Annotated in this window: 53 protein-coding genes and 1 riboswitch (2 of these 54 running past the window's edge); of the genes, 29 read left to right on the top strand and 24 right to left on the bottom strand. The window is 47.5% G+C overall.

Annotated elements, in window-relative coordinates; all coding sequences use genetic code 11:
- The 3 genes from ileS to P6574_RS15240 form a co-directional block, all read right to left on the bottom strand.
- Positions 1-1,333, bottom strand: partial view of an isoleucine--tRNA ligase gene (ileS, locus tag P6574_RS15250; RefSeq protein WP_310621124.1) — the start only. Its footprint begins 1,601 nt before the window's first position; the window shows 1,333 of its 2,934 coding nt (coding positions 1-1,333); the start codon lies at positions 1,331-1,333; the stop codon falls past the left edge of the window.
- A 384-nt stretch (positions 1,334-1,717) separates the two neighbouring features.
- Positions 1,718-2,707, bottom strand: coding sequence for a bifunctional riboflavin kinase/FAD synthetase (locus P6574_RS15245; RefSeq protein WP_310621123.1), 990 nt, complete (start codon positions 2,705-2,707; stop codon positions 1,718-1,720).
- A gap of 122 nt (positions 2,708-2,829) precedes the next feature.
- A complete protein-coding gene (locus P6574_RS15240) occupies positions 2,830-3,276 on the bottom strand; it encodes a MaoC family dehydratase (RefSeq protein WP_310621122.1) in 447 nt (148 codons plus the stop codon).
- Between the two features lie 275 nt (positions 3,277-3,551).
- Between P6574_RS15240 and P6574_RS15235 the strand changes: the two genes are divergently transcribed.
- Together P6574_RS15235 and P6574_RS15230 are read left to right on the top strand one after the other, a co-directional pair.
- Complete coding sequence (locus tag P6574_RS15235; RefSeq protein ID WP_310621121.1) at positions 3,552-3,935, top strand: response regulator; 384 nt, start codon at positions 3,552-3,554, stop codon at positions 3,933-3,935.
- Between the two features lie 154 nt (positions 3,936-4,089).
- Positions 4,090-4,773, top strand: coding sequence for a protein phosphatase CheZ (locus tag P6574_RS15230; protein WP_310621120.1), 684 nt, complete (start codon positions 4,090-4,092; stop codon positions 4,771-4,773).
- Positions 4,774-4,797: 24 nt separating this feature from the next.
- Here the strand turns inward: P6574_RS15230 and P6574_RS15225 are convergent, their stop codons facing one another.
- Positions 4,798-5,694, bottom strand: a complete 897-nt coding sequence (locus P6574_RS15225) for a TIGR01459 family HAD-type hydrolase (RefSeq protein WP_310621119.1) — start codon at positions 5,692-5,694, stop codon at positions 4,798-4,800.
- Positions 5,695-5,854: 160 nt separating this feature from the next.
- Between P6574_RS15225 and mutL the strand changes: the two genes are divergently transcribed.
- Entirely contained in the window at positions 5,855-7,750 is a 1,896-nt protein-coding gene (mutL, locus tag P6574_RS15220; protein WP_310621118.1) for a DNA mismatch repair endonuclease MutL, read from the top strand.
- 70 nt (positions 7,751-7,820) lie between these two features.
- On the opposite strand, the gene P6574_RS15215 is transcribed toward mutL, so the two are convergent.
- From P6574_RS15215 to P6574_RS15205, 3 genes are all read right to left on the bottom strand, one after another.
- On the bottom strand, positions 7,821-9,092 hold the full coding sequence (locus P6574_RS15215; protein ID WP_310621117.1) for a porin: 1,272 nt from the start codon (positions 9,090-9,092) through the stop codon (positions 7,821-7,823).
- A 527-nt stretch (positions 9,093-9,619) separates the two neighbouring features.
- Positions 9,620-10,177: a 16S rRNA (guanine(966)-N(2))-methyltransferase RsmD gene (rsmD, locus tag P6574_RS15210; RefSeq protein WP_310621116.1), complete on the bottom strand. Its 558-nt coding sequence runs from the start codon at positions 10,175-10,177 to the stop codon at positions 9,620-9,622.
- The gene (locus tag P6574_RS15205) at positions 10,174-11,733 is read right to left on the bottom strand and encodes a pseudouridine synthase (RefSeq protein ID WP_310621115.1); all 1,560 of its coding nucleotides are present in this window, start codon (positions 11,731-11,733) and stop codon (positions 10,174-10,176) included. The genes rsmD and P6574_RS15205 overlap by 4 nt, the downstream gene beginning before the upstream one ends.
- A gap of 253 nt (positions 11,734-11,986) precedes the next feature.
- On the opposite strand from P6574_RS15205, the gene P6574_RS15200 reads away from it, so the two are divergent.
- Together P6574_RS15200 and sbmA are read left to right on the top strand one after the other, a co-directional pair.
- Complete coding sequence (locus P6574_RS15200) at positions 11,987-12,448, top strand: nucleoside deaminase (protein ID WP_310621114.1); 462 nt, start codon at positions 11,987-11,989, stop codon at positions 12,446-12,448.
- Positions 12,449-12,614: 166 nt separating this feature from the next.
- Complete coding sequence (gene sbmA / locus P6574_RS15195) at positions 12,615-13,625, top strand: peptide antibiotic transporter SbmA (RefSeq protein WP_310621113.1); 1,011 nt, start codon at positions 12,615-12,617, stop codon at positions 13,623-13,625.
- Positions 13,626-13,673: 48 nt separating this feature from the next.
- On the opposite strand, the gene P6574_RS15190 is transcribed toward sbmA, so the two are convergent.
- From P6574_RS15190 to purD, 5 genes are all read right to left on the bottom strand, one after another.
- The gene (locus tag P6574_RS15190) at positions 13,674-13,931 is read right to left on the bottom strand and encodes a hypothetical protein (protein WP_310621112.1); all 258 of its coding nucleotides are present in this window, start codon (positions 13,929-13,931) and stop codon (positions 13,674-13,676) included.
- On the bottom strand, positions 13,928-16,222 hold the full coding sequence (locus tag P6574_RS15185) for an FdhF/YdeP family oxidoreductase (RefSeq protein ID WP_310621111.1): 2,295 nt from the start codon (positions 16,220-16,222) through the stop codon (positions 13,928-13,930). The genes P6574_RS15190 and P6574_RS15185 overlap by 4 nt, the downstream gene beginning before the upstream one ends.
- Before the next feature lie 53 nt (positions 16,223-16,275).
- A complete protein-coding gene (locus P6574_RS15180) occupies positions 16,276-17,022 on the bottom strand; it encodes a formate dehydrogenase accessory sulfurtransferase FdhD (RefSeq protein WP_310621110.1) in 747 nt (248 codons plus the stop codon).
- A gap of 49 nt (positions 17,023-17,071) precedes the next feature.
- Entirely contained in the window at positions 17,072-17,926 is an 855-nt protein-coding gene (locus tag P6574_RS15175; RefSeq protein WP_310621109.1) for a patatin-like phospholipase family protein, read from the bottom strand.
- A gap of 355 nt (positions 17,927-18,281) precedes the next feature.
- Positions 18,282-19,559 (bottom strand): phosphoribosylamine--glycine ligase, encoded by a 1,278-nt coding sequence (gene purD, locus P6574_RS15170; protein ID WP_310621108.1) that lies wholly within the window; start codon positions 19,557-19,559, stop codon positions 18,282-18,284.
- A gap of 279 nt (positions 19,560-19,838) precedes the next feature.
- Here purD and ubiA point away from each other — a divergent pair, with 279 nt between their 5' ends.
- The 7 genes from ubiA to lpxK all read left to right on the top strand — a co-directional run bounded on the left by ubiA (position 19,839) and on the right by lpxK (position 26,722).
- Positions 19,839-20,807 carry a 4-hydroxybenzoate octaprenyltransferase gene (gene ubiA / locus P6574_RS15165; protein WP_310621107.1) on the top strand — a complete coding sequence of 323 codons (969 nt, stop codon included), beginning with the start codon at positions 19,839-19,841 and terminating at the stop codon, positions 20,805-20,807.
- Positions 20,808-21,152: 345 nt separating this feature from the next.
- Complete coding sequence (locus P6574_RS15160) at positions 21,153-22,496, top strand: TldD/PmbA family protein (protein ID WP_310621106.1); 1,344 nt, start codon at positions 21,153-21,155, stop codon at positions 22,494-22,496.
- Positions 22,483-23,271 carry a 3'(2'),5'-bisphosphate nucleotidase CysQ gene (locus P6574_RS15155; protein ID WP_310621105.1) on the top strand — a complete coding sequence of 263 codons (789 nt, stop codon included), beginning with the start codon at positions 22,483-22,485 and terminating at the stop codon, positions 23,269-23,271. The genes P6574_RS15160 and P6574_RS15155 overlap by 14 nt, the downstream gene beginning before the upstream one ends.
- A 52-nt stretch (positions 23,272-23,323) precedes the next feature.
- Positions 23,324-23,560, top strand: coding sequence for a DUF4170 domain-containing protein (locus P6574_RS15150; RefSeq protein ID WP_310621104.1), 237 nt, complete (start codon positions 23,324-23,326; stop codon positions 23,558-23,560).
- Positions 23,561-23,621: 61 nt separating this feature from the next.
- On the top strand, positions 23,622-24,320 hold the full coding sequence (locus P6574_RS15145) for a lysophospholipid acyltransferase family protein (protein ID WP_310621103.1): 699 nt from the start codon (positions 23,622-23,624) through the stop codon (positions 24,318-24,320).
- On the top strand, positions 24,321-25,595 hold the full coding sequence (locus P6574_RS15140; protein ID WP_310621102.1) for a 3-deoxy-D-manno-octulosonic acid transferase: 1,275 nt from the start codon (positions 24,321-24,323) through the stop codon (positions 25,593-25,595).
- 41 nt (positions 25,596-25,636) lie between these two features.
- The gene (gene lpxK, locus P6574_RS15135) at positions 25,637-26,722 is read left to right on the top strand and encodes a tetraacyldisaccharide 4'-kinase (protein WP_310621101.1); all 1,086 of its coding nucleotides are present in this window, start codon (positions 25,637-25,639) and stop codon (positions 26,720-26,722) included.
- A gap of 43 nt (positions 26,723-26,765) precedes the next feature.
- Here lpxK and P6574_RS15130 read toward each other — a convergent pair whose 3' ends face one another.
- From P6574_RS15130 to P6574_RS15105, 6 genes are all read right to left on the bottom strand, one after another.
- On the bottom strand, positions 26,766-26,987 hold the full coding sequence (locus tag P6574_RS15130; protein WP_310621100.1) for a DUF2093 domain-containing protein: 222 nt from the start codon (positions 26,985-26,987) through the stop codon (positions 26,766-26,768).
- Positions 26,988-27,079: 92 nt separating this feature from the next.
- Positions 27,080-28,468 carry an MATE family efflux transporter gene (locus P6574_RS15125; protein WP_310621099.1) on the bottom strand — a complete coding sequence of 463 codons (1,389 nt, stop codon included), beginning with the start codon at positions 28,466-28,468 and terminating at the stop codon, positions 27,080-27,082.
- A gap of 18 nt (positions 28,469-28,486) precedes the next feature.
- Positions 28,487-28,894 carry a MerR family transcriptional regulator gene (locus P6574_RS15120; RefSeq protein ID WP_310621098.1) on the bottom strand — a complete coding sequence of 136 codons (408 nt, stop codon included), beginning with the start codon at positions 28,892-28,894 and terminating at the stop codon, positions 28,487-28,489.
- A 100-nt stretch (positions 28,895-28,994) separates the two neighbouring features.
- Entirely contained in the window at positions 28,995-30,782 is a 1,788-nt protein-coding gene (locus P6574_RS15115; RefSeq protein ID WP_310621097.1) for a monovalent cation:proton antiporter-2 (CPA2) family protein, read from the bottom strand.
- A 313-nt stretch (positions 30,783-31,095) separates the two neighbouring features.
- Positions 31,096-32,520 (bottom strand): metalloprotease TldD, encoded by a 1,425-nt coding sequence (tldD, locus tag P6574_RS15110; RefSeq protein ID WP_310621096.1) that lies wholly within the window; start codon positions 32,518-32,520, stop codon positions 31,096-31,098.
- Positions 32,521-32,833: 313 nt separating this feature from the next.
- Positions 32,834-33,280, bottom strand: coding sequence for an invasion associated locus B family protein (locus tag P6574_RS15105; RefSeq protein ID WP_310622171.1), 447 nt, complete (start codon positions 33,278-33,280; stop codon positions 32,834-32,836).
- A 610-nt stretch (positions 33,281-33,890) separates the two neighbouring features.
- Here P6574_RS15105 and coxB point away from each other — a divergent pair.
- The 7 genes from coxB (at position 33,891) to P6574_RS15070 (ending at position 40,497) form a co-directional block, all read left to right on the top strand.
- Positions 33,891-34,769, top strand: coding sequence for a cytochrome c oxidase subunit II (gene coxB / locus P6574_RS15100; protein WP_310621095.1), 879 nt, complete (start codon positions 33,891-33,893; stop codon positions 34,767-34,769).
- A gap of 76 nt (positions 34,770-34,845) precedes the next feature.
- Positions 34,846-36,438 (top strand): cytochrome c oxidase subunit I, encoded by a 1,593-nt coding sequence (gene ctaD, locus P6574_RS15095; RefSeq protein ID WP_310621094.1) that lies wholly within the window; start codon positions 34,846-34,848, stop codon positions 36,436-36,438.
- A gap of 132 nt (positions 36,439-36,570) precedes the next feature.
- On the top strand, positions 36,571-37,494 hold the full coding sequence (locus tag P6574_RS15090) for a heme o synthase (protein WP_310621093.1): 924 nt from the start codon (positions 36,571-36,573) through the stop codon (positions 37,492-37,494).
- A gap of 2 nt (positions 37,495-37,496) precedes the next feature.
- On the top strand, positions 37,497-37,652 hold the full coding sequence (locus P6574_RS15085) for a hypothetical protein (RefSeq protein ID WP_310621092.1): 156 nt from the start codon (positions 37,497-37,499) through the stop codon (positions 37,650-37,652).
- A gap of 15 nt (positions 37,653-37,667) precedes the next feature.
- Entirely contained in the window at positions 37,668-38,285 is a 618-nt protein-coding gene (locus tag P6574_RS15080) for a cytochrome c oxidase assembly protein (protein ID WP_310621091.1), read from the top strand.
- A gap of 45 nt (positions 38,286-38,330) precedes the next feature.
- A complete protein-coding gene (locus tag P6574_RS15075) occupies positions 38,331-39,233 on the top strand; it encodes a cytochrome c oxidase subunit 3 (protein ID WP_310621090.1) in 903 nt (300 codons plus the stop codon).
- A gap of 217 nt (positions 39,234-39,450) precedes the next feature.
- Positions 39,451-40,497, top strand: a complete 1,047-nt coding sequence (locus P6574_RS15070; RefSeq protein WP_310621089.1) for an SURF1 family protein — start codon at positions 39,451-39,453, stop codon at positions 40,495-40,497.
- Between the two features lie 262 nt (positions 40,498-40,759).
- Here the strand turns inward: P6574_RS15070 and P6574_RS15065 are convergent, their stop codons facing one another.
- Together P6574_RS15065 and P6574_RS15060 are read right to left on the bottom strand one after the other, a co-directional pair.
- On the bottom strand, positions 40,760-41,242 hold the full coding sequence (locus P6574_RS15065) for a peroxiredoxin (RefSeq protein ID WP_310621088.1): 483 nt from the start codon (positions 41,240-41,242) through the stop codon (positions 40,760-40,762).
- A 125-nt stretch (positions 41,243-41,367) separates the two neighbouring features.
- Positions 41,368-42,120, bottom strand: a complete 753-nt coding sequence (locus P6574_RS15060; protein ID WP_310621087.1) for a protein-disulfide reductase DsbD domain-containing protein — start codon at positions 42,118-42,120, stop codon at positions 41,368-41,370.
- 285 nt (positions 42,121-42,405) lie between these two features.
- Here P6574_RS15060 and P6574_RS15055 point away from each other — a divergent pair, with 285 nt between their 5' ends.
- The 5 genes from P6574_RS15055 (at position 42,406) to P6574_RS15035 (ending at position 49,477) form a co-directional block, all read left to right on the top strand.
- Entirely contained in the window at positions 42,406-43,002 is a 597-nt protein-coding gene (locus tag P6574_RS15055) for a YqgE/AlgH family protein (protein ID WP_310621086.1), read from the top strand.
- A 160-nt stretch (positions 43,003-43,162) separates the two neighbouring features.
- Positions 43,163-44,569, top strand: coding sequence for a threonine synthase (gene thrC, locus P6574_RS15050; protein ID WP_310621085.1), 1,407 nt, complete (start codon positions 43,163-43,165; stop codon positions 44,567-44,569).
- A 1-nt stretch (position 44,570) separates the two neighbouring features.
- Entirely contained in the window at positions 44,571-45,845 is a 1,275-nt protein-coding gene (locus P6574_RS15045) for a M16 family metallopeptidase (RefSeq protein ID WP_310621084.1), read from the top strand.
- A gap of 27 nt (positions 45,846-45,872) precedes the next feature.
- Positions 45,873-46,538 (top strand): GNAT family N-acetyltransferase, encoded by a 666-nt coding sequence (locus P6574_RS15040; RefSeq protein ID WP_310621083.1) that lies wholly within the window; start codon positions 45,873-45,875, stop codon positions 46,536-46,538.
- A 131-nt stretch (positions 46,539-46,669) separates the two neighbouring features.
- Positions 46,670-49,477 carry an EAL domain-containing protein gene (locus P6574_RS15035; protein WP_405048152.1) on the top strand — a complete coding sequence of 936 codons (2,808 nt, stop codon included), beginning with the start codon at positions 46,670-46,672 and terminating at the stop codon, positions 49,475-49,477.
- A gap of 112 nt (positions 49,478-49,589) precedes the next feature.
- Here the strand turns inward: P6574_RS15035 and P6574_RS15030 are convergent, their stop codons facing one another.
- Genes P6574_RS15030 through ispH form a run of 4 tightly spaced genes read right to left on the bottom strand, consistent with a single transcriptional unit; the run spans position 49,590 to position 52,909 of the window.
- Positions 49,590-50,516 carry a diacylglycerol/lipid kinase family protein gene (locus tag P6574_RS15030; protein ID WP_310621081.1) on the bottom strand — a complete coding sequence of 309 codons (927 nt, stop codon included), beginning with the start codon at positions 50,514-50,516 and terminating at the stop codon, positions 49,590-49,592.
- 11 nt (positions 50,517-50,527) lie between these two features.
- Positions 50,528-50,983, bottom strand: a complete 456-nt coding sequence (gene rnhA, locus P6574_RS15025) for a ribonuclease HI (RefSeq protein WP_310621080.1) — start codon at positions 50,981-50,983, stop codon at positions 50,528-50,530.
- Entirely contained in the window at positions 50,980-51,945 is a 966-nt protein-coding gene (gene thrB / locus P6574_RS15020) for a homoserine kinase (protein ID WP_310621079.1), read from the bottom strand. The genes rnhA and thrB overlap by 4 nt, the downstream gene beginning before the upstream one ends.
- 1 nt (position 51,946) lies before the next feature.
- Positions 51,947-52,909: a 4-hydroxy-3-methylbut-2-enyl diphosphate reductase gene (gene ispH, locus P6574_RS15015; protein WP_310621078.1), complete on the bottom strand. Its 963-nt coding sequence runs from the start codon at positions 52,907-52,909 to the stop codon at positions 51,947-51,949.
- Between the two features lie 268 nt (positions 52,910-53,177).
- On the opposite strand from ispH, the gene P6574_RS15010 reads away from it, so the two are divergent.
- The 5 genes from P6574_RS15010 to gcvPB all read left to right on the top strand — a co-directional run.
- Complete coding sequence (locus P6574_RS15010; RefSeq protein ID WP_310621077.1) at positions 53,178-53,711, top strand: hypothetical protein; 534 nt, start codon at positions 53,178-53,180, stop codon at positions 53,709-53,711.
- Between the two features lie 116 nt (positions 53,712-53,827).
- Positions 53,828-53,922: riboswitch (glycine riboswitch) on the top strand.
- A gap of 162 nt (positions 53,923-54,084) precedes the next feature.
- Entirely contained in the window at positions 54,085-55,230 is a 1,146-nt protein-coding gene (gcvT, locus tag P6574_RS15005; RefSeq protein WP_310621076.1) for a glycine cleavage system aminomethyltransferase GcvT, read from the top strand.
- Positions 55,231-55,294: 64 nt separating this feature from the next.
- Complete coding sequence (gene gcvH, locus P6574_RS15000) at positions 55,295-55,666, top strand: glycine cleavage system protein GcvH (protein WP_310621075.1); 372 nt, start codon at positions 55,295-55,297, stop codon at positions 55,664-55,666.
- A 69-nt stretch (positions 55,667-55,735) separates the two neighbouring features.
- Positions 55,736-57,085: an aminomethyl-transferring glycine dehydrogenase subunit GcvPA gene (gene gcvPA, locus P6574_RS14995; protein WP_310622170.1), complete on the top strand. Its 1,350-nt coding sequence runs from the start codon at positions 55,736-55,738 to the stop codon at positions 57,083-57,085.
- Positions 57,082-57,671 carry the 5' portion of an aminomethyl-transferring glycine dehydrogenase subunit GcvPB gene (gcvPB, locus tag P6574_RS14990; RefSeq protein WP_310621074.1) on the top strand. Its footprint extends 1,003 nt past the window's final position, so only the first 590 of its 1,593 coding nucleotides appear in the window; its start codon is at positions 57,082-57,084; its stop codon lies beyond the right edge, outside the window. Before gcvPA ends, gcvPB begins: the two co-directional genes overlap by 4 nt.

The following is a 57,671-nucleotide window of genomic DNA, read 5'->3' as shown; positions in this document are numbered from 1 at the left end:
AAATCAGTGGAGCTTTGGAGCGCCAGGAGTGCGGGTAAGAGTGTTTGATTCTAGCCCGCGCAATAAGGGAACCAACTTCATTCAGCTTTTCTATAACAGCTTTGTTGGTTGATCCGTCTTTGCCTTTACGGTCCAGAATGTATTTTCCTTCAAACAAAGGCACATGCGGGTAGTAAGCCCCGTCTTCCTGAACGGTCAAAGGCACTTGTTCCGTACCGGCCTTTTTAAAGGCTTCACGATTGTCTAGAAACATTTGGAAGTCTTCTGCACCGTGACCGGGGGCAGTGTGCACAAAACCTGTACCTGCATCCTCCGTTACATGCTCACCGGAAAGCATTGGAACGAAGAAGTCGTAGTACCCATTTGCTTCGGCTGCGCCACGGAATGGGTGAGCGCAATATTCGATTTTGGAAGGATCGACATCAGCAACCTTTTCAAAGGCATCAACACGTGCTGATTTAAAGACACTCTCGGCCAGAGCGTGTGCCAGGATAATTTCTTCTCCAACCTTTATCCAATTGTCGTCAGCTGCCTGTGTAACTTTATAGAGCCCATATCCAATGGTATTAGAGAACGAAATTGCACGGTTTGCGGGAATCGTCCAAGGAGTTGTAGTCCAGATAACGACATTCTTGCCAACAAGAGCTTCGTCGCCTGTGAGAACAGGGAACTTGACCCAAATGGCGTGGGACTCGTGATCTTCGTATTCGACTTCTGCTTCGGCAAGAGCGGTTTTTTCAACGATGGACCACATGACTGGCTTGGAACCGCGATACAGCTGGCCAGAACTGGCAAACTTCATCAGTTCTTTGGCAATGATCGCTTCACTGTCATAGTTCATAGTGAGGTATGGATTGCTCCAATCACCCTCAATGCCTAGACGCTTGAATTCTTCTTTTTGAACATCAATCCACTTGCCTGCAAAGTCACGGCACTCTCGGCGGAATTCATTGACCGGAACAGCGTCTTTATTTTTGCCTTTTTTACGGTACTGCTCTTCAATTTTCCATTCGATGGGCAGCCCATGACAATCCCAACCCGGCACATAATGGGCATTGTAGCCCTGCATCTGCATGGAGCGGTTGATGATGTCCTTCAGGACTTTGTTCAATGCATGACCAATATGGATATTACCGTTTGCATAGGGGGGGCCATCGTGAAGGATAAACTTTGGCTTACCAGCAGCCTGTTCCCGCAGCTGTTTAAAAAGGTTTTCCTCTTTCCAGCGCTCAAGGATTTTAGGCTCATTCTTAGGAAGGCCGGCCCGCATTGGAAAGTCAGTCTTTGGCAGATTGAGCGTCTCGGAGTAATCTCTGGTCGCACTCTCAGTCATAATTATATCCGGTAAGTCAGAGGCAATGTTGCCGTAAATCTAGGAATTGCAGTGCTTGAGTATAAAAAGCACGTATGAAACAGGGTTTTAGCTTTAAGGGCTAAAGCAAGGTCCCGGTCCTTCGGGGCGCACACTAAAGGGCGCCTCAGCCGAAGGCCGGGCCAATAATTCGCGCTGCCACTTTTCCAAAAGTCACTGGCGATTTGTGCCCTGCCAAGCTGCTTTGGTGCAAATAGCTGCAAGGAATGTCCACTACACAAAACATGGAGATGCTTTTAGCAGCGCTTTCACAGGGAATAAAGAGGAGTGAATGATAAACTGCAAATTTATATGCCTGCGGGTTAAAGGGCCTGGAGCTGATGTGTTTTCTTTTGGGTGGAATGCCTAGAGAGCTCTGTCCAGATCAGAAAGAGGCTGAACAGAGGCAATAATTGCCCGCGATTCAGCGCTGTCCTGATCCATTTGAGCAATAAGCGCTTCCACACTATCGAACTTTAATTCGGAGCGAATGAAGCCAAGTATGAAAACCTGTAGTTCTTTGTCGTAGAGGTCCCCAGAAAAATTAAAGAGGTGAACTTCGAGAAGAGGGGCGCCATTGTCGAATGTTGGACGGCTTCCAAAGCTGGCGACGCCGTCCTGGAGTTTTCCATCCACCATAACTCTCACAGCATAAATGCCGTATTTCAAGATACAGTTGTCAGCCAGTTTCAGATTTGCGGTGGGGTAGCCGAGGTCACGTCCACGTTTTTCTCCGTGCTGAACAGTAGCTTCCACGAAGAAACGGTAACCAAGCAAGCCGTTTGCCAACGCTATGTCGCCATCGGCTAAAGCTGTGCGTATACGGCTGGAGGAGATAACGTCTTGCCCCTCATCTTTTTCAGCGCCAACAATTGTCACATGAAAGTCGTTGGCTTTTCCAGCAGCTTTGAGGAATTTTGGTGTTCCCTTTCGCTGTCTTCCAAAATGAAAATCATAGCCAGTGATGCTTTGTGTAATGCCAAGCTTGTCAACCAAGATGTCTTCGACAAAACTTTCAGCGGACATTCCAGCAAAGTCTTTGTTGAATGGAATTTGAATAACACCGTCGAGGCCTGCTGCCTGTAATATTTCGGCTTTTGCATGAGCGGGTGTTAAGCGAAAGACAGGTGCATCTGGTTTGAAAAATGTCCGAGGATGAGGTTCGAATGTCATTGCCAGAGCTGGAACACCTTGCTTTTTCGCCTCTTGCAAGGTGAGATCAAGAACTGCTCTATGGCCTCGGTGTACGCCATCAAAATTTCCTATGGCTACAACTCCTCCGCGCAGATGCTCTGGCACCGCGGAAAGATCTGTTAGAACAGTAAAAGGTTTGGCCTGCGCTGGGTTCTCATTCATAAACTACGTGTTCCAGTTTCCTGATCCGACTGCTGTCTCCGAGTAAAAAGACGAAGTCTATACAACATATCTGTTGCAAAGTGGCAAAGTGTAAATCAGTGGGGTGAGCCGATATCAAAGTTTTAAACAGGGACGTCCAGCTCGCTACGTGTTGGAACTTTTACAATAGCCTCGCCTTTAAGGACGATTTTATCATCGACAGAACATGTGCATTTAAGCAGGGCTCGGCATTTTTCTGGGATAAGCTCCCCGACTTCGACGCGAACCAGAACATCATCACCAATAAAAACTGGGGCCATAAATTTAAGAGTTTGGGATAGATATATAGCGCCAGGACCCGGCAGGCGTGTTCCCAAAACTGCAGAGATCAGACTAGCGGTGTAAAGGCCGTGAGCTATACGGCTTTTAAAGGGTGTTTTTGCAGCAAAATGCTCGGAGAGGTGAATAGGGTTTCTGTCGCCCGATATTTCAGCAAAGCCGACAATATCTTGGGAACTAACAGATTTTTTTAGCTCCTCCACCATGCCCACTTTTAGGTCTTCAAATGATAAAGCGCGTAGCGTAAGCATTCCCAATTCCTATTTACTAGAGACAAATAGTTGTAATTCTAGGACTGTCAATCTATCAAATAAATGGGGTAAAAGACAATTGAACCCTTAGCCTAGCTGATAAAGTTGGTAAAATTAACCTAACATTCAATCATAGATGTTAATTTTGCTATATGTGTGGGGTCAGGTGAGCTGCAACTGATTCTCTTTACGAGAGTTTCTATCACCCTTTAAGACCAGTCGTTTTGCCTTAAGAGCTCTGTAATATGGGCTCCAGTGGAAGTATGGAGTATTACATGGCCGTTGATCTTCAGATGCCTATTTTGGTTGTCGATGATTATAAGACCATGATTCGAATCATTCGTAACTTGTTGAAGCAACTTGGCTTTAACGATATCGATGATGCGGCAGATGGACAAGAAGCCTTCGAAAAAATGAAGCAGCGCCGCTATGGGCTGGTTATTTCGGATTGGAACATGGAGCCTGTGACAGGCTATGAACTTTTGAAACAAGTTCGCCAGGAACCAGCGCTTTGTAAAACACCGTTCATCATGGTGACCGCTGAATCAAAAACTGAAAATGTGATCGCAGCGAAAAAAGCTGGCGTTAACAATTACATTGTGAAGCCATTTAACGCTCAAACCCTAAAAGGGAAAATTGAGGCGGTTTTCGCGAGTTAAAACTCTCCCCCAATCGAGGATCGTATACAGTTTAATTAGGGCACAGCCGTGCCCTACAGGCTTTGAGGGGGAGGGGGCTGTCTTGAGGATTTAGTCTTCAAGAAGGGTGCTAGACCTCTGTATTCACCTAAAAAGTCGCTTGATGGAATGCAAAATGGCGATTGTTGAAAATTTGGACGTTAAAAGCGTTATCGAGTTTCTTGAGGAAAACAAGACTCGTACAACAGAAATTACACTCAATGATGTGATGCGTCTGGCTGAAGTGATGGCTGGGTCTATGACTGACGCGGTTATACAAGTGCAGCCTAATTTTACCGAAGAGCTTATGGCTATCGGTGCCGAAATTGCGCGCATGAAAAGTGAGATTGCCAAGCTGCGCGTCGCAGAAATGAAAAGCAATCGTATTCCAGAGGCAGGCCGAGAGCTTGATGCAATTGTTTCTGCTACCGAGGAGGCGACAAACTCTATTATGGAGGCAGCAGAAGCTATTATGGCTGCTGACCCTGAAGAGAGCGAAGCTTATGTGGATACTGTAAATGCGCAGGTTATGGAGATTTTTCAGGCTTGTGCGTTTCAAGATATTACCGGTCAGCGCATTTCCCGTGTTGTACGCACTTTGAACTTTATCGATGAGAGAGTATCGACTTTCATTGAACATTTACGATTGAGTCAAGAAGTAAATGCGAGTGATGAAGTGGAAGAATCCGAGGAGGAAAAGCGCGCACGCGAGCTTATTCTGCACGGTCCCCAGCATGTTGGAGAAGGTGTCTCGCAAGGAGATATTGATGCGTTAATGGGATCCTCGGATCAAGCCGACATTGATAAGCTTTTTGGCTAAGCGACAAATGCAGGAAACGGTGCCTTACCAGTGAAGGCGCCGCATTACAGATTGAACTTCCAGGCCTTCCTGCTCCAATCTGATATGGAGCGACGGCATGAAATCCTTCTCTTCCACTTGCCATTCACTTGCATGAATTCCTCCACTTAGGAAGAGAGTTCCCAAACCTTTGGCATTGGCACCTTTGATATCGGTGAATAGCCCGTCCCCAATTGCCAAAATCCTGTTGGTAGGAAGCTTGGTATTGCTTAGGTTCTCAAGTTGCCTGAGTGCACTTTGATAAATTGGAGGATTGGGCTTCCCAGTCGTGAGAACTTGCCCGCCCATTTCATTGTAAAGCCGGGCTAAAGACCCCGCACACCAAACCAATTTGTCTCCATGTTCTGAAACAATATCGGGGTTTGCGCAAATCATGGTCAAGCCTAAGGAGATATACTCCGCAAATTGCTGTCGGTAGTGTTCTGGATTTTCATTTTCACGGTCCCTCAGCCCCGTACAAACTATCAAATCAGCTTGGTTGGCATCAGTGGAATTACATTCAATCTTTTCAAAGAAATTCTGATGACGGTGTGGTCCGATGTGAAAAATATTTGGAACATCTTTTTGGGAAAGTAGATCGCGGACAGTATCGCCGGATGTGATGATGGCGTCATATGCTTCTGTTGGTATTCCAAGCGAAGCAAGATGATGCGCGATTTGTTGTGCGCTACGCGGTGAATTTGTGATTAAGACGACGGGATTACCAAAGTTTTTCCGGTAATTGCAAAGGGCGTGGGCTGCATTGGGTATCGCTTGTTTTCCGTTATGAAGAACGCCCCAGACATCGCAAAGGATCCCTTGAAAATGAGGTGCTATTGCAGATAGGCCGTTGATTGCTCGGGCTTGCATCTTGACGTTATTCATAGGTGAGGAGAATTCCAATGTGCTGCGGTGAGGTGGAACTTGAAATGCAAAGCCGCTTGATCCAAATAAGGGCGGGACAATGATTAAAGGTTTGTGGCCTCCGGTCGCTTAGCGACTATGCTGATAAAGAGAAGTTTTTTCTTCTCCCTGATGGGCTGCCAAGCATAGTGGAGGCAAAATGCCAGTTAAACAACTCAGTGATACTGTTATCAACAAAATTGCCGCCGGTGAGGTTATTGAAAGGCCCGCAAGTGTTATTAAGGAACTTGTTGAAAATGCAGTGGATGCGGGCGCTACCCGAATAGAGGTTGTGACGGCTGCCGGTGGAAAGACGCTTATGCGTGTTACTGATAATGGTTCAGGGATGACGCGTGATGATCTGGCTCTTGCAGTTCGCAGGCACTGCACTTCCAAGTTGCCGGAAGACGACCTCATGGATATTCGTACAATGGGGTTTCGTGGAGAGGCACTGCCCTCCATTGGTTCAATTGCCCGTCTGCAAATTACAACTGCGCACCAAAGTGAAGGGAATGCTTGGAAAATCCTGATTGAAGGTGGCGTTACGGGAGAACCGGAACCTGCTTCATTCAATGGTGGTAGCCGGGTTGAGGTGCGAGATTTGTTCTTTGCTGTTCCCGCCCGTTTGAAGTTTTTAAAATCTGATAGGGCCGAGGCGAATGCTATTACCGATGTTGTCAAGCGCGTTGCCCTAGCAAATCCTCACATTCGTTTCACGCTGTCTGGAAGTGACAGGCGGACTTTGGAATACTCCGCCTGTCAAGGTGAGCAGGCACATCTGGCACGTATTGTGCAAATATTGGGAGCTGACTTCAAAGAGAATGCGCTTGAGATTGATGCGGAAAGGGAGGGGGTTCAACTTTCAGGTTTTGCAGGTCTTCCGACCTTTCATCGCGCCAATTCTCAGAACCAGTTTTTCTTTGTTAATGGTCGCCCCGTTCGAGACAAGTTGCTGATTGGTGCTCTCAAGGGGGCTTATTCCGATGTTTTGGCGCGAGACCGTTATCCGGTCGCAGTTTTAAATATCGAACTCGACCCGCATCATGTGGACGTTAACGTTCATCCGGCAAAAGCTGATGTGCGATTTCGCGATGGGCAGCTTGTGCGTGGGTTGTTGATTGGGGCGCTACGTCACGCCTTTGTGGTTTCCGGCTATCGCGCCTCTACTTCGAATACGCAATCGACAGTTAATGCTATGAGGGCGGGCGGCGGGCCTGCAAATATGCGTCAATATTCAGGTGCTGCGCCAACTTACACGGACAACCGGACTGCTCCACAAAATTACAGCTGGCAAGAATCTCAGTTTAGACCCGCGGAGGATCTCTTGGGGGAAGGAGGAGGTTTTGCAGAGCGGCAGGCCGAATTCATCATGCCCAATGAAGCGGAGTCGCAGGGAGGTGCGCCAACTCCTTTTCTTCAGCCTTCAGCCGATGCGCGGGCGCATATCGTTTCAGATCAGTTGGAGGAGCGCCAGTCAAATCCTTTGGGGGCTGCAAGGGCTCAAATTCATGAAACCTATATTGTCTCCCAGACGACAGATGGTTTGGTTATCGTTGACCAGCATGCTGCACATGAGCGCTTGGTTTATGAGCGTTTGAAAGAGCAGCTGGCAAAAAATGAGGTAGCGCGCCAACTACTGCTTATTCCAGAGGTGGTTGAGTTGCCAGAAGAAGAGGCGGTTGCGGTGGTGGAGAGGGCGAGTGAGCTCGCTGAAGTCGGGTTGGTTGTCGAGGCGTTCGGACCCGGGGCGGTTATTGTTCGGGAAACGCCAGCAATGCTAAAGAAAGTCGATGCTAAGGGTCTTATTCAGGATCTGGCTGATGACTTTATTGAGTGGGATTCGTCATCTCGTATTAGAGAGAAGTTGGACTTGGTTGCAGCAACGATTGCATGTCATGGTTCCATACGATCAGGAAGAAGAATGCGCCCGGAAGAGATGGATGCTTTGCTGCGCGATATGGAAAAAACACCGCTGTCTGGGCAGTGTAATCATGGCCGTCCTACGTGGATTGAGTTGAAACTTGCAGATATAGAACGCCTATTTGGGCGAACATAAGAGAATATAATTACAGTTTTCAGCCGCGCTCAAGTTAATGAGTGCGGCTGACGGGTTCCAAGTTGTGGCCTCAGAAGTCCCTTTGAACACGGATTAGGATTGAGACTAAGTCACGATCTCTAGGCGCTTCGTTTACGCCATCCAAATATGCATCGCTGAAATGTAAGCTTCTGTATGCGATTTCAGAGCCAATTTCGAAGCCATGAACAGGTGTCCAGCCAATTTTTCCGACTACGTCCCATTGGTCATGGTCTGGAAGTCGATATTGATCTGCTTCCGAATAGGATGCCTGTAGTGCGCTGTTCCACTCAGGTGTCCACTCAGTATAAATACCTCCAGCAATGGACCAGCCAGTTGCTACGCCGTCACCTGATTTTACGTCGCCGTAGACAGTGCTGGCATCGTGCACAACTTCGCCCCAGTCACTGTTAATGTAACCTAGAGCACCCTGACCGAATGACCCTTGTAGGGCGAACTGGCTATTACCCAAGAAGCCGAGGTTGAATTCTACGCCTGCACCAATAGCGTATCCTACTTTCCCATCCGCGGCAGCTTCTAGCGGGCGGACTTCTTGTATTGCGGCCATAAACTGCGCGCTACCCCAACCTTGGTCCACGCGGAAATTGGTTACGAAGTTTGGCCATCTTTGCCCAGCATACCCTTCTACGTCTCTAAACCTTTCATCTAGGTATTCTCCGTAATAATAATCCTGCTGCCTATATGTACGGTCCTCAGCGGAGATTGACCAAGAGAAACCGTTGCCGAAGTCAAAGGTGTAACCCCCGAGCCAGGTGTTTCTATCAGAATATGCAACCGTGGTGATGGCGCCATATGCATAGCCTGTCCAGAAGTCGTAGAATGATTGAGCCAAACCAATCGTCATGCCGCCAAACTGGATGAAGGCTTTGTCAAGCGTCATGATTGTTTCGATATCATTGAATGAACCTACAGGTTCATTGTCTAAGTTCTGTGAAGAAAATGAATCGAAGCCTGGTGTGTCGACTGTGGCATACAAGTCCATGTAAGTTCGCAATAATCCGAACTCAGTTTGTGTTCTGGAATCCATCCTGAGATATCCACGAGCACGTGTTGAGGTTGAGTTTCTGTATCGCTCACTCCATGCATTTGGTCCGTCACCAAAATCATTCCACCGATACTCTGCGCGGATCCTTCCTCTGATCCGTAAGCAGGTATCTGTTCCGGGTATAAAATAGTATCCTGCCCCGTATGCGTCACAGATTTGGACGTATTCGACAGGTTCCGGTGCAACAGGTAGATCAGCTGCAAAAACCGGAGAGGCACTCAAAATAAGCGCTGCCGCGCTGGTCATTAGTTTGCGCATAGTCCGACTCCTGAATTGGGGAGATACTCGCCCCTACTTCATAGATATTAGTAAAGTTACCAAGAGTTAAGTAAGTATAACCTTGGGATACTAGGTAATATTCATGTACGCGAATTCCCTGCAGCAATTGATTGCACTATGTGACTTGATAATCAACTTATTTGATCGAAATAAAATATACTAAAATAGTTGGTTTCGTGTTGTGTATCTATAATACAACTAATTTTTATAAGTATAAGTAAAAATAACAACTATATATTATTGGTGATCTGTAAGTTTTAATGGATTATTATTGTGCCCTAATGGTCCATTAATTGCCATATGTGTAGGGCTATCATTTGGCGCGAATCTATAAGTTTGAGTTTGAAGTGAAGGGAAAGTGTTACGTTTGGAAGGGGGAGCAGGTTAGTTTCAGCGAAAGCTAAGTAAAAATATGCCTAAACTCAGCTATTGAACTGTCGGAGTTCAATAGCTGATAAAACACCACTCCTTTTATGAGTGGTGTCTAGATTTCACCAATAGTTATATCAGCGCAGGTACTTTAAAACTGAGATCAGACTTTCACCTGTAGTTCTTTGCTCAATGAGTTCGAAACTGTCAGGGATTGAAGTACTGGCCTTTGTTGATTCTTCCCACACGCATATGGCGTTGTTTTGCAGCCAACCACCAGATGCCGCCGCATGAAGAGCTTTTTCTCCTAAGCCTTGAAGGTAGGGCGGGTCAAGAAACACAAGATCAAATGGTTCAATTGTTCCTGTTTGCCCTAAATTCGTAGCATCGCGCCGCAAGATGCGGGTTGCCCCCATCAGCCCAGTAGATTCAATATTTCGCCTTATAAGACCTCTGGCTTCAACAGCTTCTTCTACAAACGTGCAGTATCGTCCACCACGGCTCATAGCTTCTAACCCAAGTGCCCCTGTGCCGGCAAAAAGATCCAGCACGCGAGCGTCGTTCATAGGGTTATCATAGGAATGGGCAAGAATATTGAATATGGTCTCGCGCATTCTGTCTGTCGTAGGGCGTGTTGCCTGTGTTTTCGGCGTGGCAAGTGCAGTGCCTTTGAATTTACCCCCTACGATCCTCAATTTTCTCTTTTTCCTTTAAAGCGGTTTTGTTTTGGTCCTTTAGCCCCTTTAAAGCCATCTTTGGTTCTATGAGAAGGTTTTCTTGCGTCTGTACGCTTGCCGCTCGTCGCTTGTTCTCTTCTTGGGGTACTTTGTTGCCGGTCGTCTCTTGTCTTCGTTGGCTTTTCCGAGCCTGAACGCCATACATGCTTGGGACGGTGCCCGGTTTCTTGGCGGTCATCGCGCTGGGGCCGTTCATCTATATCATGAGCTGGGCTGCGATATTCCTCAATTCGTCCATCACTGCCAAGGATGCGCCGAGGCTTTTGATTCTGGCCCCGTTCATTGGAATCATATCTGTTGCGCCGGTCGTTACCCTCTTTTGAGAAAGAGCGCTTTTTGTCGGAGAACTGCTTGCGTTCACCAAAAGGATTGCCGTCTCTACGGGAATCGCGTGCCGCCCAAGGTGCGCGGTCTGAGCGGTCACTACTTCGTGAGTTCTCAGAGTCTTGTGAACGTTCTGTTTTGCTGTGATGAGATGAAGGTTTGCGCTCGTCTCTGTTGCGGAATTTGGTTTCTTTCGAAAACTTGCCTTTGTTATTTCCAGAAAGAGCTGCAGCGGCATCTTTTGCGCTCATCCAGCCAGCGCCTGTGCCACCGGTTTTGCGTTTCCGGTCTTTCTTCTGGGGTTTAACTTCAGGAGCTGCCTGATGGAGAATTGGTGCATCAAAATCCAGTGCGGCGTCCTTGATAATTTTTTCGCCAAGCTGATCCCGCAGGATACGCCCCCGGATTTCGCGGGTTTCGCCATCGCCAAGGTCTGCAAGTTGGAATGGGCCGAACGAAATGCGGATCAGGCGGTTCACTGCCAGTCCCAAATGCTCAAGGACGCGCTTAACTTCTCGGTTCTTGCCTTCACGCAGTCCAATAGTCAGCCAAACATTCTCACCGCGTTCGGAATCAAGTGTTGCTTCAATGCCACCATACAGGACACCATCAATGGCAACGCCGTCTTTAAGGGTATCCAATTGCTCTTGAGTGACTTTACCAAAGGCACGTACGCGGTAACGGCGGAGCCAGCCTGTTGAGGGCAGCTCGATGATCCGCGATAGTCCGCCATCGTTGGTAAGTAGAAGAAGACCTTCGGTATTAATGTCCAGTCGTCCCACCGTCACAACGCGAGGAAGGTCAGAGGGAAGAACAGAAAAGACTGTCTTACGGCCTTCAGGGTCATTATTGGTGGTAACTGTTCCCTTGGGCTTGTGGAAGAGCCATAGTCGTGTGCGTTCTTTTTGTGGCAAAGGAGTGCCATCAACAACGACCTTGTCCTTGGCTGTAACTGTGATAGCCGGGGTTGTTAGTACATTGCCGTTCACGCTAACGCGGCCTGCTTCAATCCAGCTTTCAGCCTCTCTGCGAGAGCAAAGACCTGCACGTGCAATTGCCTTTGCAACGCGTTCACCAGAAACAACGGCAGTTTCCTCGTTTTTTCCGGGAGCGGGTTTGGAAGATGGACTGGATTTTCTATGGTTTTTAAAGCCACGGTGGTTGGGTTTGTCTGTGGGCTTCTTGTTCATGTGCTTGCCTGCTTCTCAGAGGTAATGCCGTCGTTATTCCATCCTGAGCTTACGGGTTGATATGGCCGCTCTCTGGTTTTGGGGAGGAACTTCGGTCTCGTTCTTTACTAAAGTCAATGGGTGGTCTTCTAACAGAGTCTTGGCGTTTGGCAATCACTCTTTGTCGGGAAAGGTAAAAAACTAAATTTTCTATAGGAGTGGAATTTGTGGGCTGTTAAACAGGGTGGGGATCACTCAATTTGCAAGAGAGAATATGTTTAGACCCACTATCAACTCTGGCTTTATGGATAAAGCTTTGGAGCAAGCCCGACTTGCGCAGGAACGTGGAGAGGTGCCAATAGGCTGCGTTGTTGTAAAAGATGGGGTGGTTATCGCAGCAGATGGGAACCGCACGATCGAGATGAATGATCCGACCGCCCATGCGGAAGTTCTGGCCATCCGAAGTGCGGGAACGGTTATCGGCTCTCAAAGGTTGGAGGATTGCGACCTCTATGTAACTCTGGAACCATGCCCCATGTGTGCGGCAGCTATTTCCTTTGCCCGGATCAGGAAGTTGTTTTACGGGGCCGGGGATGCCAAAGGAGGGGCTGTTGACCACGGTGTGCGCTTTTACAGCTCTTCAACTTGTCACCATAAACCTGATGTGTATCAAGGGCACGCAGAAGAGGACTGCGCAGATATTTTAAAAGACTTTTTTTTGGAAAGGCGCTCTTGACCTGCCGCGGGATAGCTGGAAACCCTAACTAGGGATATTAAATAGTAGATGGCACTTTCTTGGCATACAGTATTGGGCGCTCTCCTGTGTGAATTTGATTGGGCTTGAATAAGCAGGTGGGGCTTTGGCTGACGGGCAAAGTCTGCATATAAAATAGGACGGGCGAATGTTTAGATCATTTTTTGGAAATCCCAAGTGGCTGCACTGGTCACTGTTGGGCTCTATCCTGATACTCGGGGTGACGTGGTACAAGGTTCAGTTGGATGTCGATATCAATGAGTGGAATGGAAATTTCTACAACATGGTACAGAAGGCTTTCACAGAGCCAGGTACACTGAAACTGGAAGACTTCTTTTCTGAAGTTTGGGTATTTGCGAAAATCGCGGCGCTTTATATTGTTATTGCGGTAATGCTTGAATTTTATGTCCAGCACTTTGTATTTCGTTGGCGGCAAGCCATGAATAATTACTACATGGAACACTGGCACCTCGTTCGCCATATCGAAGGAGCCTCCCAACGAGTACAGGAAGACACCATGCGCTTTGCTCGAATAATGGAAGGGCTGGGTGTTTCCTTTATGCGATCAATAATGACGCTCATCGCATTTCTACCCATTCTTTGGGCGCTTTCCGAAAACATTACGGAGTTGCCAATTCTAGGAAAAATGGATCATGCATTAGTGTATATTGCCCTGCTGTCGGCTGCTTGCGGTACGGTCTTACTTGCTATCGTTGGAATTAAGTTACCTGGTTTGGAGTTTCAGAATCAGAAAGTTGAAGCTGCCTACAGAAAAGAGCTAGTCCTCGGGGAGGACAGTGCGGAAAGAGCCGGGCCGCCTGCAGTTCAGGAGCTATTTGGAGCTGTAAGGGTGAATTACTTTCGCCTTTACCTTCACTACTCTTATTTCGGCATAGCACGTTGGTCCTACATAATGTTTAGTTCTCTCATTCCCCTCATTGCCGTACTTCCATCGGTTCTAGCGGGAGTGATAACACTTGGTGTTATGCAGCGGATCATTATGGCTTTTGGCCGTGTTGAAAGCTCATTCCAGTTTCTCGTTAATTCTTGGTCGACTATTGTGGAGTTGATGTCGGTCTACAAGCGCTTGCGCTCTTTTGAGCAAAGCATTCAACACGCTCGTAAATCTCAGGGTGACCTGACGGTTCCTGCCGAGTAATTTTGATTTAGCTGGTGGAGTGTAAGCAAAGCCAGTTTACACTCTAATTCATTTCCGATTTTTTTTAGGGGCGCAAACGTTATACCTAACGGAGCGCCCTTCAATTTTTTGCAGGAGGGCCTCTTCCTCTAGAGCCAGATTTTGGCAGGCTCTGATAACCAAAGAATGTTCCACTTCCAACTCTTTGGCGATTTGACGGGTGTCTCCTCCTAGACCGGCTCTTAACCCTGCCAATATAATAAGTTCAAGCTCATCTTTTTCGGGGTATTGAAGTCTCAGTTCCGCCAATGAGTCATCTGTATTCATTGGGCCAAACTCGAGCGGGAAATGGTGATCGGAATCGCTTTGGATGTGGGGGTGTCCGAGCCTTTGCCCTTGGAGTATAAGGGAACCAGGACGTTGGTCTCCGGGTAATAGGAGGCAACGCAGCCCTCTGGAATTTTGTAGGGGGCCACAGTAAAGCCTTTGGCAACCCGCTCGCGATCATCTTCACTGACCGTTCTTAAATCAACCAGATCGCCTTTTTCCAGCTGCAATTTTTTCATGTCTTTTCGGCAGATGAACAGAATACGGCGTCCACCAGATACGCCTCTATACCGATCATCATGTCCATAAACGGTTGTGTTGTACTGGTCGTGGGAGCGTAAGGTTTGGAGGGTGAAGCACAGATCTGTAGATGCGGCTGCTTTCTGGAAAGTCGTTTGTTCTGGCAGGGGAGTATTTGAAAAGTGTGCTCTTCCATCTTCTGTATTCCAGCGCCTGTTGGCGGCAGAGTTGACAAGATGAAAGCCCCGAGGCTGACGAACCCTTTTATTGTATTGCTGGAACCCTGGAATAGTTTTTTCAATGAGGTCGCGAATGTGATCATAATCCGCAATCAAACTATCCCAGTCTAAAAGTTCGCTGCCAAGTGTTGCCTTCGCGATTCCCGCAACAATAGCAGGTTCGGATTTAAGATCGGGGGAGGCGGGTTGGTTGATACCACCAGAAGAGTGAACCATCGACATGGAATCTTCCACACTGACAACTTGAGGGCCTGATTCTTGAATATCAAATTCAGTTCGCCCCAAACACGGGAGAATATAAGACTTCTTGCCTGTCATCAGGTGGGTTCTATTGAGTTTCGTGGCGATGTTGACTGTTAAGCGGCAGTTTTTTAATGCGTCTTCGACCACTTCCGTGTCTGGTGTTGCGCGCGCGAAGTTTCCTCCCAGTGCGATAAAAATTTTCGCTTTCTCGTCACGCATAAGCTCAATGGCTTTTACTGTATTTGCTCCATGGGAGCGCGGTGGTGCAAAGCCAAAAACTCTTTCCAGTTGATCCAGAAAGTCTTCACTGGGAGCCTCGTTAATTCCGACGGTTCTATCGCCTTGTACGTTGGAATGGCCCCGTACGGGGCAAGCTCCAGCACCTTTTTTACCGATGTTTCCACGCAGAAGAAGGAGGTTGGCGATTTCCCGGACCATGTCCACTGAGTGCTCATGTTGGGTAATGCCCATCGCCCAAGTGATAATGGTCCTGTCGGATTGCAGGTACAAAAGTGCAGCTTTTTCAATGTGTTGCCTTGTCAGGCCTGACTGCTCTTCAATCGCCTTCCAAGGCGTCTCCTCCACCGCGGCCTCAAACTCTTCGAAGTTACTGGTGTGTTCTTCTATAAATTGACGATCAACAGTTCCTACCGAGAGGATTCGCTCATTATCCCATGCAAGAATGGCCTTTGCCATACCACGAAGGACAGCCATATCACCGCCTAATCTCGGGTGGTAGTAATGCGTTGAAATTTTGGTGAATGTTCCTGTCAGCATTTCCGACTTGTTTTGCGGGTCAGTGAAACGCTCCAAGCCTCTTTCTTTTAGAGGATTAAAGCTGACAATTTTTGCACCGCGTTTAGCTGCGGAGCGCAGCTCCGAGAGCATACGTGGATGGTTGGTTCCGGGGTTTTGCCCAAGGACAAAAATAGCACTGGCATGCTCAAAGTCTTCAAGCTGAACCGTTCCTTTGCCCACGCCTATAGAAGCGCTTAAACCAACTCCGCTTGCTTCATGGCACATATTGGAGCAATCAGGGAAGTTGTTGGTGCCATACATTCTACCAAAAAGCTGGTAGAGGAATGCAGCTTCATTGCTGGCGCGGCCGGAGGTGTAAAACAAAGCCTCATCTGGCGAGGCTAGAAGGTCAAGTTCCTGAGCAATATCTTGAAACGCGTTTGCCCAGCTCACGGGTTGGTACTTATCCAGCTTAGGGTTGTATCTGAGAGGCGTAGTTAGGCGGCCGGTATCTTCCAGCTCAAAATCCGAATACTCAAGGAGTTGCTTAATTGTATTAAACTCGAATAAGGCAGGTGTGGCTCTTTTAGAAGTTGCCTCCCATGCCACGGCTTTGACACCATTTTCACAAAACTCGAATGAAGAGCCATGAAGAGGGTCCCCCCAAGCGCAGCCGGGGCAATCGAACCCATCAGGCTGGTTGGCATTCAGCATAGTTTTTATACCAGTCACAACATCGGTGTTTCGCCATAGAACTTTGGCACTGCCTTTTACGGCGCCCCATCCCCCAGCAGGCCGCTTGTAGTGTTTCAGGCGAATATTCTCGTTCATATGTTGCCTCCATGTAGCCTTGCTACAATACCGGAAATGCTATGCTGCAGCTCTCAATTACCAGAGTGATGAATGCAAACAACTCTGTGGCCTCGCTGGCTTGAAAGTAAGTTAATATTACTTTCTTTTGCCAGCCTTACAGCCAGATCACTGGGGCTCGCCATAAATACTAGGGTTGGAATATGGCAGGTCGCTGCCTTTTGAACCAGATCTGCGCTGCACCGGCTCGTTAAGGCCACGTAAGAAATAGGTGTACCCTTTGTTGTGGTTGCCCCGATTGCCTTGTCAAAAGCATTGTGCCGTCCGATATCCTCACGAACAACGACTTCACCTGTTTCCAATGCCAATGCTGCCCCATGTAAACCGCCCCCATATCGTCGATTGAGTGTTTGCTGTTGGCTAAGAGTATTCATCAGCTGTGCAATTTCTACTTCACTGGGAGGAGGGGATGGTTGGAGACGCGGGATGTCCCGCCGAGCAGCAGACAAGGAATCAACCCCGCATAACCCGCAGCCAACAGATCCCGCAAGTCGGCGTTGGCGCTGAAGAGCTGAATAGAAGTATTCCTCAGGGATTTGGAGATCAACCGTATATCCGAGTTCCATTTTCCGGGGGTCTGATATGCGCTCAATTTTGGACATGTTCGGGACAATAGCTTCGCTGACAGCAAAACCAGCAGCAAGGTCACCTAGGTTAAATGGGGAGGCCATCAAAGTGGCAAACCCTTCTCCATTTAGTGTTATTGCAATTGCTGCTTCTGGTGGAAAGCTATCTGGATTCTTCGGGGTTATTTCTGCCAACTGCCACTTCCTTGCATGTTTAAACCTCTCAATAGTCTCGAAAGGTTGCTCAAGCCGGACCTGAAGCATTTTTCAAACGCAATTCGATGAGTGCGCCCAGTTGCCTTTTAACGACTTCCTTAATGGGGGCAGTTGTTTCCAGTATTTCTTTTACCTTCAAGAAATCAATTACTTGAAAATTATTGACTCTAGGGCGAACAATTAAGTCGGGTTGACGTAGTTTGAGTTTTTCTTGACTTGCTGTTTGCAGGAGAATTTGGAGGCCCCCGAATGCGGCCTCTGTTGCACTAGGCATGGTTTTCTCAAGTCTGGGTGTCGGTCCCCCTATAACATCAACAGCAACACAAATATTGCACTCTTCAGGAAGTCGATCAAATGGAAGCGGATTAACCGCGCCGCCATCTATAAGGATCCTATTATTGAGTTGGACAGGTTTGAAAATAAATGGAATTGCAATGCTACCGGCCACCGCTGGCAGAAGAGGCCCTTTTGAAAGTACATACTCGCTGGCATTATAAAAATCAGTTGCAATAACAAAGAAGGGAATTTGCAGATCCTCGAATGTTTTTTCTCGTATTGGGACTGCGAAAACTTTTAAGATCCGCTCTGTATTAAATTGTACAAGCCTTGGTGTTGAGAGAAGCTCGGAGAAATTTCTTGGGCGTAGCTGCCACAGGCGATTGAGGACTACATTGCGCTCACCCAGTGTTTTCATAAAATAATCTTTTAACTCAGCTCCCGATAGGCCACTCGCATACCCAGCACCAACTAAAGAGCCGATAGATGTTCCTGTAATGGCGTAGGGAGTAATGCCAAGTTCATCTATTGCTTCAAGTACTGGGATATGTGAGATGCCGCGCGCTCCTCCACCGCCGAGAGCGACGCCGACTCTGATAGAAGCCATCCTTGTTTTCCTTCGAGCGAAACACTTTAAATATCCCCTAGTGTGTCTAATCCCCTAGTGTTTAGCAAGCGCAACAGGTGGGGGCGGTTTTGCTAGTACAGTTGTGCAATGAAATGAATAAGATAGAGAGATAATTACACAAATAAAATTCAAACCGGTAAATCTAGAGAATTGCGCTGTACATCGTAAAAAGCAACTATCTAGTTGCTGGTCAGAGATTACGATCAGCGTGGCGCTGATTTCCAAAGGCTCCGTGGGTATTTTGTAAATTTTTATAGGTACGTGCTTGAGTGTATTGATGGTACGATAGATTTTTAGAAGTATGGGCCCCTGTTTTGTACTGGGGCCCATTTTTTTAGGCTTGTTCGCGTTCAATGGCACGCCATGCGATATCTTTTCTGTAAAATCCCTCTGGCCAATTGATTTGGTCAATTGCCTTATAAGCCAGATCCCGAGCTTGCGTGACGGTCTTCCCTCTACTGGTAATATTAAGGACACGCCCCCCATTCGAGAGTAAGTGCCCCCCATTACTCTTGGTTCCTGCATGGAAGACCTGCGTGGCTTCGTCGCCTATAACAGTATCCAATCCAGAAATCTTGGTACCTTTTTCATAGGTGCCCGGGTATCCCTTTGCAGCCATAACAACGGTTATTGCGGGCTCACTATACCATTCAGCCTCAACTTCATTCAGCGTCTCTTCTGTACTTGCAAGGAGTAAGGGGAGCAGGTCACTTTTAAGGCGCATCATCAGTACCTGACATTCAGGGTCTCCAAAGCGAACATTATACTCAATGAGTTTTGGTCCCTCACTGGTGATCATTAGGCCCGCGTAGAGGACACCTTTGAATGGCATGCCCTGTGCCTTCATGTCAGAGATTGTCGGTTTAATAATCTCATCAATAACTTGCTGAGTTAAAGATGTGGTCATAACTGGTGCAGGTGAGTAAGCTCCCATTCCACCAGTATTGGGGCCTTGATCGCCATCATAGGCTCTCTTGTGGTCTTGAGCGGTTGCTAGAGGGAGAATATTTTCGCCATCTGACAGAACGAAGAAGCTTGCTTCTTCCCCTTCCAGAAACTCTTCAATAACAACTTCTGCGCCAGCCTCCCCAAAAGCACCATCAAAACACTGTTCAACAGCCGCCATTGCTTGTTCCATATCCATGGCAATGAAGACGCCTTTTCCGGCAGCTAAACCATCTGCTTTAATAACAATGGGTACGCCAACCTGTCTGATATACTGTTTGGCGTCTTCTTGAGTTGAAAAGTGACCGTATTTCGCTGTTGGGACACCTGCACGCTGGCACATCTGCTTGGTAAATGCTTTCGAACCTTCAAGCTGCGCTGCAGCAGCTGTTGGGCCAAAAGCTTTGATGTCTGCCTTGCTGAGCGAATCAACTAAACCATCAACTAGAGGAGCTTCCGGGCCTACAACTACAAAGGAGACGGCTTTCAGCTTGCAAAATTGAATTACCGCATCGTGATCCGTTGTATCTAGGTCGATACACTCGGCCAACATATTCATGCCTGCATTGCCGGGAGCAATATAAAGCTTTGAAAGCGCGGGAGACTTTGAAAAGGACCAAGCTAGAGCATGCTCGCGTCCACCTGATCCGATCAGTAATACGTTCATTGTGGTTTACCCTAGGTCTTAGAGGGAGGCACCCTTGGAAAAAGAGGCCGTCACGTATGCTTTGCCTCATATAGGAAAGGAGTGGGGTGGTAAACAAAGTCGAGTGAAAATTGCGGGGGTATGGCAACAAGTCTAGGATTCTGCAGTAGCCCTAAATACTGAGTTAAATAGAAGAGTATTCGGGTATTGAGTATATAAAATACGTTGGTGATGGGAATGGTCGCTTGACTGCTCGTGAGTGGGAGTGAAAAGAAGACCCTAAAGAAATCTATCGTGACTATGGCCGAGGGTTGGGCAGACAAAATGTTTAAAACGCAAGATACTGGTCCAGTGGCTGATGCCGTTGAAGATCATTGGGTAGATACCAAGCTCCCAAAATTTCTCAGGCCTTATGCTCGTCTTGCCCGCTGGGACCGACCAATAGGGTGGTGGCTTTTATTGTGGCCGTGCTGGTGGTCTCTAGCTTTAGCGACGGTGGCAGATGGGGCACTCTATCCTAATCTTTGGTACATGGTTCTCTTTTTAATTGGCGCTGTTGCCATGCGCGGGGCAGGCTGCACCTATAATGATCTCGTGGACCGGGACATCGATGGGAAAGTAGAGAGAACTCGGTCCCGTCCGATTCCAAGTGGTCAAGTCACTCCGTTTCAAGCTAAAATTTTTATGCTGGTACAGGCTTTTGTTGGGCTTGTGGTTTTGCTGCAGTTTAACAATTATACGATCCTTTTGGGCTTCAGTTCTCTTTTGATCGTTGCTGCCTATCCATTTATGAAACGGATTACCAATTGGCCGCAATTTGTCCTTGGCTTGGCGTTCAATTGGGGGGCACTTGTTGGATGGTCCGCTATGTTTGGAAGTTTGAGTCTTGTACCGATACTGCTGTATTCTGCTGGGATATTCTGGACAATAGGCTATGACACCATCTACGCCTTTCAAGATATCGAGGATGATGCCCTTATAGGTGTAAAGTCGACTGCGCGGTTGTTTGAGAAGCATCCGGTAATTGCTCTTTCCTGTTTTTACGGAACTGCCTTGCTTTTATTCCTTCTAGCCTTGGTTATGGCAGGGGGGCAGGGGCCAGCGTATGCGGGAATTCTCATCGTGGGAGCCCATCTATTCACCCAGATAAGGACTTTGGATGTCGCAGATAGAGAAAAATGCCTGAAGCTCTTTAAATCTAACAACCAATTGGGATGGGTCTTGTTTCTTGGCCTGCTCGCAGATGCTGTTTGGGCCTATGTAATTTAAATAGGCGCTTCGGGAGAGCTGGAGGGGCCCAGTGAGAATAACTGCTGGGCTTGAGGAGATTAGGTCAATTCCATTCACTATGGATCCCGTGATCCGCTTAATAATTGGATCGAGATTTCCAAGTGGTCGAATTGGGCTTTCCAAGTGTCAATAAGTTTCTTGTTTCACAGTTAGTTAGCCAGATGATAGAATGGTCCTATGAATTTCCTGCCGTTAGAGAAATTCTGTTAAGCTCTCGGTTCCGTAGTTTATCAGGGAAATAGAAAGGTGAGGGGGAGACAGGGTTGCTCAAAAAGGTAAGCTACCCTAAACCCATCCTAGCCAAGTTGAGGAGACGAAAAGAAGATGAGCGACGCCAAGCATACGTCATTGTTGGAAGAACGGGCACTGCGGCTAGTGGAGGCAGCTATGAAAGCTGGTGCAGATGCTGCTGATGCTGTGGCTGTGACTGGCACCTCTCTTTCCGTTTCTGTGAGAGAAGGAAAAGTAGAAGATACTGACCGGTCCGAGGGGGAGGACTTTACGCTGCGGGCGTTTATAGGAAAGCAAGTTGCAAGTATCTCAACGAACTCTTTCGATGATATTGAGGAGATGGCACAGCGGGCCGTAGCCATGGCGAAAGTTACTCCCGAGGACCCATATGCGGGACTTGGAGAGCAAGATAAGCTCCTCAAAGAAATTCCCAGTTTGGATTTGCTGGATGAACGTGCAGTCTCGTCCAAGGAGTTGAAAGAGCTCGCACTTAAGGCAGAAGACGCGGCTCTATCCGTGGAAGGCGTGTCTAAATCTGGCGGCGCTGGTGCCAGTTGGGGGCGCTCTGGAATGGTGCTTGCTACAAGTCACGGTTTTGTCGGCGAGTATTCTCGCTCTCGTTCAGGTTACTCTGTAACAGCTATCGCTGGCGAGGGGACCTGTATGGAGCGGGAGTATGATTTCGATTCTCGCACATATTGGGATGAGTTAATGCTACCCGAAGAAGTGGGGAAAAATGCTGGAGAAAGAGCTGTTCGCTCTCAAAATCCCCGTCAGATTGAAACATGTAAAGCTCCAATTATTTATGAGCCGCGTGCTGCTCGTTCAATCCTTGGACACTTTGCTGGTGCCATCAATGGTGCAGGTATTGCGCGCGGAACAAGCTTTCTGAAAGAGTACATGGGAAAGAAAGTTTTCGCAGAAGGCATCAAGATTTCAGATGATCCTTTTAAGCCCAGAGGTGGAGCTACTATGCCTTTTGATGCAGAGGGGATCGGTGCTGACTATCTGGAGTTGATTTCTGATGGTGTTTTGAACCACTGGCTTCTTGACAGCGCTGCGGCCCGGGAGCTTGGATTGGAGACGAACGGACGCGCACGGCGTGCCGGGTCCGGCACTTCGCCCGGTTCCACAAATCTGACACTGCATGGCGGTCAAGTGAGTTTTGCGAACCTGCTTAAAGACATGGGCCGAGGGTTGCTTGTGACCAGCTTGATCGGACATGGTGCAAATGGCATAACTGGGGACTACTCAAGAGGAGCCTCAGGCTTTTGGATTGAAGATGGTGAAGTGGCTTACCCGGTTAGCGAAATTACCATTGCTGGAAATATGAAGGACATGTTCCTTAACATTACGCCAGCAAATGACTTGGATGACCGTTATGCAGTTGCCACTCCCTCTCTTCTCATTGAAGGACTAACGATTGCCGGAAGCTGATATCAATAAGCTGGACGTCGAAATCTTGATAGCTGCGGCTCTTGAAGGTGGTGAAAAAGCAAAAGCACATTTTGGTTCGAAGCCACGGAGCTGGCAGAAGGAAGACGCCTCTCCTGTATCCGTGGCAGACGTGGAAGTTGATAACTTTCTACGTGAAACCCTCATGGGGGCTCGTCCCGATTATGGCTGGTTATCGGAAGAAACGGAAGATAACACAGAGCGCCTGAAGTGTAACAGAACCTTTGTTGTGGATCCCATCGATGGTACCCGCGCCTTTTTGGAGGGGGGGACAGAATGGTGCTTGTCTTTAGCTGTTGTTCAGGACGGTCGTCCAGTTGTGGGGGTTATTTATTGCCCAATGCGTGAGCAGTTGTTTGTAGCTATTCAGGGTAGGGGAGCAACTTTGAATGGTGAGCCCACTTCAGTCTCGCAAAAAGAAGAGACGCGTGGAGCTCGAGTGGTTGCGCCCGGCTCATTTTTCAATAGAGATAGTGTAAAGGGGCTGGAGCTTTCCAAACAGCCCTACTTACGTTCTCTGGCCTATAGAATAGTCATGGTTGCAGCTGGAGAGCTAGAAGCGAGCGTAACAAGGTCAAAAGCACAAGATTGGGATCTGGCGGCAGCAGATGTCATTCTTCAAGAATCTGGTGGGCGAGTGGTAAGTGGTGATGGTTCTCAACTTCTCTACAACAAATCTGCCATAAAACAGCCGGCCCTTATAGCATCTTCTGACAGACTGGTTAAAAAGCTTCAAGGAATCGTTGAGAAGAATTGAAGGTATAAAGCTCTTCTCTCGATTTATAAAAATAATATATAGGAGAAGAACAATGGGTCAGCAGGAAAGCTCTAAACAATTACTTCATCTCGTATTTGGTGGTGAACTGACCGACCCAACGGATGTAACTTTCCGCGACTTGGGTAAGTTGGATGTTGTTGGTATTTTTCCAGACTACGAAACTGCCCATGCAGCCTGGAAAGCAAAAGCGCAAGGAACTGTAGATAACGCACATATGCGCTATTTTATTGTACATATGCACCGTCTTCTGGACCCGCAAAAAGCGTAGACTCTATTTGAATTATGGTGGCTTTAATGTGCCCGATTTCTAGTATTGAGAGATTGTATTAATGCTGAAAAAACTGGGCCGCCATCCTTTGGTTGTGAGCGCTCTTGGAAACTTGATGGCATGGTATCTGCGTTTCGTTCGCAGGACCAGTACATTCCATGTGGACCCACCTGACTTTTATGAACTAAAGCGCAACAAGCCGCCCTACATAATTTGTCTTTGGCATGGTCAACACTTCTTGGTACCTTTTGCCCGCCCAAAACACTGGGTGGTTAAAGTGATGATATCCAAAAGTGCAGACGGTGAAATCAATGCAATTGCAGCCTCCAAGTTGGGAATGGGCGTTATTCGCGGATCAGGTGCTCAGCGTCCCGGTCAGATTGCAAAACGCGGTGGAATGCGGGGTTTCATTGAAGCGATAAAGTGTATGCGTGAAGGGCATAGCTTTTCGATGACCGCAGATGTACCTAAAGGACCTGCTCGCAAGGTTGGTCGGGGTATGGTTCTTGTGGCAAAGCATTCGGGAACGCCTATACTTCCTGTTGCAATTGCAACAAGTCGTCACTACGACTTTAATAGCTGGGATAAAGCTAGTCTGAATCTACCATTTAGCAAGATGTGTATGGCAGTGGGGGATGAAATCCAGATTCCGTCAGATCTACCTGATGAACAAGTACCTGAATACCAACGGATTATTGAGGATGCTATGAACGCGGTGACTGATAAGGCCTATAGTATGGCAAAGGATCGGTCCAACTAGATGTCATCCCTCTTACTCTCGCTCTATAGAGGATTGGGGGCAGTCGCTGGCCCCGTCCTCTCTACCATTTACAAACGGCGTGCCAAACGTGGCAAGGAAGACCCTTCTCGTCAAGGGGAGAGGTTTGGTATTGCTTCGCATTCTCGCCCTGATGGCTTCCTGATTTGGATTCACGCCGCAAGCGTTGGCGAAACAATGGCGATTTTGCCTCTCGCCTCCTCACTATTAAAAAAGCACTACAATGTCCTTTTGACCACAGGAACACTTACCTCGGCTGAAACTGTTGCTTCCGCTAATGTGGAAGGACTTATTCATCAATTCGTTCCCTATGACACTCCTAGGATTGTTCAAAGATTTCTGGATTATTGGAAACCTGAGCTGGCAGTTACAGTTGAATCCGAAATCTGGCCAACAACATTTATTGAACTCGAGAAGAGGCATATACCGCTTGCCATTATCAATGGCCGAATTTCTGAAAAGTCGTTCAAGAGTTGGTTGTTTCTAAAGCCGTTGGCATCGTCTGTGTTTAAGGCCGCCAAGCTTGTTCTAGCGCAATCCCCACAAGATGGCGCTCGTTTTAAGGCTCTCGGTATTCGGCAAGTCCATGCCGCCGGAAATATCAAGTTTGACGGAGCAAGCTTGAAGGTTGATAAATCCAAGCTTGCAGAACTGGAATGTATGATAAAGGGGCGGCCTGTTTGGCTCGCTGCCAGTACTCATCCAGGCGAAGAGATGGAAGTGGCCAGCGTTCACTGTGCCTTAAAAGCCAGTTACCCTGACCTCCTCACAATCATCGTCCCACGCCATCCGGCTCGCGGACTTCTAATTCGCGAAGAGCTGGAGGCCGCCGGTTTGCGAGTTGCTCAACGCTCCCGCAACGAGACTGTTGAAAGTGGTAGTGACGTATATTTGGCAGACAGCCTTGGGGAGCTAGGTATATTCTTTAAACTGGTTCATATCGTTTTTATGGGGGGATCTCTTGTCCCTGTCGGTGGGCATAACCTGCTCGAACCTGCACAACTCGGCTGTGCCATTATCAGCGGTAAACAAGTCGCCAATAATGAAGCGGTTTATAAAGCTTTTGAGCGTTCTGGTGCTGTCGTAATGATTTCAGATAAACACTCGCTTACGAAAAGTGTGCAAGAATTCCTTGGGGATGCGGCAATGGCAAAGGCGTACTCCGATAAAGCGCAGCAGCTTGTCCTTGAGGGGAGTGGAGCATTAGCTCGAACAGAAGACGCCTTGAAACAATTTTTGCCAGAAAATAACAAATAGAGCCCTATAGTGTTTTGGGATAGTGAACCAAGGAAACTGCAATGAAAGCACCTGCATTCTGGTGGAAGACAAAAGGAAGTTGGCAATCAGCAGTGCTGTCGCCCCTTGGAGCTGTGTATGGGAGTGTTTCTGCACTTTCGATGAAACGCTCTCCTCGTTATCATTCTACTCTTCCGGTTGTTTGCTCAGGTAATTTCACTGTAGGCGGTTCAGGGAAAACGCCTTTTTCGATTGCTTTGTTTGATGCCCTGTCAAAACGGGGCGTGAAGCCAGCTTTCCTGCTGCGTGGTTACGGGGGGATGCTTCAGGGGCCAATTCTTGTCGACCCGCGCGTTCACAGGGCCGAGCACGTGGGGGACGAAGCCCTTCTTTTGGCCCGTACAGGTCCATGTGTTGTAAGCGCAGACCGTGTCGCGGGTGCTAAATTCATTGAAAGACTTGGCGAGGTTCAAGTTATTTTAATGGATGACGGATTTCAAAACCCATCCCTATACAAGGATTACTCTTTCGTTCTTGTGGATTCAGTTATCGGTATCGGGAACGGAAAATGTCTCCCAGCTGGGCCACTGCGGGCACCTCTTCAAAAACAAATTCCTGATGCAAAAGGAATTGTACTCGTGGGAGAGGGGGATGCCGAGCTGGTTCTCAATACCAGCTGCAAGCCGTTTAATCCCCCAGTCTTCCATGCTCAAATTGAGCCGGGGTTTGCAGATAGCCTTGAAGGGGAAAGGGTTCTTGCATTTGCAGGCATTGGCCGCCCCATGAAATTTTTCGAATCTTTGAAATCTTGCAATGCGGAAGTTGTGGAGACAATCGAATTTCCGGACCATCACCGATTTTCTCCAGAAGATGCAGAACACATTCTCGCAAAAGCCAGCACGAGTAACCTACTACCGGTTACGACTGCCAAGGATTATGTTCGTTTTAAAGGCAGTAATAATGAAACTCTTCGAGAATTGGCGCACAAAACTTCTGTCTTGGAAGTCTCAATGATGATCAAGGAGCATGCCGCGCTTGTTGATACAGTTGTAGGGTTACTGCCCACAGGGGACACACTTGCTGCAACAAAAAAATGGCGCAACATTGAGAATGCCCCCAGCGTCCAATTGCACAGAAAACCATCTTAAGTCATAAAAAATAACATAAGGAGCGCGCTCTTACTGCAGCAACCTAAGGCTGATTGTCGCACTCTAGGAAACGTTTGAAGGCGGCCTCTGAATCAACGTAGGCCTCTTGACGTGATACGCTCCAGTACTTCAGCTCGTCGATGGGGATGGTTTGGCCTGTGACTGCACAGCGCACAAAAGTTCCAGGCTTTTCAATTTGAAAGTCTGCATCCAGATAGAGGATCTTCGCTTCCTTGGGCAGTTGAGAGTTATCGAAACGGTTCATTATTCGTTTTCCAGTTATCCGATGTCCTATCGGTCATAGCCAGCTACTTGTTAGATAGCCAGATATTTTATTGTTGCTTGTGCATACTAAATTTACTGAGCGATTTCTGATGCCTTGAAACTAATGGTTTGCCCCTCTTGGGCCTTAACCAATTTGTTCAGGGTTCTAATACAGAGCCATAAAGCACCAACGCCAAACAGTATACCGCCAATTGCCTGCCCGGCAAGAACTCCATTGGCTCCAAAGTACATTCCCCCAATAACCGTAAATGGTATGGTGCCAATAGTGGCACGTGCCCAGTTAAATCCAGTTGAATACAATGGATATCCGAGGTTGTTAAAAGCCGCATTTGTTACAAATAAGGCACCGTTGAACACAAAACCGGCAGCCGCAAAAGAGCAGAAAAACAAAATTAACGCGCGGCTTTCTCCCTCAGCATTGAACAAGGTTGCGATTGGCTCTTTGAGCAGGAATAAAAGTCCCCAGGCGGTGAACGAATAAATTCCTACGAATACGATAGAGTCGCGCATAATATGCTTGAGACGTAAATGGAGTTTTGCCCCGAGATTTTGACCAAGAATAGGACCAACAGCGCCAGAAAGAGCAAATAGAGCGCCAAAAGCTACGGGAATAATGCGCCCGACGACTGCCCAGCCTGCGACAGATTCATCCCCGAACTGAGCAATCTCAGAGGTGACCCACGCATTTCCGATAGGCGTTGAAATATTGGTCAAAATTGCGGGTACGGCCACATAAGAGAGTGCCTTCAGGTCGGACGCTATATTGCTTAGATTGGGCATACGGATCAGTTTATGAACATGGAAACATGCATATGCCCCGATCAAGGCCATTCCAACCCGCGCTATTGCTGACACAATTGCAGCGCCATCTGTTCCTAGATCCATCCAAAAGATGAAGAGTGGATCTAGTAACGCAGTGATTACGCCAGCTGATAAAGTTAAAGTCATAGCCCACTTTGCATCCCCCACAGACCTTAGGAGTGCAGACATGGTCATACCAACACACAAAAACGGCATGGACGGTATGGCTATCTGCAAAAAAGAAAGCGCAAATGAGTAGGCTGTCCCCTTCGCTCCAAGAGCTGAGAGGAGCGACCCTAAAAAGGGATAGACTGCCGCTATAAACAGCGCAGGAATGATGAATGACGTACCGATTGCCAGCGCGGCCATTTCGCCAGCTCTTTGTTTATCGCCAGCCCCTATCTTTCTGGAGACAGTTGCACTGGCAGCGATAGAAAGACCGACGCCAATTGCGGTATTGAAAAACATAAGTGTGCCAGCATAGCCGATTGCGGCTGCAAGCTCGCTTACCCCGAGGTGGGAGATGTAAAAAAGATTGGCAAAGTCGACTAGAAAGATGGCTATGAGGCCAATTGAACCGGTCGAAGTCATAACCAGCACATGACGCATGGTGGAGCCGGTTGTGAATTTTGCCTGATTAGGGGACGAAGTACTACTCATTACTATTCCAGCGATTGTTTACAATGGGTCGCCGGAGAGTGTTTCAAGAACTCGGCAGTGATCAACGGTGCCTTCACAGGATTGCTTCAGCACATGTTTTAACTCATCCCTCAAAAGTATCAGGCGTTCTATTTGGCTTTCTATGTTTTTCAAGTGCTCTGTAGCAATGGTATCTGCTTCCTGACAAAAGGCATTAGGCTGAGCACTCAGACGTAGTAGATCTGATACCATATCAAGAGAAAACCCCATGCCCCTTCCTTGACGAATAAAGGAAAGCTGTTTGAGGTGAAGAAGACTATAGCGGCGTTGTCCCCCATTTGTACGGGGAGGCGCGCTCAAAATACCGCGTTCTTCGTAGTAGCGGATCGTCTGAACTTTTGTTCCCGTGGCTTTTGCTAGGTCGCCAATGGAATATTCACCTGCCATTACAATCTTTCCTAGAGCTCTGGTTTCTAGCGCCTGTTATATGTGGTTTATTTCATCTGTTTCAAGCTGGGTCAGGACATACGGTCATTTCATGAAGCAATTAGGATGCCGTTTTGTCCTTTTTTACCTGCTTGGTCTCGCGCGGAGTTTGTTGATGAAGCTTCTCGGCTCCCGATAGAAAATCACCTTTGAGTTGCATCTCGAGGCGCTCCTCATCCCTTAGTCTAACATCTGCCTCGATGCGTTCAATGCGATCTGCGGGCAGTCCGAGGTATTCGAGTGCTGTTCTTCCAAACACTACACTGGATTCAAAGGTTTCTCTAATTTGGAAGTCGACACCCAATCTTCGCAGATCAATAGCGTGAGCACGATCTGTGGCGCGGCAAAAGAGGGCCGCTTTTGGAAATACACTACGGATCTGCGGAACAGCACTACGCATAACTGCGTCATTCTCAATACATAAGGCTATCAAGGTGGCCTTTTCTCCGCCCGCTGCTTTTAGAACGTCAGCACGTGTAGCATCGCCATAGTAAATTTTGTAGCCAAGCTTTTTTGCATATTCAATTCGGTCTGGTCGGTTCTCAAGAGCAGTAACACTGATGCCTTCTGAGGTGAGCATCTGCGCTACCATCATGCCAAAGCGCCCGAAACCAACGATAAGCACACGGGGGGCTGCATCCTCAAAACTTTCGATTTTTTCCGAAGAGGTTCCCGCTTCTTTCATTCGTGTTGCCACCAACTCGAGCCCAACACCGGCCAAAGGGGTTAGCAGCATGCTTAAGATAACAGTAGCTGTTAGGATGTTGGCAACTTCAGGAGACAGTAATCCTACGGCCAGTGCTGCTGTGAAGAGCACAAAGGCAAATTCTCCACCTTGCGGGAGGGTTACGGCTATGCGAAGGGCATCGGAATTTGAAGATCCGAAAATTCGGGAAAGTGACCAGAGAATGGCTCCTTTTGCCAGCATAAGACCAAGTACACAAAGAGCTATAACTTGCCAGTGATCAACGATCAGATCGAACCTTAGGGCCATACCGACTGCTATAAAAAATAGCCCCATAAGAAGGGAGCGGAAAGGGTCAATATCTGCTTCGAGTGTATGCCTGAAGGAGGATTCAGCGAGCATGACGCCTGACAGGAAGGCTCCTAGAGCCATGGACAGCCCAACAAGTTGCATAAGTCCAGCGCTGCCAAGTGCAACCAATAGGGCTGCGGCTAACATAACTTCCCGAGCGCCAGTGGCCGCCAAAAAATGAAAAAGAGGAGAAATGAAATATCGACCTACAACAATAACGGCCCCCACTGCCGCCAAGACCATTCCTATTTCAGAAGTGACCTCCCAAAAGGTCTTTGCATCTGAATTTGGAGCGAGAATACTCACCAAGGCTAGAAGGGGAACAATGGCAATGTCTTGCAATAAAAGTATACCAAAGGCCCGTTGACCATAGGGGCTCCCCAGGTGGCCACGTTCCTGAAGAATCTGCAGGGCAAATGCCGTGGATGACAATGCAAGTCCGAAGCCCGCGACAATGGCAACATTGAGAGGGAGTGAGAAGAGTAATCCAGCGAACAGGAGCAAAATACCACTCATTACAACTTGCAAGGAGCCCAAGCCAAAAATATCACGGCGCATCTTCCAAAGACGCTGGGGGTCCAGCTCAAGGCCGATCACAAATAATAGAAGGACGACGCCGAGCTCTGCAAAGCCCAAAATCTCCTCTGACTTGCTGACAAAGTTCAGGCCAAATGGTCCTAAAACAACACCTGCCGCCAAGTAGCCTACAATTGAACCGAGGCCTAAGCGTTTCGCTATAGGTACCATGACCACAGTTGCTGAGAGAAAAGTTATTGTCTCTGCAAAGAAAGGTGGAATTTGTGCAGCGGCCATCAAAACTCCTGCTGAGGTGAAAAAGGATGCTCAATATGGGTTGAGAAATAAGTAGTCACTTTAGATTAATGTTAATTTACTAATAAGAGCGAAAGGAGATAAAATTAGGTATGCAATGGAAAATCGCTGCCTCACAACTGACTTTGTGAGGCTTTTGTACCATTTCTGCAGGTGGCAAACGGTTGCGAAGTGTGTACTCGTCAGTAATCTTTGGCGTAATCGCCAAGTAAGTGAATCCCGTGAAGGAAGTACACTCCATTATGATCTGGAATGACACTTTCCCTATAATTTTTCGTGGATCGGAGTTTGCGAATTAGGTCGCCGTACCACCAACTGTCATGGCATTAATGCGCATGGATGGCTGCCCCACGCCAACTGGAACCCCTTGGCCCTGCTTGCCGCATGTTCCAATACCAGGGTCCAGTTTCATATCATTACCGATCATTGAAACTCGGGTTAGGGCATCGGGACCATTGCCGATGAGCATGGCGCCCTTAACTGGAGTCGTCAGTTTTCCATTTTCAATGCGGTAAGCTTCAGTGCAAGAGAAAACGAATTTTCCAGACGTGATATCCACCTGTCCACCGCCGAATGAAGCAGCGTAAATTCCATCTTTAACGCTTTCCATTATTTCTTTTGGGTCTTTATCGCCGCTTTCCATAACAGTATTGGTCATGCGTGGCATGGGTTGATGTGCGAAGGACTCACGGCGGCCATTACCTGTTGGCTCCATTCCCATTAAACGTGCGTTTTGGCGGTCCTGCATGTATCCGACGAGAATACCATCTTCTATCAAAACGGTCCGATTGGTCGGCGTCCCTTCATCATCAACGGACAAAGAGCCGCGTCGGTTTTCAAGAGTGCCGTCATCGACAATTGTGACACCCTTTGCTGCAATCCTTTCACCCATGAGACCAGCAAAAGCTGATGTCTTTTTGCGATTAAAGTCGCCTTCCAGACCATGACCTACTGCCTCATGCAGCAAGATGCCGGGCCAACCATTTCCAAGAACGATATCAAATGTGCCCGCTGGAGCAGGAACAGCTTCCAAGTTCACCAAAGCTTGGCGTAGAGCTTCATCAACTGCAGACTGCCAAGATGTTTCCGCGACGAAGGCTCCAAACCCTTCTCTGCCACCAAAACCGTGACTGCCGGTTTCCTGACGAGTTCCATCGCCCGCAACGATGGACACGTTTAAGCGCACGAGCGGGCGTACATCACGTATTCTATGTCCATTAGCCCGTAAAATATCGACAGTTTTCCAACTTCCGACAATTGAGGCAGATACCTGTTTGACTCGAGGATCCTTTGCGCGGGCATATGCATCAATTTCTTGCAGCAAAGAGATTTTTTCCTCAAAGCTGGGAGAGCCAATGGGGTTCTCATCGGTGTACAGCTTTTTGTTGGTTTGCTTCGGTGCAGGTGAAAATGCGCCTGTATAGCCATTTTTGACTGATGATACTGCTTCTGCAGCTCTCTTGAACGCATCCTCTGAAATTTCACCGGAATGTGCATATCCTGTGGTTTCGCCGAGGACTGCCCGAAGGCCGAAACCCTGGGAGTTATTAAAGCTTGTTGATTTAACACGGCCGTTGTCGAAAACGAGGCCTTCACTTTGCGAGTATTCTAAATATAGTTCGCCGTCCTCTGTGCCTGATAGGGCATCGGAGACAAGGTGGACTGCCCTTTCTTCCCCAATGCCAGCAGTTTCTAAAAGGTCAACAGGGGCATGTGTCATTTAGGATCTCCTGAAAGTGGGTAGCTGCTCTTGGCAATCGAAGAAGACTAGGCATTAATATATATTCTCTATGGATTGCCTGTTTAGGTCATTGATTGCAAGTAGAATAATATTAGCTTGGCACATCACCACACCATTAATTTTGCCTATATTTTTTGGTGCGGAATGTTGGGTGGGAAAGTTCTTCGGATAATCGCAGTGTCGGGTTGGATTGAAAGGGGGCCTAACTACGTTCGTTAGACACCAGTATGTTGATTTCCTATGGCTAGCAAAAATAAAAAAGGGCCCGAAATTGGGCCCTAAATAACTGTTATTATTTGAGCTGTGAAAAACCTTCGGTAAGGCCTGCCAGAGATATCGGGATGCCAATCCCTTCTTCCGGTGTCAGGAAAATGATAAAAGTGGCAAGGTTGCCGCTGGTCATCTTGGCAACCAAGTCTTGCTTCATCATTACCTCAGCAACGCACCCATTTGGCAAACAACGCACAAATGCTGCGCGGCCTATATCGGCGTCATCAATACGCAGCCCTAAGCCTGAAGGCAGTAAGACGCCAAGTGGGGCAAGGACTCGCAGAAGTGTAGATTGTCCATCGGCAGTTTTTAAAATAATAACTGTCAGGCCAACGTTTTCTCTGTCTTCAGCTGTTACATTTTGAACAAGTGCGCACTGTTCCCCTTGTGCTCCCGGAGGTGTGTCACAGCGCAGTTGCCAGTCGTCATAAACAGACTTCACTTCGCCCTGCGCAAAGGATGGGCTCATTGTCGTGAGTATCGTTGCTGTTGCAGCAAGTAAGCCGCATAAAAACCGTGTAATACGGGAAAACCGGTTCAAAGGTACGTCCTCCAGTGTAGTCGGATATACAACGTCCAAGGAAGACGAATTAAAAAATCCAGACCATAAAATACGTCATCCAGTAATTTGCCAGAGACTAACTCTGGATACCAGAGCACCATAGGGATAGACTATGATAATCCCACTCTCAATTTGCAGAAAAAGTAAAGAGCACACAGAAAACCCTTGATGTTTGTACGCTATGTAGTTTTTGACGAACGAAGGGCCTCGTGTCAGTAAGATTCACTGTTCAAGTGAGCGTCTCACCAAACCTCATTGACCTTTATCAAAATATCTGTGCGACATAGTGTCGCATTAATATACGTAGATTCGCCTAGTAATCGTAATTTGGCTAGTATGACTGAGGAATCAAGATAATTTGCCCTAAGGGAAAATATGCAGCTTCAAGTAATTTGTTGCTGGGAAATGGAATTGTAATCGCCTTGGGGTGGCGGGATAAATAATTCGAGGGAGGGCCAACGTGACGAATATTAGCAGGCGTCGCCTAAACACTTACATTGTAGGTTTGGGAGCGCTGATGTTATCAGTATTCTCAAGTGATGCTGTTCTGGCTTCTCAACCGACACCTTGGCAACTGGGATTTCAGACAGCTGCAACTGAGGTGATGGAAGACATTCATTGGTTTAATAATTTTACATTAATTATTATTTCCGCAATTACACTTCTTGTCTTGGTTTTGTTGGTTTATTGCATTGCTCGTTTTAATAGCCGGGCCAACCCAAAGGCCTCGCGTACATCACATAATGTTATGATTGAAGTGGTGTGGACCGTGGTCCCTATTTTGCTGCTTGTTATTATTTCTATTCCTTCATTTAGGTTGCTATTCAAGCAACAAATTATTCCTGAATACGATATGGCGGTGAAGGCAACTGGCTACCAGTGGTATTGGGGCTATGAGTATGTTGATGAGGGACTGGAAGACATTTACTTCGACTCCTTGATGCTGAGTGATGAGGACCGCGCCGAAAAAATGGCAGAGGAAGGGCTGAGCGTTGCTGAAGTCCCAAGGCTTCTGGCCGCTGATTACAATCTTGTTGTTCCCGTAGATACGACTGTATTGGTTCAGGTGACCGCCGCAGATGTCATCCATTCTTTTGCTATGCCAGCCTTCGGCGTGAAAGTGGATGCGGTGCCAGGTCGGCTGAATGAAACATGGTTCAATGCCCAGAAAACAGGGATGTACTACGGGCAGTGTTCGGAGCTGTGTGGTCAAGATCATGCTTTTATGCCTATCGCAATTCAGGTGGTTACCAAAGAGCAATATGCAGCTTGGGCGGAAGCTGCAAAAAACGACATTGATGATGCAAATGCATTGCTTGCCTCTCTGGTTGCTGCAGGCAAAAAGCAGGCCGAGGCAGACCGCAATTCAAATAAGGTTTTTCTAGTTGCCAATTGACTTTGTTTCATAGTGAAGGGGGCTCAGTCACTTCGGGACCGTGACGTGCCTTTGGAATTTTAGAGGGAGAATGACTATGGCTGCGTCTACTGCGCATGCACATGAAAACCCAAAAGGGTGGGTTCGTTGGGTTTATTCCACGAACCATAAGGATATTGGAATCCTGTATTTAATTTTTGCGATTATGGCCGGAATTATTGGTGGTGCTCTCTCCATTGGAATTAGAATGGAGTTACAGGAACCGGGAATGCAGTATTTTGCGGACCCTCATATGTTCAATGTGTTTACTACCTCACATGCTCTTATCATGATTTTCTTTATGGTGATGCCAGCGTTGATTGGTGGGTTTGCGAACTACTTCGTCCCTATTATGATTGGGGCGCCGGATATGGCATTTCCTAGAATGAATAACATTTCCTTCTGGTTGCTTCCTCCCGCCTTTATTCTCCTTTTGATGTCGCTGTTTGTTCCCGGCCCCCCTGGTGGTGTTGGTGTTGGTGCAGGTTGGACAATTTATCCCCCCCTCTCGACTGCAGGACAGCCCGGCCCAGCTGTCGATTTTGCCATTTTATCGCTCCATATTGCAGGTGCATCCTCCATTTTGGGAGCTATCAATTTTATAACAACGATATTCAATATGCGTGCGCCGGGAATGACTTTGCATAAGATGCCGCTTTTCGTGTGGTCCGTATTGGTTACAGTTTTCTTGCTCCTTCTGTCCCTCCCTGTTCTTGCTGGCGCGATCACTATGTTGTTGACTGATAGGAACTTCGGCACAACATTCTTTGAAGCTGCTGGTGGGGGAGATCCAATCTTGTTCCAGCATTTGTTCTGGTTCTTTGGACATCCTGAAGTTTACATATTAATTCTGCCTGGTTTCGGAATTATCTCTCAGATCATTTCAACCTTCTCCAAAAAACCAGTTTTCGGTTACATTGGAATGGCTTATGCCATGGTAGCCATTGGTGTGGTTGGTTTTGTTGTCTGGGCTCATCACATGTTTACAGTGGGGCTGTCTGTCGAAACTCAAGCCTATTTCCTATTTGCAACTATGGTGATTGCCGTACCGACCGGCGTGAAGATCTTTTCATGGATTGCCACGATGTGGGGTGGTTCGATTAGTTTCCGTACTCCAATGATTTGGGCAATTGGGTTTATCTTTTTATTCACAATTGGCGGTGTGACCGGGGTTCAGCTTGCAAATGCTGGCTTGGACCGTGCTTTGCATGACACTTACTATGTGGTGGCACACTTCCATTATGTTCTGTCTCTTGGCGCTGTATTCGCAATTTTTGCTGCTTGGTACTACTGGTTCCCTAAAATATCGGGTTACATGTACAATGAGATGATTGGCAATTTGCACTTCTTTGTCATGTTTATAGGCGTGAATCTTGTGTTCTTCCCCCAACACTTCTTAGGGCTTGCGGGGATGCCACGCCGTTATGCTGATTACCCTGATGCATACGCAGGCTGGAATTATGTGTCGTCAATTGGGTCATATATTTCTGCAGCAGCGGTACTTATTTTCCTCTTTGGTGTACTCGAAGCTTTTGTTATGAAGCGCCGTGCGGGTGAAAGCCCTTGGGGTGATGGAGCGAAAACTCTGGAGTGGACACTCTCTTCTCCTCCACCATTCCATCAATTCGAAACACTTCCTCAGATTAAATAGGATAGCCTAACCAGGGTCGCGGATATGCGACCCTTTGCAACCGGAGATCACTGCAGGATGTTGTCCAAACATCTAGCTGCTGATTTCCGGTTCTGAAGGAAAAGAAGAACATAATGCACAAAGAGGTGGTATATGGCTCTCCTAGAGCAACGTGATAGCGAGATAGCTTCGACAGGATCAGGGTCTGTTCAGGATTATATTGCCCTACTGAAGCCACGTGTAATGTCCCTCGTAATATTTACGGCACTTGTCGGAGTTGTACTTGCGCCGCAAGTACAACATCCGATTCTGTCTGTCGTCTCGCTCCTCTGCATCGCAATCGGAGCAGGTGCATCTGGCGCATTGAACATGTGGTGGGATGAGGACATTGACCGTATTATGTCCCGAACCAAGAACAGGCCAATTCCGTCAGGAAGAGTGAGCGGGCCTGAAGCGTTTGCCTTTGGTATGGTATTATCCGTGGGCTCAATTATCGTATTAGGGCTTGTTTCAAATTGGATCGCTGCTGCTCTTCTCGCATTTACCATATTCTTCTATGTGGTGATTTATACCATGTGGCTTAAACGTTCGACACCACAGAATATTGTGATTGGCGGTGCCGCGGGTGCTCTTCCTCCAGTTGTAGGATGGTCAGCCGTTTCGGGGAATATAAGTGTCGAAAGTATCGCTTTATTTATGATTATTTTTACTTGGACTCCGCCGCACTTTTGGGCTTTGGCCTTGTTTAAAAACGACGACTATAAGGCTGCAAATATTCCGATGATGCCAGTTGTTGTGGGGGAAAGTGCAACAAGGAATCAAATTGTTCTCTATTCCCTCTTGCTCCTACCTGTAGGAATGTCCCCTTTTATCCTAGGATTTTCCGGGATGATTTATGGAGCGTTTTCAGCAGTAATGGGCAGCGCATTTTTATTTTTTGCCGTGCAGCTCTGGCTAAAACGGGAAGGGCGAGATGCTGTAAAGGCAGCGGTGCGCCTGTTTCAGTTTTCTCTGATTTATCTTTCAAGCCTTTTTGCAATGTTGCTTGTCGAATCCCTATTCAAGTTTGGAGCATAATTATGTCGAAGCCACTCCCTTCTCTTAATGAAGAGCAGATCAAAAAGCGCCGGGCTCGTTCTATTGCCGTTGCTGTCTCACTAGGGGCTTTGGTTGCTTTGTTTTACATGGTGACAATTGTAAAACTTGGTCCTGGTGTGATGGATAGGCCTCTTTAGGGAGAAGGTAAGCTGATGGAACAGAAGGCATATCCTTTCCGCTCTAAACGTGCCGAAGTAAAAAGAAATGCGAGGGTGGCGCTGTTGTGTGGTGGGGTCTTCGTGAGTATGGTCGGGGTTGCTTATGGAGCTGTTCCTCTCTATCAACTATTTTGCCAAGTAACCGGTTATGGCGGAACAACACAGCGAGCAGAAGCTGCGGAGCAAATGGTTTTGGATCGGGAAATAGTTGTCCGGTTTGATGCCAATACATCCAAGGATTTGCCGTGGGACTTTTCCCCAAAGCAGAAGGCCGTTCGCATAAAACTAGGGCAAGTGAGCGAAATTGCCTATCTAGCGAGAAATATTGCGCCTTCCAAGACTATTGGCACCTCATCATTTAATGTTTCTCCAAGTGAGATGGGACGTTACTTCAATAAAATAGATTGCTTCTGTTTTACGGAACAACCGCTCGCCGGAGGTGAAGCTGCCACTATGCCGGTATTGTTTTTTATTGATCCGGATATGGATCAGGACGATGACCTCAAACATGTGAAAGAAGTCACCCTGTCCTATACATTTTTCAAAGTTGACTCTGTTGAAGACAAGACAGAGATCTCGAAATCAATGGTTAACACAGAAAGTACACTTTAGATCTCGTAGACTAAAACGGGAGCCTGAGTGATTGGGGGGATTTACATGGCTGAGGTGCATAACAAAAACCACGACTATCACATTATTGATCCCAGCCCCTGGCCGTTTTTAGGTGCTCTAGGGGCATTGATTATGGCTGTTGGTGCCATAGCATGGATGCGAATGGCGAACGGTGACACACTGGGGTTCTTTCCATATACAAATGATGAGGGCCAGTTTGTTTATAGATTAGATCTGACGGGATGGGGCATTTTTGCCATCGGACTTGCTCTGGTTCTTTACACGATGTTTGGCTGGTGGCGTGAGACGGTTAAAGAATCCCATGAAGGGCACCATACCCGTGTCGTATCACTTCATCTTCGCTATGGAATGCTGTTGTTTATTGCTTCCGAGGTTATGTTTTTTGTCGCCTGGTTCTGGGCGTTCTTTGATGCCTCCTTGTTTGCAGGGGAAGCTGGCCAGTTTTCGCGTGTAGAGCATACTGGAGGGGTTTGGCCTCCTCAGGGAATCGAGACATTTGATCCTTGGCATTTACCTCTCTTGAATACTCTGATCTTGTTGCTCTCGGGAACAACCGTGACATGGGCTCATCATGCTCTTATTCATGGGGATCGAAAAGGCTTGAAATGGGGGCTAATTTCTACGGTTGTGCTTGGAGTTCTATTCTCGGCACTACAGGCCTATGAATATTCGCATGCGGCCTTTGGCTTTTCTGGAAATATCTATGGTGCAACCTTTTTTATGGCAACTGGGTTTCATGGGTTTCACGTATTGGTTGGTACGATATTCCTTTTTGTTTGCTTGATGCGTGCAATGGCAGGTCACTTCTCATCTTCAAAACACTTCGGCTTTGAAGCTGCAGCATGGTACTGGCACTTTGTTGATGTGGTTTGGATTTTTCTGTTTGTTGCTGTGTACATCTGGGGTGGACAGGCTGCCGTACATTGATAGTTTGGAAGAATTTGCGAAGATAAATGGGGTGGTTAAGGCCACCTCATTTTTTTGGCTTATTGAATTGCAAGTTTTTATTAGTTAAGAATCTATAGGTATCAGGAATTATTTATGCTGCAGCTTTTTAGGGAGAATAGCTGCGGCTAAAGGGCATATCTATTCAAGAACAAGCACCTAACCAAAGGGAAGAAACTCAATGTTGGGCGAGGGTTTAGTGCATAATTTTTTAAAAAAAATATTACGTAAGAGTAAGCCGGGTGAAAGCTCGAGCTTCTCGGAAACTCTTGAGAGTGAGACGCCCGAGTTGGAATTTTCTGAGCCCCCTAAGCTTAAGCCTGCAAAGCCGTTCTACCTGCAGTTTATGGTACTGAATGTTTGTGTTCTTATGGCTCTTGGTGTCTTGATTAGCTTGGGAATTTGGCAGTTACAGCGCCTTGAGGAAAAACTTCAACTGATTGAATACGCTGATACACGGGTGAAAAATCCAGCTGTTGAGGCTCCTGGACCTGAGCAATGGAATGACTTGACCAAGGGAAAGATTGACTATCTTCCCGTATCGGTTTCCGGTCGGTTTTTGCTTGGCGAGCTGTTTTATTTCGATACCTTGACGAAGCCCAAGGGAGCCTATGGCGGGCAAGGGTATTTCGTTTTTTCCCCTTTTGCGACTGAAGACGGATGGTATCTACTCGTAAATCGAGGTTTTGTACCTTTGGAGAAAAAAGAGTTCAGTACACGTCTGGGTTCCGCTCCTCCAAAAGGGCGAATAACAATTGAAGGGCTCGCTCGAAGGCCAGAGATTGCGAGTTTTGTGACGCCAACAGCAAACTCGAAAACGGGTGAATGGTTTGCACGTGAGCCGAGGAAAATGGCCGATGCCCTTGGACTGCCAGTTGAACTAGCAGCCCCATACACTCTGGATTTGCAGGTTAACATTAATCAAGCTGGAGATTTACCTCAGGCGGGTGAAACTCGGGTTAGCTTTTCAAACAACCATCTGCAATATGCGATTACGTGGTTTGGTTTGGCATTCGCTCTTGTTGCTATCTATGCTGCTTTTCGATTTAAAGCTTGGAACACAGCACAAACTGAGAATACCTTGAGTACCGAGGAAAACGTTGAAGATTTTGACGAACGAGAAAATCTCCTAGTTCCTCCTCCCGATTTAGATGATGAAGATTTCCGAGGAGAGGATGCGCTTGAGGACCTTGAAAGCGGTGACTTACGTTTTGTGGAGCCCAAAAAAAGCGGAAAATCCTATTAGTTCAAAGGTGTTGGCTTTACAATAATGAGATGTTTCATTGAAACACATCACCGATGTAAGTTGTTGCTTTTTCGCGTATCTTAATCCGAAAACCGTTGCCCACTTTTCGGCGATACGCTGTAGTTGAGTGTGGTATGCAAGCATTAGATGAACCCTTGAGGAACTTTAATGAAATTCCTCAAGGGTGTAAGCTATATAGCTGAAAATGCCATAACTGCTTAAAGGACAAAGATAGGCTGTTATTTGCTTTGCCACTTGTCAGTTAGAGTTCCTTTAAAATGGACTCTGCATTTGATAAATTTTCATCCTTTTGAGTATCTTCCGTCTGTAGCACTGTCACTTTTCCATCTTTGACAACCATGTCATAACGGTTGGAGCGTATGCCCAGCCCAGATCTTGCTGCATCAATTTCCATGCCTATAGATTTTGTGAATGCCGCATCATAATCCGACAGAAACAGAATTTCGTCGCCAATGTCAGATGCTTTTCTCCATGCATCCATGACAAACGGGTCATTGACGGAAACGACTACTATGATGTCTACGCCTTTGCTTTTCAAGGCACTTCCATGCTCCCGGTAGGATGGGAGATGTCGCAAGTGACAAGTAGGTGTAAAGGCCCCAGGGACAGCGAAAAGTGCGACAGTCTTATCTTTAAATATATCATCGGTAGACAGGTTAGTTACGCCATCTATTCCTAGTGTTTTGAAAGTAGCATTTGGAAGTGTGTTGCCAAGTTCAATCATGGGTTCCTCATTAATTTATAGGTTATACATTCAGGCCGAAGTTTCTTCGAACTTATGGGTCTGAGTGAATGTCTGAAGGCATGTCTGCGTATTGTGATGCGCAATATGAAAAATTAAAACTCCCGCTAAGAAGGGTTCATTTGAATTTTCTTGGACATCTCGAATGCGCTATGTTCGAAAGAAAACGTAAAACGAACTTCGACTTTTTCCTTTTGTTGCGGAAAGCCCGTTAAAGGCAAGGACCAAGTGGCAATATTGTTCTTGACTTCAAGAAGTTTTGGGATGCCGTGATAAGACATGGGAGGGCCTTCCACAAAAAGTTCGGGTGTTGTTTCTCCCTGTGGAACTGTTGCTTTGATTAACAGTAGTTTGTTGGTTCCGCTGCCCTCTATCTGGGTTGAAATGAGCCGAGAAATTTCTTTGCCGAGTGGTTTGGGTATCTTGTCCAGAGCTTCGTAAAAGAGCTGATCGTGCTTCATGTCCCTAGTAGATGTGCTTGGTAGCACCGTCGATAGGTTAGCGAAGGCAGGTACACAAACTTTTGAGCAAATACCAAAATTGACGGAGCTGTTTAAAAGAGTAGGGCGGTAAGAGTTTTTTCTCTCAATCCTTATTGGAAGGAATGCCTCTTTTTTATAGACCAGTGACGTTGAATAACCATCAAAATAGGTTTGTGGTGGCGGGTAATAGATTTTTGCATCTTTTAAATTTGTAGAATTGGTGAAATCTGCTTGGGTGGGCAGGCCCACTTCTCCTGGATAGCGCCAATAGATATGCCAGCCTTCTTTAATTTTGAACTGAAGGCCAGCTAGATAGTCACCACTTTCCTCAGGGGCACTTGCGCGGACTAGCCTGACGGAGCCTCCTTCGAAATTCACCCAGTTCGAACCGGAGAAGTCGTCGGCTTGTGCTGGGGAGAGCAGAATAATGCAAGCACCAACGAAATACGCAAAATTGAATCTATACATATTTCACCCTTTAGCTGAGATCGCCCCACTTTTCAAAGTCGGCCTTTCAGGATTGTCATCACAATTTCGCGAGCAGAAGTTGGAAGATTTCCCCACGTGGCCTAAGAAAATGGAAAGAGGTGCTTTGCAATAGTACATGTCAGCGCTAGTGTCGCAATATGGAAATGGTTTGTCGCACAAGGAGTATTTAACAGAATGGGTGAGATCGAGAATAGTAATTTTATTGACGGTCAGTACCTGATTGCGATGCCAACTATGGAAGATGGCCGCTTTGCCCATTCCGTGATCTATGTGTGTGCACACTCCAAAGAAGGTGCAATGGGGATTGTTCTTAATCAGAAAGAAAATAATATATCTTTTAATCAACTCCTTGACCAATTGAAAATATCGGCACTAGAAAAACAGCCGGCTGATCAGATTAAGAGGGGAAATGTTGAAGTTTATAGAGGGGGGCCCGTGGATACCGGCCGTGGTTTTGTTCTCCATTCCGATGACTTCTACATTGAGGACTCAAGCCTTCCGATCCGTGACGGAGTGTGTTTAACAGCAACTGTTGAAATTCTAAGGGCTTTGGCCGAAGGTCGTGGACCCTCAAAGGCTATGCTGGCTCTAGGGTATGCTGGATGGGCCCCAGGGCAACTGGAAGCTGAGATTCATGCGAATGGTTGGTTGACCTGTAAAGCTGATTCTTCACTAATTTTTGATGATGATGCGGATTATAAATGGCAAAAGGCTCTCAAACTCATGGGCATTGAGCCGGGAATGTTATCTAGTGATGCTGGTCATGCGTAGTTTGTGTGAAATCTTGATTATATTTAATAGAATTTTTTAGAAAAGAACGTTTTTTCCTTTTAGAGACTCCCTTGCAAGATATACGTACAGCGTTTAGTTTGCGCTGGCTAATTCTGCCTATTTAGGCTTACTGGATGCTCCGCAATAAAGGGAAACTAAGTTGAGATACGTTAGCACGCGCGGTAGAGCGCCAGAACTTAATTTTGCTGAGGTTCTTCTTGCGGGGCTTGCCAGCGATGGCGGACTTTACGTTCCCAAAGAATGGCCGAAATTGTCATTGGACCAAATTCGGAATATGGCTGGCAAAAGCTATGAAACTGTTGCTTTTGAAGTGATAAAGCCGTTCATTGGCGACTCTATACCGCTCGATGAACTGCAGAAGATGATTGCAGAAGCGTATGCTGAGTTCTCTCATAGAACTGTCGCACCCTTAGTTCAAACGGCCCCCAATACGTTTATTTTGGAACTGTTTCACGGCCCAACGCTTGCTTTCAAAGATGTGGCGATGCAACTTCTAGGCCGACTGATGGACTATGTTTTGGGTCAAGAGGGAAGGCGTGCCACTATAGTTGGGGCCACTTCTGGGGATACAGGTGGTGCAGCTATCGAGGCCTTTAAGGGCCGGGAGCGTATTGACGTTACGATCCTGTTTCCAGAGGGACGGGTCTCAGCTGTTCAGCAACACCAGATGACAACGAGCGGCGAAGAAAATATCCATGCGCTCGCCTTAAAAGGGAACTTTGATGATTGTCAGGGCATCCTTAAAGAGATGTTCAACAATCCGAAGTTTCGTCAGAAAGTTTCTCTTGCTGGTGTAAACTCCATTAACTGGGCCAGAATTGTAGCTCAAGTTGTTTACTACTTCACCTCTGCTGTGGCACTGGGGGGACCAGACAGAGAGGTATCCTTTACGGTTCCTACAGGAAACTTCGGCGATATATTTGCGGGCTATGTTGCCATGCAAATGGGACTACCGATCCGTAATCTTGTTATTGCAACGAATACCAATGATATTCTTGCCCGTACGCTTGAAAGTGGTTCTTATGTGACCAGAGGTGTAGTTTCAACGACTTCCCCGTCCATGGATATTCAAGTATCTTCCAACTTTGAACGCCTTTTGTTTGAAACTCAAAATAGGGATGGAAGTGCAGTTCAAAGGCAAATGGACGGGCTTAAGCAGTCAGGCAGCTTTGAGATTCCGGAAGAAGCTCTCACGAAGATTCGAACAAAATTCTCTGCGGGACGTGCATCGGAAACCGAAATTTCGGAAACGATAAAACACACTATTCAAAATAGTGGCTACCTGATGGATCCGCATACTGCAGCTGCTATGAAGGTTGCAAATGAGTCTTTAGAGGAAGGCGTGCCGATGGTTGTTCTTTCAACGGCTCATCCTTCTAAATTCCCAGATGCAGTTGAAGATGCGAGCAATGTTCGTCCACAATTGCCTGAGCACCTTAGTGATTTGCTCGATAGAGAAGAACGTTTTACTGTTTTGCCCGCCAGTATTCAGGCCGTAGAAGAATACGTTCTCAAGAACTCCAGAGCTGCCAAGGCGATGTCATAATATGGCTGTGAAAACAACTAAACTTTCCAATGGTCTTACTATCGTTTCTGATGAGATGGAACACCTGCAAACTGCAACTCTGGGTGTATGGGTAAAGGCTGGGTCTCGGTGTGAAAAAGCTGATGAAAATGGCTTGACGCATCTTCTGGAACATATGGCCTTCAAAGGAACCAAGACGAGAACAGCTGCCCAGATTGCGGAAGATATTGAAGCAGCTGGCGGTGAGATGAATGCTGCAACCAGCGTTGAACATACAAACTATTACGTGCGCACACTAGCTGAAGATGTTCCATTATCCTTAGATATTCTTGCTGATATTCTCCAGTACTCCTTGTTTGACAGTGACGAGCTAGAGCGGGAAAAGCACGTTATCCTTCAAGAGATTGGTGCTGCCCAAGATACGCCTGAGGATCAGGCCTTTGATCTTCTTTTGGAAACTTCTTGGCCAGATCAGGCGATTGGGCGGCCTATTCTTGGAACGCCCGAGACAGTGGAGAGTTTTAGCCCAGATGCCATACGCTCCTATATGGATCGGCATTATTGTGGATCGAATATGGTGTTATCCGCCGCCGGTAAAGTGAACCATGACGAGCTGGTACGTATGGCCGACGCTTGCTTTGCCGGTTTGCCTGAGGGAGCGATACATGATGTGGCCAGCACCCGATATGTGGGGGGCGAGAAGAGCATTGTTCGGGATCTTCAAGAGGTTCAGATTATCTTGGGATTTGAAGGTCTGAACTATCATCATGAAGACTATTATGCCTCTCAAATTCTTGCTTCTATCCTTGGTGGCGGAATGTCCTCACGCTTATTTCAAGAAGTTCGAGAGAAGCGAGGCCTGTGCTACTCCATCTATTCGTTCCATTGGGCATTTTCAGACAGTGGCTTAATGGCGGTTCATGCGGCAACTAGTCCGCGTGATACTGGTGAGCTTATGCCTGTAGTTGTGGAAGTTCTGAAAGAAGCTGCAAACGGGATTACAGATAAGGAGGTCGCCCGTGCGCAAGCGCAGATTAAAGCTGGCCTGATGATGGCTCTGGAAAGTCCGGCAACGCGCGCTGGGCAGATTGCCAGACAGATACTGGTTCATGAACGTGTTATTCCTGTTGATGAATTATCTGCTAAAGTTATGGCGGTAACGAAAGAGCAGGTCCAAAATGTTGCGACTGGAATTTTCTCAGGGAGTAAGCCAACATTGGTCTATGTGGGGCCAGATGCGTCAATTATGCCTTTAGAGGAAATAAGGAAAGAGTTCGCCTCGATAAATCAAGGATAAAGGGACTTCATAAGGGGAGGGAGTTTCGTGATTGCGAGTTTGTTCAAGGCCGGAGAGCATCAAGATATTCTTGGTGGAGATGGGGTGTATTTGCGAAGTCCAGACCTGCGGGATTACGAGCAGTGGAGACAGTTGAGAGGGGAAAGTCAGACTTTTCTCCAACCCTGGGAGCCTCTTTGGACAAAAGACGAGCTTTCTAAAACTTCATTTAAAACTCGTATCCGACGGCAAAGTCAGGAAAGGCGCTCGAGAATCGCCTTTCCTTTTTTTATCTTTAAGAAGGGGACCAATGAGCTGCTGGGCGGGTTGAATCTGACCAATGTGCGAAGAGGAGTTAGTCAAGCAGCATCTTTGGGGTATTGGATGGGAGCACGCCATGCAGGTCAGGGGTATATGAGGCGCGGCGTCCAGTGCGCTCTTGATTATATGTTTCAAAAAGAAAACCTGCACCGGATTGAAGCCGCTTGTCTTGCCTCGAACAATGCCTCAATTGGACTTTTGAAACGCGTCGGATTTCACGATGTAGGCTACGCAAAAGAGTATCTGTGTATTAATGGAAAGTGGCAAGATCATGTTTTATTTGCATGTTTGCAAAAAGAACTTCTCGGCCATGCCATGAAAAAGCCTCAATCAGAGGTCGATGGGGATAAACAGGGTATCGATGCTGCTAGAGGCGTGAAACAGATGCTGTGACGCTGTACACAAGATGGGTTCACCAAACTGGTGGGACGTCGAAGTATTGCGGGGTGCAAGCCCGCGGGGAGTTAAATGTGCGCGTTTACCGTTTTCTACTAGCTGCTCTGGTTGGTATCTTCACTACAGCAATGATGCTCAACGCCCATGCATTGGATGCTATTGTGGTACCACAAGATGTGGATGCGGTAGACCTGACTGATGTTATCACGCTCTATCCAAATGCTGGTGCCAACCTGCAAGTGTCTACTGCGCCGGCAAGTGATGGTATCGTGCGCCGAATTGAGGTGCGGTCGACTGCCAGTGGAAATTCCTCATGGGCTGTGTTTGCACTTTCCAATACTGGTGATGAACAGTTAGACAAGCTGCTTGTCGCGCCCTACTACAAAATGTCCGGGGCTGGTGTTTTTAACCCAGACCTTGGTGAGCGAAGAATTATTTCCGTCACGCCTAGTCAAGGTATCGCTCCCGAACGAGAGCGGAGCACGGATGCAGATATATTCCGACTGACCCTAGATCCGGGCGCTGTCGTGACTTTTGTCGCAGAAATGCAGACCTCAGAGCTGCCTGAGTTAAGGCTGTGGGATCCTGAAGCCTATAAGGATAACATCAACGCGTATACTCTCTACAAGGGAATCGTACTTGGTATCGCAGGCTTACTGGCGCTGTTCCTGACTATATTATTTGTTGTGAAAGGTACTGTTCTGTTTCCGGCAACTGCGGCTCTGGCTTGGGCCGTTATGGTTTATTTATGTATTGATTTCGGTTTCTGGAATCTTATATTTGGCCTTTCGCTGGGAGAAGCGCAGCTTTACAGAGCGATTGCTGAAATTGGCCTGACGTCGTCTTTAGTCGTATTCCTTTATGCATACCTTAACCTCAACCGTTGGCATATCCATTACTCGCATCTGGCCTTTGGTATGGGTTTGCTTGTATTGGCATTGGTTGTTATTGCTCTTTGGGATCCCAATGTTGCCGCAGGCATCTCCCGTCTATTTTTTGGCCTTTTTGCGGTAGGAGGCTTTGTCGTCATCCTTGGTTTGGCCTTTCGGGGGTATGAGCGCGCTGTAATGTTGATCCCTTCCTGGTTCCTTTTGATTGTTTGGATGCTGGGAGCGTGGATCACAACAACAGGCGGGCTTCAAAACGACCTTGTCCAGCCTGCTTTGGCCGGAGGTCTTGTCCTGATTGTTATGCTAATAGGCTTTACTGTAATGCAGCATGCATTTGCCGGCGGTGGCATTGCGCAGGGAGTTGTTACAGATGCGGAGCGTAAAGCACTCGCTCTGACTGGTTCGGGGGATATGATTTGGGACTGGGATGTGGACCGGGATCGTATTTCAGTTTCTCATGGACTGGAAGAAGCTCTTGGCCTGCAGCATGGAGCGCTAGAAGGGCACGCCCGTGAGTGGCTGAATGTTCTGCACCCACAAGATAGAGACTTGTTTCGCGGGACATTGGACGCTGTTATAGATCAGCGAAGAGGGCGCATTAACCAGATCTTTCGCCTGCGTGGTGAGGATAGCCACTATCGTTGGTTTAAGCTGCGCTCACGACCCGTCCTTGGCTCTGATGGTGAAGTCATCCGATGTGTTGGAACCATGCTGGATATTACAGCTCAAAAAGTAGCTGAAGAACGGCTGATGCATGATGCCGTTCATGACAACCTGACGGGCTTGCCAAATAGGGAGATCTTTATGGATCGCCTGAATGGAGCAATGGCTCGCTTTCGTGCCGGTGGGGTGAGTAAGCCTTCAATCATATTGATGGACCTGGACCGTTTTAGGCAAGTCAATGATAGTATTGGCCAAGCGGCTGGAGACACTATGCTTTTGACTGCTTCGCGCCGCTTATCACGCTTGATGAAAGCACAGGATTCCCTTGCGCGCATTAATGCAGATACATTTGCAGCCTTGGTAATTTCGGAAAGTACTATAGATAAGGTCGCCAGTTTTGCAGATGACCTACGAAAAGTGCTGCGAACGCCTGTAACGTTCGGGCAACAGGAAGTCTTTTTGACAAGTTCCATTGGTGTTGCCACTTTCACAGAAACAAGTACGACAGCGACTGATCTATTTGGAGATGCTGAAGTCGCACTTAGTCACGCAAAAAGAGCAGGTGGAGATCGTGTGGAAGTGTTCCGCCCCATGCTTCGTCCGTTAAGCCAAAACGTTTTGACATTGGACAGTGACCTGCGAATTGCGCTTGAAAAAGAACAGATACGGGTCTTTTATCAGCCAGTTATTCGTGCCTCTGACAAGTCGATCGCAGGTTTTGAAGCCCTCGCCCGTTGGGAACATCCAACTCGGGGCCTGATTTCTCCATTAGAGTTTATTCCAATTGCTGAACAAACAGGCCTTATAAATGAGTTGGGCCTTAAAATTCTGGACAGCAGTGCAAGGCAGCTGGCGCAATGGCAACGCAACTTCCAAAGAAGTACTCCCCTGTCTGTAGCGGTTAATATCTCCTCTCGGCAGTTGTTGAAGCATGACCTGATAACCGATGTTAAAGCAATTCTCTCTCGAACAGCCGTTGCTCCGGGCTCCTTGAAACTGGAGTTGACTGAATCGCTCGTGATGCAGAATCCCGAGTTCTCGGTTAAGGTTCTGGAGAAGCTTCGTGATCTTGGGGCAGGCCTTTCTCTCGATGACTTTGGTACTGGGTATTCGTCCTTAAGTTATCTGCAGCGTTTTCAGTTTGATACGATTAAAGTTGATCAGTCATTCGTGCGGCCGAATGGCCAAAGTGCTCGGCCTGTTATTTTGCGTTCTATCGTTGCGCTTGGGCATGACCTTGGAATGGAGGTTATTGCAGAAGGGGCGGAGACAGAATCTGATGCCCTCGAATTGTACCAATTAGGCTGCGAATATGTTCAAGGATATTTGTATGGACGGCCAATGACGGCTGCTGATGCCACGAAACTTTTGAAAACGCATTAGCCAAGGTAGCAGGCTCTTTTAAAGGATAGCTTTGAGCAGATAGCAGTTATAAATTGTTTTCTGAAAGTTGGATAGGGATATGGGCTATTGGAGTGAAAAGCACTCTGATAGTTCAAGGTACTAAGACTGGAAGCGTCTTTTCTTTACACTCGAGGAGTATTGGTGTGCCGCCAAACGGTTCCCCATCTATCTGGACAGCCGCGGATCGGTGGCTAACGACATAGGCTTCATTCGTCTTGATAATTTCAATATCATTGGACTTAAAAAAGCGATTGAAATAAAGACGGATACCTAAATTGATCAAACTCAACAGCCGATCTTGCTTGACCAGAACCAGAAACATTCCTTGTTCTAAAATGCTACCTTGTTCTTTCGTTACAGAAAGGCTTGCATAGTAGTTTCCATTGAGCGCAATAACCATATTACATAGATGAGTTTCATTGTTGGCTCTGACTTTGAACAGGCTTTGCCGTCTTGTGAGGCCAATCTGTAAGGCCTTAAAGAAGTAGGCTACTTTCCCAAATCTTCGTTTGGCTGAATAGGGCAGAGTGTGAATGATCTCCGCATCTATTCCAGCAGAAGCACAAGAGTAAAATGGACGACCATTTGCAATGCAGTGGTATAAATGTGAGATATGCCCTGCGTGAATGAGGTGAGCAAGTTTAAGTGGATTTTCAGGTAGGCTCAGTTCTCGTGCTAATAGATTAGCTGTACCCATGGGTAAAATGGTAATAACTGGTTTTACGCCAAGCTCTTGGATTGTTTGGGCCGCTTCATTTACAGACCCATCTCCACCAGCCACAACAATAATTTCTGCGTCAAGCTGAGGATCAGCGCAAATTGCAGAAATCTCGCCTACTTTTTTTGTTTGGATCAGCTCAACACTGTAAGATAGCTTTTCCAGCTCGCACTTAAGCTTCCCTATTCTATTTGAACTATAATGGCTTGCTGTTGGATTGGCGACTATAAGAACTTTGCGACAAACCACGTAGTCTGATACACTTTTGCTCGCACACTTGCTTAAAGCCAATGTATCCATAGCGGTGCAATCTATGCCTTTAGCTCTTTAAAGGGTTGCATGCCTCTGCGGGCCAATTCATCGGCTTTTTCATTTTCCTCATGTCCTGCATGGCCCTTAATCCAATGCCAAGCCACATCATGTCGTTTGGCAGCCTCGTCCAAGGTTTGCCAAAGATCGGCATTTTTTACTGGAGAGTTCGATGCAGTTCGCCAGCCCTTACGCTTCCAGTTATGCATCCATTGTGTAATGCCGTTTTTGACGTAGGAACTATCCGTGTAAAGATCAATAGAACAGGGGCGCTTTAAGCTATCCAGAGCTTGGATTGCAGCTTGAAGCTCCATTCTGTTGTTTGTGGTGTCTTGTTCGCCGCCGGACAGTTCTTTTTCGTGGGTCCCATAGCGAAGTAAAACGCCCCAGCCACCAGGACCGGGGTTACCCGAGCATGCCCCATCTGTCCATGCTTTTACTCGTGATTGACTTGTCATCGATCTAATCCATATGCGCTTGCACTTGAAACATCACGGTGGAACCGGAGTTTGGCGAGATATTCGAGAGGGTTCTTTGGAGTAACGAGAGCACCTTCCGGTACACTGATCCAGTCGTAAAGGCGCGTCAAGAGAAAGCGAAGGGCCGCTCCGCGGCAAAGCAGGGGTAAACTATCAAACTCCAGATTGCTGAAAGGGCGTACACTCTTGTAAGCATTTAAAAGTGCTCGCGCTTTGGTGACGTTGAATGCTCCATCTGGCTCAAAGCACCAAGCATTGATGCAGATGGCTACATCATAGGCAAAGGCGTCATTGCAGGCAAAGTAGAAGTCGATGATTCCCGATAGGTTATCGCCGAGGAAAAAGGCATTGTCTGGGAACAGGTCAGCGTGGATGACCCCGCTGGGGAGGTCTCTGGGCCAAAGGTTAAGCAACTCGTCAAGCTCTGTGCGGAGCTCTGTTGCAAGGCCAGCTTTCACTTCTCCGGCTCTGTCCTTTGAGGCTTCAAAAAGTGGTTCCCAGCCATCTACGGAAAGAGTGTTTGGCCGTTGTTGGGGAAAGCCTCTTCCTGCCAGATGTAGCTGCGCAAGTCCTTTTCCCAGTTCCTCACAGTGTTGCAATTTGGGTTTGCGAATTGACATGCCGTTCAAAAAGGAGACCATTGCGGCTGGTTTTCCGGCTAACTCCCCAAGGACTTTCCCATCTCTGCGAATGATAGGTGTGGGACAGCTGATACCGCCTTTAGCGAGGTGTTGCTTCAAGCCGATGAAGAAAGGCAGGTCATCGGGAGACACTCTCTTTTCATAGAGAGTAAGAATATAATGCCCCTTATCGGTCTGAACCAGAAAGTTGGTATTCTCTACCCCCTCGGCTATGCCCTTGTATGAAAGTAGGGTGCCAACGTCATATAGCTCAATGAATGAGGAAAGTTCTTCCGCGGATACTTCAGTATAAACAGCCATTTTATGTAGTCGCTTGCGCTTTGATCCCCCGAAGAACTTGGGGCAGGTTAAAGGAAATATCTTCTATCGCGGTTTGCACTGTTTCTATTTCAACTGCAAACTTGTCGCGAAATGCCTCCACGACCTCTTCCACGAGAATTTCAGGAGCTGATGCGCCCGCGGTGATTCCAAGTGTTTTAACCCCTTCAAAGTCAGACCAGACCAGTTCGCTTGCCCGCTGTATCAAGAACGCCTTTTTGCAGCCGACACGCTCGGCAACTTCGCGTAGGCGTTTGGAGTTCGAGGAATTGGGTGCACCTACCACCAGCATAGCATCACATTGCGGTGCTATATGCTTAACCGCTTCTTGCCGGTTGGTTGTTGCGTAGCAAATATCGTCTTTATGGGGAGATGCAATTTCCGGAAATCGGGCTTTCAGAACCTCAATGATCTCTTTTGTGTCATCTACAGAAAGAGTCGTCTGCGAAATCCAGGCCAGTTGCCTGTTGCTCTTGGGAGCGAATGTACGAGCATCTTCGACAGTTTCAATGAGTGACACTTGTCCCTCTGGAAGTTGGCCCATTGTTCCAATGACTTCAGGGTGCCCAGCATGACCAATAAGAAGAATTTCCCGCTCTCTTTTGGAGTGGATCATGGCTTCTTTATGGACCTTGGAGACAAGAGGGCAAGTCGCATCAAGGTAGAACAGGTTTCTTCGTTGCGCAGCTTCTGGAACCGACTTTGGAACGCCATGAGCCGAGAAAATGACGGGGCGATCCTCATCGGTAATCTCATCAAGCTCTTCAATAAAAATCGCACCCTTGCTGCGAAGGGATTCAACAACATACTTATTATGAACAATCTCGTGGCGCACATATACTGGGCTACCATACTTTTCGAGAGCGAGTTCAACAATTTGAATAGCTCTATCCACGCCTGCACAAAACCCACGTGGGGCTGCTATAAGTATCTTCAGTGATGACATTGAACGGGTTTGGCCTACTTTGTCTCAACGCAAAATCTCTTAGAAGGCACTTGAGGGTTAGTGGGCCTTTCTGTCAAGATAAGACTGGCGAATTGAAGAAGGTTTGTGGGTTGGCTCTGTGTGTATTATTCAAAATAATTGATTTTACACTCATAACTCGCCAAACATGTGTTTGCTTGCTATATAGCCTGCGGGTTTTAATTGGAATGGGATTCGAATGGTGGGGAAGTCAGTTTCTAAGAAGCTGTTTAAAGTCACAGCGATAGCAATGGCATTGGGTGCGTTGACAGCGTGTGGCTCGTTTTCATCCTCTGAAGATGATTTGGACAAAAACAGCAATACAGATGTAGAATCGTTCGCAGTTCAGCGGGCAGCGCCACCATCTTTGCCTCTGGGAACACAGGTAGACTGCCCACCCATTAAAGGGCTTCCCGAAACTCACTTGCTTGTAAAGTATCAACGTGGGAAGGAAGGCGATCCAACCGCTCTTGTCTATCAGGCAAATATTGAGAAATCAGCAAATACCTGCCGAGTGGCTGCTGGTGGCATCTCGATGAAGGTAGGGATAGCAGGACATGTGACACCCGGTCCTGTTTGGCGTGGCGGAAGTATTGATCTGCCTGTTCGTGTGGCTGTTGTTGAAGACAACACTGCAAAAAAAGCAATTTTTTCAAAGCGGTTGAAGGCGGACACTAACCTTCCTGCCGGGTCTCCAAGCCATGCTTGGGCAGTGGTCGAAGAAAACATTTTCATCCCTCGGTCCAGAGGTTATGAAGTGCTTTATGGATTTGACGAGAATTAATGTTGGTTCGGTTATTTCTTTGATCCGTAAAACTAGGTATAGAGAATAGTATTATGATTCGAAGTCGGGATTGTGTTGTGTCCTGACTTCTTGCACTTCAGCTATGGCTGGAGTGCTTATGCGCTCGCGGGAGAGATCGCTTTAAAAAATTGGTGACGCCGAAGGAGCAACCGCCCCGGAAACTCTCAGGCAAAAGGACCGCGACGTATACAACACTCTGGAAAGCAGCCGGTTTGAGAAAACCGGCTCACCGAAGGAGTAACCGACTTACCATGTCGGGAATCTCTCAGGTTCTCAGGACAGAGGGGGCGCAACCGATTTTCCTTTATTAGGAAAACCAGGTGTTGAATGCGCCAACTTTGATGAGGACTATATGGCAGCAAAGAATGCTGGATTGAAATTTACCCCATTATATGACCTTCATATGGAATGTGGCGCGCGTATGGTGCCATTTGCTGGGTATTCCATGCCTGTGCAGTATCCAGATGGTATCATGAAAGAGCATCTTCATACGCGTAAAGCGGTAGGTCTGTTTGATGTTTCCCACATGGGACAGTTTGTGCTTGAAGGGCCGAACCACGAAGCCACTTCGGACTTTATTGAAGCTCTGGTCCCCTCCAACATCAGGGAACTGCAACGTGGCAAACAGCGATATACCGTTCTTTTGAACCAGTCTGGCGGCATTCTTGATGACTTAATGATCGCACGTCCGGAAGAGCCTGAAATGGATGGCAATCTGCTTCTGGTGGTCAATGCTGCGTGTAAGCATACGGACTTCGACTATATCAATGCCGTGTTACCCGAAGGGTTTTCCCTCATTCAACTCGATGAAAAGGCGCTTATAGCTCTTCAAGGGCCAAAGGCTGAGGAGGTATTGGCCCTTCATGCGCCGGAAGTCTCTGGGATGGCATTTATGTCCGTTAAACGAATTAGGTTTGATGATATCGAAATCATGGTTTCTCGCTCTGGATATACTGGGGAAGATGGCTTTGAGCTAAGTATGCCAGCTGGAACGGCAGAGCCTATCGCACGTGCCCTTCTTGCTGATGAACGTGTTCGGCCCATTGGCCTTGGTGCACGAGACAGCCTGCGTCTTGAGGCAGGTCTTTGCCTTTATGGCCATGATATGAATGAGAGCAATTCACCCATTGAGGCCAATATTGCCTTTTGCATCCAAAAAAGAAGACGTGAGACTGCAAACTTTGTGGGTGGGGAGCGGATAGTGCGGGAATTGGCCCAAGGGCCTGACAAACGCCGCATTGGCCTGTTGTTGAAAGGCCGGGCTCCCGCCCGTGAAGGTGCTGATATTTGCCTGCCCGAAACAAATGAAGTGATTGGCAAAGTGACCTCAGGTGGTTTTTCTCCAACATTGGGCCAACCCATTGCCATGGGTTATGTGCCAGAAAAATTGACTGCTGAGGGAACAGAATTTTCCTTGATTGTTCGGGGAAAGGCTTTGAAAGCAACGGTCACGTCAATGCCGTTTGTCCAGCAACGTTATTATCGGGCGAAGCGTTGAAACGGTCTGAATGACTGCATTTCAGTAATAAACACGATGAGTTCTCAGAACTAAGAGGAAGAAGATGAGCACTTTTTACACTAAGGATCATGAATGGGTTTCTCTCGAAGGGGAAGAGGCGACAATCGGCATTACGGAATATGCCCAATCTCAACTGGGGGATATTGTATTCGTTGAACTGCCAGAGGTCGGGAAGAGCCTCTCAAAGGGTGATGAAGCAGCTGTTGTTGAATCAGTGAAGGCGGCTAGTGAAGTTTATGCCCCAATTAGTGGAGAAGTCACGGGTGGCAATAATGATCTCGAAGACGAGCCCGGCAAGGTGAATGAAGACCCTGAAAACTCCGCATGGTTCTTTAAATTAAAGGTCTCAAGTCCTGACCAGCTGGAGGGGTTGATGAACGAAGTCGATTACAAGGCGTTTGTGAACACTCTTTAAATCGAGTGATCTTTTTAAAAACCCATAGAGTGCCTCAGGGGTACTCAGCCTCTTATCTGGAGTGAAATGATGCGGTATCTTCCGCTTTCTGATAGCGACCGCGCCGAAATGTTGGTGCGGGTTGGCGTAGACAGCATAGATGATCTGTTTGCCGAGATTCCTGAGAACGTTCGCCTTGGTGAACTTTCCTCTCTCCCCAAGCGGAAGAGTGAAATGGAAGTGGAACGGCATCTCACTGCGCTTGCAAATAAAAATAGGTCGGCTGGCTCTCTTCCGTTTTTTGTGGGCGCCGGGGCCTACAAGCACCATGTCCCTGCGACCGTGGATCATCTGATTCAACGCTCCGAGTTTCTAACAAGCTACACGCCTTATCAGCCCGAGATTACTCAAGGAACCTTGCAGGCCCTGTTTGAATTTCAAACACAGGTTGCGCACCTGACTGGAATGGAAGTAGCCAATGCCTCCATGTATGATGGGTCTACAGGAGCTGCTGAGGCCGTTCTCATGGCCCATCGTATTACGAAGAAGAAAAAAGCACTTATTTCTGGAGGGTTGCACCCACAATATCGGGAGGTGATTGAAAGCATATCCCGCCAGTTGCCGGATGGGGACGTTGTGGCCTTGCCTGCAGACCCAGAGGGAACAGAGGACATTCTCTCCCAGATTGATGATAGTGTTTCGTGTGTGGTCGTTCAGTCGCCCTCGTTTTACGGGCAACTGATTGACTTAAAACTGATTGCTGAAAAAGCTCATCAGCATAAAGCTTTGCTCATATCCGTATTTACAGAGGTCGTCTCTCTTGGGCTCATTGAAAGCCCCGGTGCGCAGGGAGCTGATATTGTTGTTGGGGAAGGGCAGTCATTGGGGAATCCTCTTACTTTTGGCGGCCCATATGTCGGTCTGTTTGCGACACGACAAAAATATGTTCGCAATATGCCCGGACGTGTTTGCGGTGAGACGACAGATGCTGAAGGGAGAAGAGGCTTTGTGCTAACCCTGTCGACGAGAGAGCAACATATTCGGCGCGATAAAGCGACCTCAAATATATGTACCAACTCGGGTCTTTGTTGTTTGGCCTTTACCATTCACATGACACTGCTAGGTGAAACCGGTTTACGGAAGCTTGCCCGTATCAACCATGCAAATGCGGTGAAACTTGCAGATCAACTTGAGGTGATAGCCGGTGTTGAAGTGTTAAACTCTAGCTTCTTCAATGAGTTCACAATCAAAGTGCCTGCAGATGCTGCTGAAGTCATTGAGTCCCTTGCTTCCTCAGGTATTTTAGGGGGGCTACCTGTTTCGCGGCTCGAGCCTGACAAAAACAGCTTGAAAGACTTGATTGTGGTTGCAAATACTGAAGTGAATACAGATGCTGACCGTGCGGCGTTTGTTTTGGCTCTTAAGGAGGCTCTGGCATGACTATGAATAAACAGGGCCGCCCAACTTCAGTTGGCTTACACTCCACAGAGAAACCGCAGACGTTTACAGGCAATAGAGCGCTGGACATGGAAGAGCCATTGCTCTTTGAGATTGGCCGGACGGATATCTGCGGTGTCGACTTGGATGAGCCAGAAGATTTTCAGCCGCGTTTAGGTAATCATGAGCGAAAAAGTCCGATTGACCTTGTTGGACTTTCTGAGCCGGAGGTAATGCGTCACTATGTGCGCCTTTCCAGAAACAACTATGCGATTGATGCTGGGCTTTATCCATTAGGATCCTGCACCATGAAGCATAACCCGCGGCTTAATGAGAAGCTGGCGCGTTTGCCGGGCTTTGCTGATCTTCACCCGTTACAGCCAATATCAACAGCTGAAGGGGCCTTTGAACTCATTGCGGAGCTTGCCCATTGGCTGATGGTGACAACCGGTACACAAGCGGTTGCCATGAGCCCTAAAGCGGGCGCACATGGCGAGCAGTGCGGTATGATGGCAATTAAAAAGGCACTGGAGGTACGTGGTGAACCGCGCTCTATTGTACTGGTTTCGGAAAGTGCTCATGGGACCAA

Source organism: Pseudovibrio sp. M1P-2-3, from assembly GCF_031501865.1.
GTDB classification, from domain to species: Bacteria; Pseudomonadota; Alphaproteobacteria; order Rhizobiales; family Stappiaceae; genus Pseudovibrio; species Pseudovibrio corallicola.
This window is presented reverse-complemented; position numbering and strand designations above follow the sequence as displayed.

Excerpts from the sequence above, each read along its gene's own strand:
- P6574_RS15160 (WP_310621106.1), top strand. The coding sequence starts at position 21,153 with ATGAGCGACGCCAAGCATACGTCATTGTTGGAAGAACGGGCACTGCGG.
- P6574_RS15085 (WP_310621092.1), top strand. The coding sequence starts at position 37,497 with ATGTCGAAGCCACTCCCTTCTCTTAATGAAGAGCAGATCAAAAAGCGC.
- gcvH (WP_310621075.1), top strand. The coding sequence starts at position 55,295 with ATGAGCACTTTTTACACTAAGGATCATGAATGGGTTTCTCTCGAAGGG.
- ubiA (WP_310621107.1), top strand. The coding sequence starts at position 19,839 with ATGGCCGAGGGTTGGGCAGACAAAATGTTTAAAACGCAAGATACTGGT.
- P6574_RS15080 (WP_310621091.1), top strand. The coding sequence starts at position 37,668 with ATGGAACAGAAGGCATATCCTTTCCGCTCTAAACGTGCCGAAGTAAAA.
- P6574_RS15205 (WP_310621115.1), bottom strand. The coding sequence starts at position 11,733 with ATGAACAAGAAGCCCACAGACAAACCCAACCACCGTGGCTTTAAAAAC.
- P6574_RS15245 (WP_310621123.1), bottom strand. The coding sequence starts at position 2,707 with ATGAATGAGAACCCAGCGCAGGCCAAACCTTTTACTGTTCTAACAGAT.
- rnhA (WP_310621080.1), bottom strand. The coding sequence starts at position 50,983 with ATGACAAGTCAATCACGAGTAAAAGCATGGACAGATGGGGCATGCTCG.
- P6574_RS15010 (WP_310621077.1), top strand. The coding sequence starts at position 53,178 with ATGGCATTGGGTGCGTTGACAGCGTGTGGCTCGTTTTCATCCTCTGAA.
- ctaD (WP_310621094.1), top strand. The coding sequence starts at position 34,846 with ATGGCTGCGTCTACTGCGCATGCACATGAAAACCCAAAAGGGTGGGTT.
- P6574_RS15190 (WP_310621112.1), bottom strand. The coding sequence starts at position 13,931 with ATGAATACAGATGACTCATTGGCGGAACTGAGACTTCAATACCCCGAA.
- P6574_RS15150 (WP_310621104.1), top strand. The coding sequence starts at position 23,324 with ATGGGTCAGCAGGAAAGCTCTAAACAATTACTTCATCTCGTATTTGGT.
- P6574_RS15240 (WP_310621122.1), bottom strand. The coding sequence starts at position 3,276 with ATGCTTACGCTACGCGCTTTATCATTTGAAGACCTAAAAGTGGGCATG.
- gcvT (WP_310621076.1), top strand. The coding sequence starts at position 54,085 with ATGGCAGCAAAGAATGCTGGATTGAAATTTACCCCATTATATGACCTT.
- ispH (WP_310621078.1), bottom strand. The coding sequence starts at position 52,909 with ATGTCATCACTGAAGATACTTATAGCAGCCCCACGTGGGTTTTGTGCA.
- gcvPA (WP_310622170.1), top strand. The coding sequence starts at position 55,736 with ATGCGGTATCTTCCGCTTTCTGATAGCGACCGCGCCGAAATGTTGGTG.
- P6574_RS15065 (WP_310621088.1), bottom strand. The coding sequence starts at position 41,242 with ATGATTGAACTTGGCAACACACTTCCAAATGCTACTTTCAAAACACTA.
- P6574_RS15130 (WP_310621100.1), bottom strand. The coding sequence starts at position 26,987 with ATGAACCGTTTCGATAACTCTCAACTGCCCAAGGAAGCGAAGATCCTC.
- P6574_RS15235 (WP_310621121.1), top strand. The coding sequence starts at position 3,552 with ATGGCCGTTGATCTTCAGATGCCTATTTTGGTTGTCGATGATTATAAG.
- tldD (WP_310621096.1), bottom strand. The coding sequence starts at position 32,520 with ATGACACATGCCCCTGTTGACCTTTTAGAAACTGCTGGCATTGGGGAA.
- P6574_RS15055 (WP_310621086.1), top strand. The coding sequence starts at position 42,406 with ATGGGTGAGATCGAGAATAGTAATTTTATTGACGGTCAGTACCTGATT.
- P6574_RS15215 (WP_310621117.1), bottom strand. The coding sequence starts at position 9,092 with ATGCGCAAACTAATGACCAGCGCGGCAGCGCTTATTTTGAGTGCCTCT.
- lpxK (WP_310621101.1), top strand. The coding sequence starts at position 25,637 with ATGAAAGCACCTGCATTCTGGTGGAAGACAAAAGGAAGTTGGCAATCA.
- P6574_RS15230 (WP_310621120.1), top strand. The coding sequence starts at position 4,090 with ATGGCGATTGTTGAAAATTTGGACGTTAAAAGCGTTATCGAGTTTCTT.
- sbmA (WP_310621113.1), top strand. The coding sequence starts at position 12,615 with ATGTTTAGATCATTTTTTGGAAATCCCAAGTGGCTGCACTGGTCACTG.
- P6574_RS15200 (WP_310621114.1), top strand. The coding sequence starts at position 11,987 with ATGTTTAGACCCACTATCAACTCTGGCTTTATGGATAAAGCTTTGGAG.
- mutL (WP_310621118.1), top strand. The coding sequence starts at position 5,855 with ATGCCAGTTAAACAACTCAGTGATACTGTTATCAACAAAATTGCCGCC.
- P6574_RS15175 (WP_310621109.1), bottom strand. The coding sequence starts at position 17,926 with ATGGCTTCTATCAGAGTCGGCGTCGCTCTCGGCGGTGGAGGAGCGCGC.
- P6574_RS15090 (WP_310621093.1), top strand. The coding sequence starts at position 36,571 with ATGGCTCTCCTAGAGCAACGTGATAGCGAGATAGCTTCGACAGGATCA.
- P6574_RS15140 (WP_310621102.1), top strand. The coding sequence starts at position 24,321 with ATGTCATCCCTCTTACTCTCGCTCTATAGAGGATTGGGGGCAGTCGCT.
- P6574_RS15125 (WP_310621099.1), bottom strand. The coding sequence starts at position 28,468 with ATGAGTAGTACTTCGTCCCCTAATCAGGCAAAATTCACAACCGGCTCC.
- P6574_RS15075 (WP_310621090.1), top strand. The coding sequence starts at position 38,331 with ATGGCTGAGGTGCATAACAAAAACCACGACTATCACATTATTGATCCC.
- P6574_RS15185 (WP_310621111.1), bottom strand. The coding sequence starts at position 16,222 with ATGAACGAGAATATTCGCCTGAAACACTACAAGCGGCCTGCTGGGGGA.
- P6574_RS15120 (WP_310621098.1), bottom strand. The coding sequence starts at position 28,894 with ATGGCAGGTGAATATTCCATTGGCGACCTAGCAAAAGCCACGGGAACA.
- thrB (WP_310621079.1), bottom strand. The coding sequence starts at position 51,945 with ATGGCTGTTTATACTGAAGTATCCGCGGAAGAACTTTCCTCATTCATT.
- P6574_RS15030 (WP_310621081.1), bottom strand. The coding sequence starts at position 50,516 with ATGGATACATTGGCTTTAAGCAAGTGTGCGAGCAAAAGTGTATCAGAC.
- P6574_RS15115 (WP_310621097.1), bottom strand. The coding sequence starts at position 30,782 with ATGGCCGCTGCACAAATTCCACCTTTCTTTGCAGAGACAATAACTTTT.
- coxB (WP_310621095.1), top strand. The coding sequence starts at position 33,891 with ATGTTATCAGTATTCTCAAGTGATGCTGTTCTGGCTTCTCAACCGACA.
- P6574_RS15145 (WP_310621103.1), top strand. The coding sequence starts at position 23,622 with ATGCTGAAAAAACTGGGCCGCCATCCTTTGGTTGTGAGCGCTCTTGGA.
- P6574_RS15045 (WP_310621084.1), top strand. The coding sequence starts at position 44,571 with ATGGCTGTGAAAACAACTAAACTTTCCAATGGTCTTACTATCGTTTCT.
- P6574_RS15035 (WP_405048152.1), top strand. The coding sequence starts at position 46,670 with ATGATGCTCAACGCCCATGCATTGGATGCTATTGTGGTACCACAAGAT.
- P6574_RS15105 (WP_310622171.1), bottom strand. The coding sequence starts at position 33,280 with ATGAGCCCATCCTTTGCGCAGGGCGAAGTGAAGTCTGTTTATGACGAC.
- purD (WP_310621108.1), bottom strand. The coding sequence starts at position 19,559 with ATGAACGTATTACTGATCGGATCAGGTGGACGCGAGCATGCTCTAGCT.